We start from the raw sequence: 55,602 nt of genomic DNA, 5'->3' as shown, positions 1-55,602 counted from the left end.
TCATCGAATGTGGGCGTGAACGCACAGCTGCCCGATCAGCTCCCCAGCATGACCGCACGTCGGACGGGTTGGGCGAGACCGCCGTCGCGGCACGCCGGAAACGGGCCGCCGACTTTTCCCGCTCACCTGGCTGCCAACCGACGGTTGCATGGATCAAAGGCCGGACAGCCAAGGCACCACTCCCGTTCGGATAGGAAGAGATTGCCCCTGCATCAAAGAGATTGACGTAGCCCCGCCCCAGATGGCAAGCGGCCCTCCGGCCGGAATCTCGGCCAGCACGCGGGTATAGCTTAGTGGTAAAGCACCAGCCTTCCAAGCTGGCTATGCGGGTTCGATTCCCGCTACCCGCTCCAATTTCCTGTCCGCCGATGTTCGCATTTGTCTGGACAGGCCCCAGAAATCCACGGTATTTAGCGGTTATCAGGCCGCAAGCGTTCACCCGCGTTCGCATTCAGCCGCCGACTGGTGGGGGTATGTTTGGGGGGTGTCTGCAACAGGCCAATTCGATACCCCCAGTCGTGGGGGTATCCGTTGGGATCGAATCCCCGGAGAGGCTGGCTGAAACGTGGCGCTAACAGACATTGCAATCCGCAACGCGAAGCCCGGTGAAAAGGCGATCAAGATGGCGGACGGGGCGGGTATGTTCCTGCTAGTGACCCCGGCAGGCGGAAAGCTCTGGCGTCTCAAGTATCGCATCGACGGGCGGGAAAAGTTGCTGGCTATTGGGGCCTATCCAGAAATGGGCCTGAGCGATGCCCGCAAGCGGCGCGAGGAAGCGCGGGCATTGATCGCCCAAGGCAAAGACCCTTCGCGCGAAAAGCAGCGCGACAAGGTGCGGTCACGCATACAGGCGGCAGATACTTTCACCGCCATCGCCAATGAGTATAGCGCCAAGCGGAAGCGCGACGGTGAAAAGGGGTGGTCGCCTGCCACGGCCTCGCGCAGTGAATATCTGCTGTCTCTCCTGAACCCCAGTATCGGGAAGCTGGCGATTGCGGAAATCGAGCCTGCCGATGTGCTGGTAGCGGTGCGGAAGATTGAAGCAAAGGGCAATCTGGAAAGCGCGCGGCGCACCCTGCAACTGGCGAGCATGGTTTTCCGGTATGCCGTCGCCACTGCACGGCTTCGTTCGGACCCTACCCGCGATCTGCGGGGCGCTCTCACCGCCCCCACGGTGACGCACTACGGGGCGATAACGGATGCCAAGCGAGTTGGCGAACTGCTACGCGCTATTGATGGATTTGAGGGGCAGGGCCTTACCAAGCTTGCACTGCAAATCGCGCCCCACGTTTTTGTCCGCCCCGGCGAACTACGCCATGCCGAGTGGAGTGAGATTGATCTGGACGATGCGCTCTGGATAATCCCAGCGGCAAAGATGAAAATGCGCAAGGCCCATGCCGTGCCGCTCTCGCGCCAAGCCGTCGAATTGTTTCGGGAAGTGCAGAAGGCGAGTGGACCAACCGGCTACGTGTTCCCCTCGATCCGCACCCGGTCCCGGCCCATGAGTGAAAACACCATCAATGCCGGTCTGCGTCGGCTGGGCTATGCCAGCGACGAAATGACAGCGCACGGTTTCCGGGCCATGGCTTCCACGCTCTTGAACGAAAGCGGCAAGTGGCATCCCGACGCTATTGAGCGCGCTCTTGCCCATGGCGACGATGACAAGGTGCGCGCGGCCTATCATCGCGGTGCGCACTGGAATGAGCGGGTTGAAATGGCTCAATGGTGGTCGGATTATCTTGATCGGCTACGCAAAGGGGCGAATGTTGTGTCATTTCCCCTGACCGCTTGATGGAATCGCCGCTTGCCCCAATATTGAAAGCGCCACCATGCTTTTTACAGTTCTGATTGCAGCGCAATTAGCTGCCGCCACATCGGCACCCTCTGACTTGCCCACACTTAGAATGACCATAAAGAAGGTGTCCGATCAAACTTTCGAATGCATGGACGAACAAACTAAAGTTCAATTAGGCCGCCAAGAAGAATCGGCAACTCCCGACTCTGTAGTCGATTTGGCAATGGAAACATGTAGTCACCTCAGAAATTATTACGCTAATGCGCTCGTTGAATCCGGTATAGAAAAACATTCTGCAATTGACTTAACCGATCAATGGTTCAATTCACTGAGGGAAGCTTACAGGAGGCATGTAGAAGAATGGTTATTAGATCCAAAAATATCCGATCTTAGGGTGAAGTTACTTCTATCAAAAATGCGAAAATGTATAGACGCGAAATCATCCGATTGGTCACGTCTGGGTGACGCGGCAGAAACTGTGGGAAAGGCTGCTGTAACTTCATGCATATCCTCTTCCGCTCCGCTTCGACCGTTAGTCGTTTACTATCTTCGCAGCAAAAAAATTCCAGAATCGAACGCGGAATCGGTGATGGATAACATTGAAGGAACAATGAAAGACGTAGCTGTGCAAACCGTTATATCCAAACGGGCGTCACGACTTCCTAAGCGTTAAGATGGCTGCAAATGTCCGACATGCCTTGTGAATTCAGCGGGAACAATGGGCGGTGCTGAATGTGGGAGGCTCAGGCCTTTCTGGCGCTGCCTGACTCAAGCAACGTCGGCATGGAAGCCCCAATTGATAGTAGGTAACGATGGAGCTACGGATAAACAAATGCCAACCTTGGGCTCACGCACTGACTGGCCGATTGACGACGCCCTAACATGGATCGTGGATCGAAACGAAGATCGGATTGGTAAATCCGCATCCCGCCCCCCAGTCTGGCCGCTAGCAGCATTCGCCCTCATTTTGGCGATAGTTCTGCGTGGATTGAAGCCGCCAATGCATTACTTATGGCTTTGAGGTCTGGCCAAATTCAGGCGCGATACCAAGGCGCGAACTACATTGAGACGCTAATTGCTGCTGGATACTGGAATGACACGACAATAGGTGACTTTGACCGGAGTGATCCTAAAGTCATGCTGTCTGCCGCAAGCGTGCGTGACGTGTTCCCGAACCCCGGCAGGTGCGATGCGATCCAAGTCACTGGCGCGAAGGGTCGTTCCTTAGCCGCTGGCGAATCCGAGCGGCAAACCGCGCTCCCTCGCATGCCCGAAGCCATACTGACAGCTTGGTGGACAGCCTTGCCGGCAGAGGAACGACGAAAGGCGCAAGTTGAACTCGTGACGATGTGCCGCACCGCGCATCCCGGCTACGCAATTTCGCGGCAGCGGATTCGTGACCTTGATCCCGGTCGAAAACGGGGACCGAAGCCAATTCGCGAAATTCGGCCCGCCTAATTGACGCGAAATTAGACGGCGCTTTTTCGCCCCCTGATGATGCCCTCGTTCACGACGCACGAGGCGCTCCAATGCAGTCCCATGATGTTCCCAAACTCGGCTATTCAATCCGCGAAGCCTGCCAAGCTTCCAGCCTCGGGCGTACCACGCTTTACAAGCACATTGCCGCTGGCCGCGTGCAGGCGGTTCGAATCGGCGGGCGAGTCATCATCCCGGCGGAAAGCCTTCAGGCACTGATCGCGGGGGAGGCGTGATGGCAGAGGAGTCGTCAGAGTCCTCCCTGCTGTTTCCAAATGTCGAGCCGTGCCCTTCCGTGGTAGATGGCGCGCAACTGCTTGACGATCTTGTCGCGAGGTTCAAGCGCCATTCCATCCTGCCGCCGCACGGCGCAGAAACGGTGGCTCTTTGGATTTTGTTCGCCTGGGCCTTCGATGCGTGGGCCATCGCGCCCTTGCTGCAAATCAGTGCACCAGAGCGGGCATCCGGAAAAAGCCGTTTGCTTGAACTGATTGGCACTCTGGTCCCCAAGCCGCTCGCAACAGGTTCCATCTCAGCCGCCGCGATGTTCAGGGTGATTGAGGCACACGGCCCGACGCTGCTAGTCGATGAGGTCGATACCTTCCTGAAGGAAAACCGCGAGCTGGTCGGCGTGCTCAACAACGGCCACCTGCGAAGCCAAGCCTATGTCGTCAGGTGTCATGGCGATGAACACGAGGTAAAAGCTTTTCGTGTTTGGTCCCCAAAAGTTCTCTGCGGGATTGGCGAACTACCCGACACGCTCGCCAGCCGTTGCATTTCGATCCAGATGAAGCGCAAGCGAACAGATGAAAAGGTGGAACGACTTCGCGCTGATCGGCTAGAATGGGCAGTAAGCCTTAAATCCCGGTGCGCGCGATGGGCTGCCGATTGCATCGAAGGCTTGCGCGAAGCGGACCCGGAACTTCCCGACGAACTGGATGACCGCGCACAGGACAATTGGCGGTCACTGATCGCTATTGCTGATTTGGTGGGCGAAGGCTGGCCGCAAAAGGCGCGTGCTGCTGCTATCGGAATTTCCGCACCTCAGGCAACAGGGAACGCAACCCGAGGCGTCCAGCTACTGAGCGATATACGGCTGGTGTTCGAACAAGGGCAGGTCGCCGCGCTCGCTCCCGAAAAACTCGCGGCAGCGCTCCGAAAGCTACCCGATGGGCCATGGGCGAGCATGAGCATCGGCACCGGGCTGAACACGCAACAGATTGCGAAGATGCTTGCCCCCTACGGCATCCAATCCCGGCGAAACCATGATGGCCGGTTCTATGACCGGCGCGGCTTTGAGGATGCATGGGCGCGATATTGCCCCGCCCCTCTCCCAAAAGCCGTCGCAGGTGTCGCGCCCGACACGCAAGCAGGCGTGGAGGCCATCGCCGCCAATTCGCATGATGGAGGAAAAGATGACTAAGATAACCGAAGATCACATGAAAATACTCGCTGCGCTCGCGGCAGGCCTGAAAGAGGCTGACCGACTAAACCGTCAGTCTGAATTACCTGATATCGTTGCTACCTTCGATGCCCAGTGCGCACTAAACAGTTTGCAGGAGGCAGGATTCAGGATTGTAAGAGCGCACGATGCCTAATTGTCTGTTCGGGCGGAACTGGCCAGTCCGGCAACTCTCAAACGCGCAGTTTGCAGTCGCTCCGCAAGGTTGATGTTGATTTCCGACACTGAGTGCGAGGCAGCAAGGGCCGGCTTTTCAACTCGCAGCGCCCGCCCCGCTGCCATGATCCGAATTTCCAGAGGCACGTCCGGGTTGCGGTAGACCGCTTGCAGGAAGGCATGGGCATCGCCCTCGAACCCCTCGTTTATGGAAGCAGCCGCTTTGCGGCTGGCTGCTTCCAACGCCAATGTCTTGTCGTTCTTCCGGCCCGGCGGACGACCGGGGCCGGGCTTGTAGTTGCCCTGCCGCTTGGGCTTCGGGATCGTGGCTGTTGCGGGCATCGGTGAACCTTTTAACCATATTCAGAGGTATTATATTACCTCAATCTGTGGGCACGCGCCAGAGGTAGGCAAACCAACCCGACAAAATCGCCCGAGTAGCGACATCTGAGCAGCGTTATCGCCGACCACCATATCGGGTACGCGGCCACAAAATTTGCGAAGGGGGACGTAAACGCGCGAGCCCCCCGGTATGCGGCGAAAGGGGGTAGGCATGGGTGGAAAATTACAGACGGCACGGGGACCAATGCTGCCGCTCTTGCAGGGGTAGCCCTTCGCGGGGCTTACCGCCGGGTTTGGTCGCCCATGTTCGCCGCCATCCAACGAACTTGGGGGTATGATTGGGGGTATCTACAAAAATTACCGGTGGAAACATGGCTAAATATCGCCATTTTTGTCCTATTTTGCGGTTCCCGCTACCGCTCCAAATGCATGAAATTGAACGGATATTCTGCCACCCTAGCCAGCGCCGGCGGCGTTTCCCAGGGCTGGCGGATTTTACCCGGGCAGAACCGTGCTTCGTCCGGCTGATGATCGACACAGGATGGTGCCGCTTCCCTTGCGCGCATCGGGAAACCGAATCCTTGTCCCGATGGGCAGTGCTTTGGGAAGGTGGTGCCGCTTAGGTGATTCGAACACCTGACCCCATCATTACGAATGATGTGCTCTACCGACTGAGCTAAAGCGGCGTACCCGTGGGCCGATTGGCTGCCGGGCAGGGCGGCGCTTTAGCCAGCCGTTTCGGGCATGGCAATGCCTTAAACGCAACGTGGCCCGGTTCGCCGGTGCCGGTGTTCAGCCGGCCCTGGTCCAGCGGCCGCCTTCCTGCTTCCAGAAATTGCGTTCCAGCCCCTCGCGTTCGCCCAGGCTGCGCCAGCAGGCGCGGGCGGCCTCCAGCGTGGCGGCATCGAACACCAGGAAGGCGCGGTCGAACCGGGCCGGGTCGGCCGCCTCGTCGCGCCACAGGCCATCGGCCAGGGCGACGAAGCGGGCGCCGTTGGCCGGATCGACCGTTTCGGCCAGGAGCACCGGCTGGCGCTCCTCGTGCCCGGCGCCGGCGCGGCCATTGGCGATGAAGGTGGGCTCGCCGCCGCGCCCGGCGCGGCTCCACAGAGCCTGGCCGATCGCCTCCAGCCGTTCGGCCCCGGAGGCCACCACCAGCAGGCGCTGGCCGCCGGCCAGAGTCTTTTCCGCGAGCATGGCCACGATGGCTTCGGCCGGATCCCGGCTGACCTGGTAGAAATCGACCTGCACGGCGCCCGCTCTCCCGCCTGCCGCCAGGCTCAGCCGTTCAGCCGGTCGCGCACGTAGCGATCGAGCAGGCGCACGCCGAAGCCGCTGGCGCCCTTGTCCCAGGTTGGCCCGGGCTTGTCGGTCCAGACCGTGCCGGCAATGTCGAGGTGCGCCCAGGGCGTGCCCTTCTCGACATAGCGCAGGAGGAACTGCGCCGCGGTGATCGAGCCGCCGAAGCGCGACCCGGAGTTCTTCATGTCGGCGATCGGACTGTCGATCATCTTGTCGTAGGCCGGCCCCATCGGCATCCGCCACAGATGATCGCCGCTGGCCTTGCCCGCGGCATCGAGCGCGCCGGCCAGGGCATCGTCATTGGAAAACAGCCCGGCCTGCTCATGGCCGAGCGAGACGATCATCGCGCCGGTCAGCGTGGCGAGATCGACGATCGCCGCCGGCTGGTATTCGCGCTGCACCCAGGTCAGCACGTCGCACAGCACCAGCCGGCCTTCGGCATCGGTGTTGATCACTTCCACCGTCTGGCCCGACATGGTCCTGACCACGTCGCCGGGGCGCTGGGCCTTGCCGTCGGGCATATTCTCGACCAGGCCAACCACGCCGACCACGTTGGCCTTCGCGCCGCGCCGGGCCAGCGCCAGCATGGTCCCGGCCACGGCGCCGGCGCCGCCCATGTCCCACTTCATGTCTTCCATGCCGGCGGCCGGCTTGATCGAAATGCCGCCGGAATCGAAAGTCACCCCCTTGCCGACGAAGGCGGTGAACGGGGCATCGCCGGCGTCGGTTTTCGGAGCGCCGCGCCACACCGCCGCCAGCAGGCGCGGCGGGCGCACCGAGCCTTGCGCCACGCCGAGCAGGGCGTTCATCCCCAGCGCGGCCATCTCGGCTTCTTCCAGAACGCGCAGTTCCAGCCCGGTGCCGGCGAACCGTTCCTGGCAGCGGGCGACGAAGCTTTCCGGATAGATCACGTTGGCCGGTTCGGTCACCAGCTCGCGGGTGAACTCCACCCCTTCGGCCACCGCGCTTTCGACCGCCCAGGCCGCCTCGGTGCCGTCCGGCGCGCCAACCGCCACGATCGCGGCCAGGCTGGGCTTCTGTTCTTCCTTCAGGCGGGTGCGATAGGTATCGAGCCGCCAGCCGCGCAGCCGCGCGCCCAGCAGCACCGCGGCCGCTTCCTGGGGCGAAAGCCCGGCGCCCGTGAAATCCAGCACCATGACCGTCTCGCCCGAGGTGAGATACTTCGCGGTCAGCCCGGCGCCGGCCTTCTCAAGCGCGCCGGCGCGATCGGCCCCGGGCGCCCCGGCACCGGCGAGCGCCACGCGCACCACCGCGCCGCCGCGCTCGGCAAAACCATCGAACACCTGACCGGTCTTGCCGGCAAAGCGCGAGGCCCGGGCCGCTGCCGCCAGCACCGATTCCAGCCCCTGGGGCAAATTGTCCTGGTTGCAGACATGGGCCACCAGCTTCGCTTCGGCGGGCACGTGATCGGCGAAGGTGATCTTCATGGAAACTCCGGACGGGGAAACGGGCGGAAAAACGGGCGGGGCGAGCCCCGAAACAGGGCCGCGAAAAGGGTTTGCGGACCAGCGGCCTATTTTACGCCGCTTGCCCGATTGCAGTTAGGGCGCGGCGGTGCGATAGGCAAGCCATGCTCCCTGCCCCGACCCGTGCCACCAGCCCTGCCCCGCGGGACAGCGGACCGCGCGACAGGTGGGGTCAGGCGTGGTGCGCGCGGCCTTTGCCCGGCTCGCTGTGGGCCAGTTGCGCGGCCGCGCTGGCGCTGCTGCTCGCCGCCCCGGCCCGCGCGCAGGCGCCGGTTGTCATGCCGGCCGTCGATACCCCGTCCACCGCCAGGGATGACAATGCCGGGGCCGACAATGCGCCGATCGCCTTCGAGGCCGGCGAAGTCTCCTATGCCTGGAACAGCGATGTGGCCACCGCCACCGGCGCGGTCGTGCTGCGCCGATCCGGGCCGTCCGGCCCGCAGTCGGTCCGGGCCGACCGGGTCACCTGGAACCGCAAGACCGGCGTGGTCGAGGCCACGGGCAACATCCGCCTGGTCGACGAGAACGGCAACCAGATCTTCACCGACCGGGTCGAGCTGACCGACGAGCTCAAGGCCGGGGCAATGCAGAACCTGCTGATCGCCCTGCGCGACGGGGGCCGGCTCGCCGCCGCCACCGGCCGGCGCGATGCCCAGGGGCGGATCGTGCTGGAGCGCGCGGCCTATTCCGGCTGCCCGGTGGAGGACGAAGACGGCTGTCCGCGCCAGCCCACCTGGCAGGTCAATGCCCGCCGCGTGGTCTACGATCCCGAAAAGCGCGAGATCCATTTCACCGGCGCGCGGCTCAAGATCTTCGGCCTCACCCTGATGCCGCTGCCGGGCCTGGCCATCGCCAGCGACGGGCGGCCGATCAACGGCCTGCTCATCCCCGACATCCAGGTGACCGCCAACAACGGCATCCAGATCAGCGATGCCTGGTACCAGCGGCTCGGCGCCAACCAGGATCTGGCGGTGACCGGCTACCTGTTCACCCAGGCCCTGCCGATGGTCTCGGCCCGCTACCGCGCCCTGCTCGACGCAGGCGCGCTCCAGGTGACCGGCTATGCCACCCGCAGCCGCCGCACCTCGGTTTCGGGCACGACGACCGGCGCTTCGTCGGTCACCGATTTCCGCGGCTATATCGCCGCCAACGGGCGCTTCCAGTTCACCCCCGAATGGAGCGTGACCGCATCGCTGCGCCTGGCGAGCGACCGCACCTTCCTGCGCCGCTACGACATCAACCGCGACGATCGCCTGCGCTCCACCTTCGAGCTGGAGCGGATCGGGCCGAACAGCTACTTCTCGCTCTCGGGCTGGGCCACGCAGACCATGCGAGTGGGCGACCGCCAGGGCCTGGTCCCCGTCGCGCTGCCGGTGATCGACTGGCGCAAGCGGCTGGCCGATCCGGTGCTGGGCGGGCGGATCGAGCTTGCCGCCAACAGCCTCGCCATCACCCGCACCGCCGGGCAGGATACCCAGCGCGCCTTCGCCCGCGCCCAGTGGGACCTCACGAAGATCCTGCGCGGCGGCCAGGTGGTCAGCCTGACCGCGCTGGCCCGGGGCGATATCTACCATTCCGACCAGAACGCGCTGACCGCCACCGCACTCTATCGCGGCAATCCCGGCTGGCAGGGCCGGGCCATCGCGATCGGGGCGGTCGACGTGAAATGGCCGCTGTTCGGCCGGGCTTTCGGCGGCACCCAGGTGCTGACCCCGCGCGTCCAGCTGGTGGCCAGCCCGCCGGTCCACAACCTGGCCATGCCCAACGAGGATTCGCGCGCGATCGATCTTGAGGATTCCAACCTCTTCGCGCTCAACCGCTTCCCCGGCTATGACCGGGTGGAAGACGGCGTGCGCCTGACCTACGGGTTCGACTGGCAGCTTGATCGGCCGGGCTGGCGGGTCAAGTCCACCCTCGGCCAGTCCTACCGCCTTGCCAGCCAGGCCTCGATCGTACCCTCGGGCACGGGCCTGGCCGATCGCCTGTCCGACGTGGTCGGCCGCACCGAGGTGCGCTTGCGCGACGTGGTCAAGCTGACCTGGCGCTACCGGCTCGACAAGGACAACCTCGCCATCCGCCGCAACGAGATCGACGCCACGATCGGCAGCGCGCGCACCTATGCCGAGATCGGCTACCTCAGGCTCAACCGCGACATCACCCAGGTGGAAGACCTCCAGGACCGCGAGGAACTGCGCGCGGCCGGGCGGGTGGCCTTCGCCCGCAACTGGTCGGTGTTCGGATCGGGCGTGATCAACCTGACCAACCGCGCCGAGGATCCCACCAACAAGTCGGACGGATTCCAGCCGATCCGAACCCGGGTCGGCGTGGCCTATTCCGACGATTGCATCGAACTCGCCCTCACCTGGCGGCGCGACTATATCGCCACCGGCGATGCCGGCCGCGGCAATACGGTGCAGATCCATTTCGCGCTTCGGAACCTCGGTTTCCGCTAGGGGCGGCGGGGCCGGCGGGTTCCGCGGTCGATAAGCCCCCACTTCCTGTTTGCGCCCACCGGTAAAACCGCTATCGACCGTGCGCCCATGCTCAGGTCCGGTTCAGCCGCTCCGCCGCAATCGCTGGGCAATCGGGAGCAGGTGCGCCAGGCCGGGGGGTCTGGCCTTGCCCCCGCAGACAGGAACGACGCCAAGGTGAAGAAAATCACGCGCATTTCCACCCTCCGCAAGATCGTCCTCGGCCTGTCCGTGGCGGCCGTGGCCACGGTTTCCGCCGCCCAGTCCGCCAACCCGGGTGCGGCCGAGGCGCAGACGGCTGACTCCCAGGGGACCATCAGCATTCCCGATGGCGTGCAGATCTTCGGCAAGAACGATCCCAACCATCGCCGCGCCACCGCCATCGTCAATGGCGACATCATCACCGGCACCGATGTCGAGCAGCGCCTCGCCCTTGTCCTCTCGGCCAACCAGGCCAAGCCCTCGGCCGAGGAGATCGATCGCCTGCGCCTGCAGATCCTGCGAAACCTGATCGACGAAACGCTCCAGATCCAGGAAGCCAAGGCCCAGGATCTCAAGGTCGACGATGACGAGGTCGAGCAGACCTACCAGCGGGTGGCCCTGCAGAACTTCCGCCAGGATCCCAAGGCGCTCGACGCCTACCTCGGCCGCATCGGCTCCTCGCCCGCCTCGCTCAAGCGCCAGATCCGCGGCGAGATGGCCTGGCAGGCGGTCCTGCGGCGCAATGTCCAGCCCTTCGTCAACGTCAGCCAGGGCGAAGTGCGCGAAATGATGGACCGGATGAAGGCCGCCAAGGGCACCGAGGAATACCGCCTGGGCGAGATCTTCCTTGCCGCCACGGCGGAAACCCGCCCGCAGGTGGCCGAAAACGCCCGCAAGATCATCGAGCAGCTCCAGAAGGGCGGCAGCTTCGTTGCCTATGCGCGCCAGTATTCGCAGGCCTCCACGGCGGCGGTCGGCGGCGATCTGGGCTGGATTCGCCTGGCCCAGTTGCCCACCGAGCTGGCCACCGCCGCGCAAGGCCTGCAAAACGGCCAGTTGGTCGGCCCGGTGGAAACCAGCGGCGGCTTCTCGATCCTCTACCTGATCGACAAGCGCCAGGTGCTTACCGCCGATCCGCGCGATGCGCTGCTCGCACTCAAGCAGATCTCGATCGATTTCCCCGCCGGCACCACCGAGGCCCAGGCCACCAAGCGCGCCGGCGAATTTGCCACGGCCATGAAGAACGCGCGCGGCTGCGGCAATGTCGATGCCGTGGCCCAGCAGCTCGGCGCCCAGGTCGTCACCAACGACCAGGTCCGCGCCCGCGACCTGCCGGCCCAGCTCCAGGATGCCCTGCTCGCGCTGTCACTGGGCGAAACCTCGCCGCCGTTCGGCACGATCAAGGATGGCGTGCGCGTGCTGATGCTGTGCGGGCGCGATGATCCCAAGGTCGATAGCGGCCCCACCTTCGAGCAGATGATGAGCCAGATCGAGGATGACCGGGTGAACAAGCGCGCCCAGGCCTACCTGCGCGACCTGCGCCGCGACGCGGTCATCGACTACAACTGAAGGCCGCGCCGATGGCCAAGCCCCTGGCGGTCTCGCTCGGCGATCCCGCCGGCATCGGCCCGGAACTGCTGGCCACGGCCTGGGCGGCGCGCGAGGTGCATCACCTGCCGCCGTTCTTCGCCGTGGGCGGAGCCGGCCTGCTGGCCGCCGCCGCGGCCCGGCGCGGGCTGGACGTTCCGATCCGCCACGTGGCCGATCCGGCCGAGGCTGGCACCGCCTTCGCCGAGGCCTTGCCGGTGCTTGGCGACGATGACGGCCCCTATGACCCGGGCCAACCCTCGCGCCAGGGCGCGATCCTCGCCCTCGCCTCGCTGACCCGCGCCGCGCAGCTTGCGGTGAGCGGCGAGGCCGGCGGCCTCGTCACCGGCCCGATCGCCAAGAGCCGCCTGGCCGAAGTGGGCTTCACCCACCCGGGGCAGACCGAATTCGTCGCCGCTGCCTGCGGGGTGAGCGCCGGGAACGCGGTGATGATGCTGGCCGGCCCCTCGCTGCGAACCGTCCCGCTCACGGTCCATGTCGCTCTCGCCCAAGTCCCCGGCCTGGTCACCCGCGAGCTGATAGAGCGCAAGGCCCGGATCGTCGCCGCCGCGCTGCGCCGCGATTTCGGCCTGGCCCATCCGCGCCTGGCCATCGCCGCGCTCAATCCCCATGCCGGCGAGGATGGCCGCATGGGCGAGGAGGATCGCGCGATCATCGCGCCGGCCATCGCCGCCCTGCGCGAGGCCGGAATCGATGCCAGCGGCCCCCACCCGGCCGACGCCCTGTTCGCGCCGCACAACCGCGCATCGTTCGATGCCGCCCTGTGTATGTATCATGACCAGGCGCTCATTCCCCTGAAAGCGCTCGATTTCGATTCCGGGGTCAACATCACCCTCGGCCTGCCGATCGTGCGGACCTCGGCCGATCATGGCACCGCCTTCGCCATCGCCGGCAAGGCCGAGGCCCACCCCGGCGCCACCATCGCCGCGATCCGCATGGCCGGGGACTGCGCCGGCCGCCGGGAATTGGCCGCATGACCGGGCAGACCCAGTTGCCGCCCTTGCGCGAGGTCATCGCCGCCCATGGCCTTTCGGCCAGCAAGGCGCTGGGCCAGAACTTCCTGTTCGACGAACAACTGCTCGCCCGTATCGCGGCCATTCCGGGCACCCTGAAGGACCGGCCGGTGCTGGAAGTCGGCCCCGGCCCCGGCGGCCTCACCCGCGCCCTGCTGCGCGCCGGCGCCCGCGTCACCGCGATCGAGATGGACCGCCGCTGCCTGCCGGCCCTTGCCGAACTGGCCGAGGCCTTTCCCGGCCAGCTCACGGTGATCGAGGGCGATGCGCTCAAGCTCGATCACGCGGCGCTGTTTGCCGAGCCCTGGGCGATTGTGGCCAACCTGCCCTACAATGTCGGCACGGCCCTGTTCACCGGCTGGCTCTCGGGCGAGGCCTGGCCGCCGGCGTGGTCCTCGCTCACCCTGATGTTCCAGCTTGAAGTCGCCAATCGCATCGTCGCCGAGCCGGGGACCGACGCCTATGGCCGCCTTGCCGTGCTGGCCCAGTGGCGCAGCAAGCCGAAGCTGGCGATGAAGGTTCACCGCAGCGCCTTCACCCCGCCGCCCAAGGTGATGAGCGCGATCGTCCACGTCGAACCGGCCGAGGCGCCGGCCGGCGTTTCGGCGCGGATGCTCGAACGAGTCACCGAGGCCGCCTTCGGCCAGCGCCGCAAGATGCTGCGCCAGAGCCTCAAGGGACTCCCCGGCGCGCTCGACGCGCTGGCCACCCTGGGGATCGATCCCGCCCGCCGCGCCGAAACGCTGAGCGTGGATGAATTCGTGGCCGTAGCCCGAGAACTGACCGCCTGATCAGCGCCGCCCGCGCGGAGGGGGACCAATCGCGGGGTGGTGGAACGGGACCTGCCCCACCAGGCCGCCGCGTCGGCCACACTTACACTTTCCAGGCTGTTAACCACCGCTTCCCCCGGAACGCGGCACATGGCATGATCGTTGCCTATCGGTAACAAACCCCATGCGGGGTAATCCGCAGGGCCAACGGGAACCGGGTCAGGATATGTTGCACAGGATCGGCCGCCTTTTCATGATCAAGACCCGTATCGAGGCGTTCCTGATCATCTATGCCCTGGCGCTCGGCGCCACGGCGCGCGGCGCGCACTATCTCCAGCAGTATCCGGGCTTTGGCGGCAAGCTCCTGTTCCTGGCCACCACCGGCGCGGTGTTCATGGCCGGCGCCAAGATTCTCGATTGCCTGAAATACGAAAAGGCCGAGAAGCTGCGCCGCGACATCGAGACATTCTGAACATTCTGACGACCAGGGCGCCGGCACGCGCGCGCATTCCGGGAGGAAATCGGCAGCGGCGGCGCGCTATCGCAGTGCGGGAAAGGTGGGACGATTCTGTTGCCCGGCTCGTCCCCAGCCGCTGAATTCCCTTCTGTTGCCCGGTGGGTTCAACCGCGTTCTGGCTTTGTAACTTCAGGCCGTTAGGCCCTAGAATTACGCGGCAAGAGCAAGTGCGTCGTTGTCGTTGGCACTTGTGAGTTTTGAGCCTTGAACGGGTTACTCAGCCCGGGTGAAAACTGCGCTTTTCAACACACGTCGATCCTAGTTCGGCCCCGTCAACTTTTCCGCCCCGACCGAAGCCGGACACGGAAAGGATGGTGGAGCCGCCGGGTACCGCCCCCGGGTCCGCTGCGCCTATTGCACGCCGCAATTTATCACCATAGCCGACCGAAGCCGGCGACGGCGGATATAGGGGGCCGATGCCCGGATGAAAAGGGGCGCGCCAAATATCCTCCCCATGCATGGGGAGGATCAGGTGCTCACTTCTTCAGCGCGTCGCGGATTTCGGCCAGCAGTTCCACCTCGCTCGGCCCGACGGGGGCGGCGGCGGGGGGCGGCATCAGCTTGTTGGCCTGGCGCACGATCAGGAAGATCGCGAAGGCCAGGATCAGGAAGTTGATGATCGCGGTGATGAAGGCGCCGTAGCCCAGCATGGCGACGCCGGCGGCCTTGAGCGCGGCATAGGTCATCTCGCCCTTGTAGTCGGCCGGGATGGCGCCCAGCAGCACGTATTTCTGCGAGAAATCGATCCCGCCGGTCAGCGTGGAGATCGCCGGCATGATCACGTCGTCGGTCAGCGAACTGACGATCTTGCCGAAGGCCGCGCCGATGATCACGCCGACCGCGAGATCAAGGACATTGCCGCGTGCGATGAAGGCCTTGAATTCGGAAAGCATATCCGTTCCCCTTTATTGCAGGATATTGTGCGCCAGACCCTTGGCCGGCAGTTCTGCCCGCAAAATCGCACCGGCGCAATCGTGCCCGCATGATCGTCGCGCTTGAACCGCGCGGGCCGCGCACTATGTTCGGCGCATCGGCCCGCCCCCGGCGGCCGCAGTGGAGGGATCACCCGTGCCTGCATACCGCCTCAAGCTTGCCGCACCCGTCATCGCTGCCAGCCTCATGCTTTCCGGTTGCGGGATCAATGCGGTCCCCACGGCGGAGGAAGCCGCCAAGGCCAAGTGGGCCGATGTCCAGGCCGCCTTCCAGGAACGCGCCAACCTGATCCCCAACCTGGCCGCCGTGGCCAAGGGCGCGGCCGAACAGGAAAAGGGCATCCTGGTCGGCGTGACCGAGGCCCGCGCCAAGGCCACCTCGATCCAGGTCACCCCCGGCGACCTCACCGATCCGGCCAAGATGAAGGCCTTCCAGGACGCGCAGAACCAGCTTTCCGCCTCGCTCGGCGGGTTCGGGCGCCTGCTCGCCAATGCCGAAGCCTATCCCGATCTGAAGTCGATCACCAATTACCAGATGCTGCAGAGCCAGCTCGAAGGGCAGGAAAACCGCATCCGGGTTGCCCTGCGCGATTATAATGGCGCGGTGCAGGACTATAACACCACGATCCGCACCTTCCCCTCGGTCATGGCCGCCAAGGTGATCTACGGCGCCAAGCCGATGGTCCCCTACCAGGCGGTCACCCCCGGCGCGGAAGTGGCCCCCAGCCTCGAAGGCAAGCTGTAAGGACCCAAGGCCATGCCCGCGCGGATATCGCGCAGCCTGTTCCTGTTCTGGCTGACGGCGCTGGCCCTGCTGGCGCCGCTGGTCGCCCATGCCCAGCCCAGCTTCCCCCAGCTCACCGGCCGGGTGGTCGATGCCGCCAATGTCATCCCGCCCGACGAGGAAGCACGGCTCGACCAGAAGCTGGCCGCGCTCGAAGCCCAGTCCCACCGCCAGCTGGTGATCGTCACCCTGGCCGATCTCCAGGGCTACGACATCGCCGACTATGGTTACCAGCTCGGCCGGAACTGGGGCATCGGCGAGAAGGACCGGAATACCGGCGCCCTGCTCATCGTCGCCCCGAAGGAACGCAAGGTGCGGATCGAGGTCGGCTATGGCCTTGAAGGCACGCTGACCGATGGCCTTTCCTCGCTGATCATCCAGCAGCAGGTGGTCCCCCGGTTCAAGGCCGGCGACCTGCCCGGCGGGATCGAGGCCGGGGCCGATGCGATCATCCAGCAGCTCACCCTGCCGCCGGAAGAAGCGCAGAAGATCGCGGCCCAGGCCAATGCCCGCGCCGCCGCGCCGCGCGCCACCGGGGTGGATCCGGGCACGGTGTTCTTCATCATCGTGTTCGTGCTGTTCTTCGTCCTGCCGGCGCTGCGCCGCGGCTTCGGCGGCCGGCGCTATGCCGGCGGCTCGGGCCTTGGCCCCCTGATCGTGTTCGACGCGCTCAGCCACATGAGCCGAGGAAGCGGCGACGGCTGGGGCGGCGGCGGCTTTGGCGGCGGCGGCGGATTCTCGGGCGGCGGGGGCAGCTTCGGCGGCGGCGGTTCGTCGGGCAGCTGGTAGGAGAAGCGCGCATGGCCAAGCTTTCCCCGATGACCGATGCCGACCGCGCCCGGGTGGCGGCGGCCGTTTCCACCGCCGAGGGCAACACCTCGGGCGAGATCGTCACCATCCTCGCCGCCCGCTCCGACGACTATGCCGACGTGGCGCTGGCCTGGTCGGCGCTTGTCGCGCTCGCCGCCCTGCTGGCGCTCGCCTGGGCGCCCGATGTCTACCTCGCCCTGGTCGATCGCCTGACCGGCACCTGGGCGCGCCACTGGACGCCGGGCGGCATCATCGGCCTGGCCGCGCTGGTCGCCGCGCTGAAGTTCGGCGCCACCTGGGCGATTCTGCTCTGGCGCCCCTTGCGCCTCGCCTTCGTCCCCGGCCCGATCCGCCACGCCCGGGTCCATGCCCGCGCGCTGGCCGCCTTCCGCGTGGGCGCGGAACGGCGCACCACCGGGCGCACCGGCATCCTGATCTACCTCAGCCTCGCCGAACACCGCGCCGAGATCCTCGCCGACCAGGCCATCGCCAGCAAGGTCAGCGCCGACCTGTGGGGCGAGGCGCTGGCCGCGATGCTCGCGCGGCTCAAGGACGGGCAGATGGCCGATGGCCTCATTGCAGCGATCGAGCGGGTCGGCGCGGTGCTCGCCCAGCACCTCCCCCGCGCCGAGGACGACCGCAACGAACTGCCTGACCGCCTGATCGAGGTATGAGTGACTGATTCATCGCAAGCCCCCGAGCAGGTCGTCTGGACCGGCCGGTTCATCACCACCAAGGTGCGCGGCACCTGGGAATATGTCTCGCGCTCGCGCGGGATCCGCGCCGCGGTGATCCTGGCGGTCGACGAACACGATCACGTCATCCTCGTCGAGCAATACCGCGTGCCGCTGGGCCGCTCGTGCATCGAGCTTCCGGCCGGCCTGATCGGCGATCACGATCACCTGGCGGGCGAGGACGATCTTGTCGCCGCCGCCCGCGAACTGGAGGAGGAAACCGGCTACCAGGCCCAGCGCCTCGAGGTGATCGGCGAATTCTGGTCCTCGCCCGGCATGGTCAGCGAAAGCTACACCCTGATCCGCGCCCACGGCCTGACGCAAGTCGGCGCCGGCGGCGGCACCGAGGGCGAGAACATCACCGTCCACCGCATCCCGCTCACCGAACTGCCCGCCTTCGTCGCCGCGCGCCGCGCGCTGGGCGATGCGATCGACACCAAGCTGCTGGTTATCCTCGGCCAGCACATCCTCGGCCTCTGATCCTCCCCCTCCCCAACCCTTTACATTCGCCCCCCAAGCGCCGAAAAGCCGGAGCGGGTCACAAGGGATGGCAAAGGCGTTGCGTGGGCACCGGATAACATCGTTCGACGTGGCGGCGCTGGCCGGGGTCAGCCAGTCGACCGTGTCGCGCGCCCTCGCGGGCGATCCGGTGGTCAGCGAACCCACCCGCACCCGCGTGGTCGAGGCGGCCCGCCAGCTGAACTACTACGTCGATGAGAACGCCGCGCGCCTGCGAACCGGGCGCACCGGCACCATCGCGGTCGTGGTCATCAGCCGCGAGGAGGAAGACCACGCCGACGTCAACCCGTTCTACTTCTCGCTGCTGGGGGCTATCTGCGCCGCCGCCTCCAACCGCGGGCACGAAACCATCGTCTCGTTCCAGGCCCGGCCCGATACCCTGGCCGGCCGCTACGAGGAACAGCGCAAGGCCGATGGCCTGATCGTCATCGGCACCACCGCCAATCGCGCCGCCTGGGACTATTACCGGGAACTGGGCGAAGATGGCGCCCACGTCTGCTACTGGGGTTCCCCGTTCGACGACCTGGACTGGATCCGGTCCGACAATCACCAGGGCGCGCGCCTGGCCACCGGCCACCTGATCGATGCCGGCTACCGCGACATCGTGTGCATCACCTCGGACGGCTCGCCCCAGCGCCAGTTCACCGAGCGCTGGGTTGGCTATGCCGAACGCATGGGCGAGGAAGGCCTGACCCCGCGCGACGTCCAGATCGACGAGCGTCTCGCCCGCGAAGACCAGGGCCGCAAGGCCGTGGCCGATCTCATCGCCGGCGGCGTGCCGTTTGACGCAATCTTCGTGTGCAGCGACCAGATCGCGCTCGGCGTGCTGCTCGAACTGCACGAGCGCGGCATCACCGTCCCCGACCAGGTCGGCGTGGTCGGTTTCGACGGCATCCGTTCGGGCGCCTATGCGATCCCGCCGCTGACCACGCTGGAACCCGATTTCCAGTCGGCCGGGACCATGCTGGTGGACAAGTTGCTCAAGCAGATCGCCGGCCGCCCCAGCCCGGAGCGCCGCGTCCCCGTCCGCCTGGTCGAACGCGCCAGCAGCCGGGGGCCGAAGGGCACCTGATTTGCGGCCCACGGCCGTCCGGCCATTTGCGTTGAGGAGCCCGGGATCTTGCCCGCGACCGAACTTCAGGACGACATCGACCGCTTCTACAGCGACTACGGCCGGGCCTTCACCGCGCGCGACCTGGCGGCGCTGGGAGCGCTTTGCGAGTTCCCGTTGCTGCTCGCCGATTCCGCCGGCATCCGGCAGATCGAGGATGCCGGCTTTTTCAGCGGCCTGTTCGAACGCTTTGCCCGATCAACCTGGGCCACGACCCGGATCGACGGCACCAGCAAGTTCGCGATGGGTGAGGACGGCGCCATGCTGACCATCGCCTTCACCCGCCTGCGCGAGGATGGAAGCGAACTCGCTCCGGAGGAAATTCCGTTCCCCCGGGGATGCAGCTATTTCCTGCGCCGGCGCGGAAACGGCTGGAAACTGGTCGGCCTGGCCGAGCCGATCGGGCGCTAGGCGCCACCGGCCCGGCCAACCCGCGCCGGGATCAGCGGCCCTGCCAGACGCCCGCGCGCTTTTCCACGAAGGCGGCCATGCCCTCGGCCTTGTCGGCCGTGGCGGCCAGGATCTGGAACACGCGGCGTTCGTGCAGCAGGCCTTGGTCGAGCGTGGTCTCGAAGGCGGCGTTGACCAGTTCCTTGTTGGCCAGGGCGGCCAGCGGCGGCATGGCGGCGATCGCCTCGGCGGCCTTGAGCGCCTCGGCCACGAGATCGGCCAGCGGCACCACCCGGCTGACCAGCCCGCCGCGCTCGGCCTCGGCGGCGTCCATCATCCGTCCGGTCAGGCACATATCCATCGCCTTCGCCTTGCCCACCGCGCGGGTCAGGCGCTGCGAGCCGCCCATGCCCGGCGCCACGCCCAGCTTGATCTCCGGCTGGCCGAACCTGGCCGTATCGGCCGCGATGATGAAATCGGCCATCATCGCCACTTCGCACCCGCCGCCCAGCGCAAAACCATTGACCGCCGCGATCCACGGCTTGCGGGTGGCCTTGACCAGCTTGCTCGTCCAGTCGGCGAAGAAATCCTGCGCGTAGAAATCGGCGCCGGGCTTGTCGGCCATTTCCTTGATATCGGCGCCGGCGGCGAAGGCCTTGTCGCCCGAACCGGTCAGCACCGCGCAGCGCTGGGCCGGATCGGCCTCGAACACGGCGAAGGCATGGATCAGGTCGGCCAGGACCTGCGAATTGAGGGCGTTGAGCGCCTGCGGGCGATTGATCGTCACCAGGGTGACGGCGCCCTTCTGCTCGACCAGGATCGTCTCGTAGTCCATCGTGCTTCCCTCGTGAAAACAGGTCTGTTGCCGGCGGCCCTGCACCGGGATCGCGCGCTTGGCAAGCACCTCCCCCACAAGTCCTCTTGCCTCGCCGCCGGGCTTTGCCCATGGCAGGTTCAAACAGGCCGATGGAGGATTGATGAGCGAGATGGCGATCGAGGCGGCAACGTTCCGCCAGGTGCTGGGCTACTATCCCACCGGGGTCTGCGTCATCACCGCCATGGGCGAGGATGGCAAACCCTGCGGCCTCGTTGTCGGCTCGTTCTCGTCGGTCTCGCTCGATCCGCCGCTGGTCGGCTTCTTTCCCGACAAGGGCTCCAGCTCCTGGCCGCTGATCGCCAGGGCCGGGCATTTCTGCGTCAACGTCCTTGCCAGCGACCAGACCGAGCTGTGCCGCCAGATCGCCCGCCCGGGGCCGGACAAGTTCGCCGGCATCGAATACGAGCTTTCGGCCCATAACCTGCCGGTCCTCGCAGGCGCCACGGTGTCGATCGAATGCCGCCTCGAATCGGTGACCGAAGCGGGCGACCACTGGATGGTGCTGGGCCGGGTGCTGGGCCTCGAAGCGCGCCGCGATGCCGATCCGATGCTGTTCTTCCGCGGCCAGTACGGCGGCTTCGCCAGCCTGGACTGACCGTCACCGGCAGCCCCCGGCCAGGGTCAAGGTCGCCGGTTCACCCGCCGACCGCCGCCACCTGCCCCAGGACCAGCTCGGCGTGTTCCTTCCGGCAGATCAGCAGGTCGGGCATATAGACATCGGCCTGGTTGTAGACCAGTTCCCGGCCGTCGATCCGTGAGCAGTGCAGGCCGTGGGCAAGGGCCACGGCCACCGGAGCGCAGCTATCCCACTCATACTGCCCGCCCGAATGCAGGTAGATGTCGGCCTCGCCGCGCACCACGGCCATGGCCTTGGCCCCGGCCGAACCCATCGGCACCAGCTCCGCCCCGATCCGCGCGGCCACCTCTGTGGCCTCGCGCGCCGGGCGGGTGCGGCTGACCACCATCCGCAGGCGTTCGGGCGCCGGCGGGACCGTGCCCGGGGCATCGGTCCGCAACACCACGCCGGCGCCCGGCAGGGCCACCGCGCCCACGCTCGCCACGCCATCGATCGCCAGGCCCACGTGCACCGCCCAGTCGCTGCGCTCCTCGCCATATTCGCGGGTGCCATCCACCGGATCGACGATCCACACCCGGCCCTTGGCGAGCCGCTCGGGATTGTCCTTCTCCTCTTCCGAGAGCAACCCGTCGTCGGGCCGCTGCTCGCGCAGGGCGTGGACCAGGAACTGGTTGGCCGTGGCATCGCCGGCCTTGCCCAGCGCCTTGAGGCTGAGCACCCCCGAGGCGCGCACTTCGAGCAGGAGCCGCCCCGCCACTTCGGCGAGGTGAGCGGCAAGCTCCGCGTCGGTCATGGCCGTGGGACTGGTCGGCGCGGCATCCTGGCTCATCATGCGTCTCCCAGCAGGGTGTCGACGATCAGGTTGGCCGCGTCCTCGGGCGTGATCCGGGTGGTGTCGATATAGACCTCGGGGTTCACCGGCGCCTCATAGGGGCTGTCGATCCCGGTGAAATTCTTGAGCTGCCCGGACCGGGCCTTCTTGTAGAGCCCCTTCACGTCGCGCTCCTCGGCCACGGTGAGCGGCGTGTCGATGAACACCTCGAAGAACTCGCCCTCGGGAACGAGGGCGCGCACCATCTCGCGCTCGGCCCGGAACGGACTGATGAAGGCGGTGATGACGATCAGCCCGGCATCGGTCATCAGCCGGGCCACCTCGCCCACGCGGCGGATGTTCTCGATCCGGTCGGCCTCGGTGAAGCCCAGGTCCTTGTTGAGGCCATGGCGCACGTTGTCGCCATCGAGCAGGAAGGTGTGCCGGTTCATCCGGTGCAGCTTCTTCTCGACCAGGTTGGCGATCGTGCTCTTGCCCGAACCCGACAGGCCGGTGAACCACAGCACCGCCGGCTTCTGGTTCTTGAGATTGGCATGGGCCTCGCGGCCGATGTCGAGCGCCTGCCAGTGGACGTTCTGCGAACGGCGCAGCGAGAAGTGCAGCATTCCTGCCGCCACGGTGGCATTGGTCAGCTTGTCGATCAGGATGAACCCGCCCAGGCTGCGGTTCTGAACATAGGCCTCGAACACGATCGGCTTGTCGGTCGCCAGCTCGGCCACGCCGATGGCGTTGAGATCCAGCGTCTTGACCGCGATGTGCTCCATCGTGTTGACGTTGACCGCATATTTCGGCTGCTGGACCGTGGCCGAAACGGTCTGCGCCCCCAGCTTCAGCCAGTAGCTGCGGCCCACGTGCATGGCCTCGTCGTTGAGCCAGACCAGCGTCGCCTCGAACTGGTCGGCCACTTCGGGCGGATTGTCGGCGATGGAAATCACGTTCCCGCGCGAGCAGTCGATCTCGTCGGCAAAGCAGACCGTGACCGACTGGCCGGCCACCGCCTCGTCGAGATCGCCATCCCCCGGGGCCGCGCCCGGCGCAGGCATGGTCACGATCCGGGTCACCGTACTGGTCTTGCCAGAAGGCAGCACCCGCACCGCATCGCCCGGCTTGACCGAGCCGGTTGCGATCAGGCCCGAAAAACCGCGAAAATCGAGGTTCGGCCGGTTCACCCACTGCACCGGCAGGCGGAAGGGCTTCTCCGCGTCGCGCGCCGAGTTGACCTCCACCGTCTCCAGGTGATCGACCAGCGTCGGACCGGAGTACCACGGCGTATTGGCCGAGCGGGTGGTGATGTTGTCGCCCTTGAAGCCGGAAATCGGCATGGCGGTAAAGCTCTCGATCCCGATCGACTTCGCGAACTCGGCATAGTCGGCCACGATGCTGTCGAAGACCTCCTGGCTGTAGTCGACCAGATCCATCTTGTTGACCGCCAGCACCAGGTTCCTGATCCCGATCAGGTGGCACAGGTAGGAATGGCGCCGGGTCTGGACCAGCACGCCCTTGCGCGCATCGATCAGGATCACGGCCAGGTCGGCGGTGGAGGCGCCGGTCACCATGTTGCGGGTGTACTGCTCGTGGCCGGGGCAGTCGGCGACGATGAACTTGCGCTTCTCGGTGTTGAAGAAGCGATAGGCCACGTCGATCGTGATCCCCTGCTCGCGCTCGGCGGCCAGGCCGTCGACCAGCAGGGCGAAGTCGATCTCCTGTCCTTGCGTGCCCACCTTCTTCGAATCCGACTGGAGCGCGTCCAGCTGGTCCTCGAAGATCATCTTGCTGTCATAGAGCAGCCGCCCGATCAGGGTCGACTTGCCGTCGTCCACCGACCCGCAAGTGATGAAGCGCAGCATGGTCTTGTGCTGGTGGGTTTCGAGATAGGCGTCGATATCCTCGGCGATGAGGGCATCGGTGACATAGACGGGATCGGTGGTGGTGTCGTCGCTCATATTCGTCATCCCAGCGTAGGCTGGGATCTCCCTCGATAGCATCCAACCTGGGGCAAAAGACCCCAGCCTGCGCTGGGGTGACGGCCTGCTGGGACCGTCAGAAATACCCCTGCTGCTTCTTCACTTCCATGCCGGCGCCGCCGGCGTCCTTGTCGATCGCGCGGCCCTGGCGCTCGGAGGTGGTGGTTAGCAGGGTTTCCTGGATCACCTCTGGCAAGGTCCTGGCCTCGCTCTCCACCGCGCCGGTCAGCGGGTAGCAGCCAAGGGTGCGGAAGCGGATCGAGCGTTCCACCGGAACCTCGCCGGGCTTCAGCGGGAAACGGTCATCGTCGACCATCAGCAGCATCCCGTCGCGCTCCACGGTCGGGCGCCTGGCTGCGAAGTAGAGCGGGACGATCGGGATGTCGTTCAAGTGGATATATTGCCACACGTCCAGCTCGGTCCAGTTCGAGATCGGGAAGACGCGGATCGATTCGCCCTTGTTCTTGCGGGCGTTGTAGAGGTTCCACAGCTCGGGGCGCTGGTTCTTCGGGTCCCAGCCGTGGCTGGCCGTGCGGAAGCTGAAGATGCGCTCCTTGGCGCGGCTCTTCTCCTCGTCGCGGCGCGCGCCACCGAAAGCGGCATCGAACTGCCACTTGTCGAGCGCCTGCTTCAGGCCTTCGGTCTTCCACATATCGGTGTGGAGGGCGCCGTGGTCGAACGGGTTGATCCCGCGCTCCATCGCCTCGGGGTTGTGGTAGACCAGCAGTTCCATGCCCGAAAGCTCGGCCATCCTGTCGCGCAGCTTGTACATTTCCTGGAACTTCCAGGTCGTGTCCACGTGGAGCAGCGGAAACGGCGGCGGGCTGGGATAGAAGGCCTTGCGCGCCAGGTGCAGCATCACCGCACTGTCCTTGCCGACCGAGTAGAGCATTACCGGACGCTCCGCCTCTGCAACCACTTCACGAATGATATGAATGGCTTCCGCCTCGAGACGCTCAAGGTGGGTCAGGCTTTTCCTGCCGATTGCACTGCTCATCGCATATCCTCTGGCCTGCGGTATGGCGGCGTGATGACTCGGTTCGATTGACAGCGATGCCCCCATATGGGAGCAAGCGGTATGACCCTCGCCCCCAGCGACGAACGCGATCTGCTGGTCCCGCTCCATGCCGGCCTGCTCGAACAGCCGCCCTGGCAGGAATTCACCCGCCGCCTCGCCGCCCGCACCGGAGCCGAGCGGGCCGGCCTGCTGCTGCGCGGCCCTGCCGAGATGACGCTCGATTGCTGGTTCCGCGGCACGGCCTTCAGCCCGGCCCTGCCACCGGTCGCCCCCCGGCTGGACCCCCGGTTTCTTGGCGCCGTGCTGCGCCCCTTGCGCGTCTACACGCTTGACGAAGTGCTGGATATGCTTGGCGGCGAAAGCCGCGATCGGGCCGGCGCGCAGCTCTCGGCCGCCGGCATCGGCTTTGCCCGCGCCATGCAGGTGCCCGCCGGCGCTTCGGCCGAGGCCCTGGTGGTGATCGAACACGCCACCCGCGATTTCACTGCCGCCGACGGCGCGCTCCTGTCCGGCCTCGGCCCGCATATCGCCACGGCGCTGCAACTCGGCCGCGAGCTCGACACCCTGCGCCGCCGGGCCGAAATGGCCGAAGACGCCCTCGCCGCGCTGGGCGTCAGCCAGGCCCTGCTCGATGCCGGCGGCCAGGTCGTGGTGGCCGACCGGTCGCGGCCCGGCCTACCCGGGGCCGAGCCGGGGACCCGGCTGCGCCTGGCCAGTCGGGCCGGGCAGCCGCTGGCCGACGCCCTGGCCGCGGTCACCTCGGGCACCGACCGTCACGCCGTCCTGCCCGGAACCGGCCCTGCGAGCGAGGCTGTGCTGCTGCGCTCGGCCCCGGCGAGCGCGGCGGCCATGACCTTGCCCCACGGCATCGTCGCGCTCAGCCGGGCGCCGGTTGACGATGATGCTGCCCTCGCCCACGCGTTGATCGGGCTATACGGCCTGTCCGCGAAAGAAGGCGATCTTGCCGTCGCGCTCAGCCGCGGCGCGGCGCTGGTCCCGGCCGGGGTGGCGCTGGGCCTCACCCCCGAGACCGCGCGCAACTATTCCAAACGCATCTATGCCAAGACCGGCGCCCGCGGACAGGCCGACCTTGTTCGCCTGATCCTGGGCGGCGTGGCCCCCTTCGCCGCCGCGCCGCGCCCCACGGCCAGCTAGACCGTCAGGCCGCCGAAATCCGGGCACAGGCCAGGGCCAGTTCCTCCAGCCGGAAGGTCTGCTCGAACACCACCCCATAGCGCGGGGGCCGGCGCCAGCGGATCTTGGCATGGATCGTGGGAAGCACTTCGCACTCGATCCGCACCAGTTCGTCGATCATCAGCCACCCCGGGCAGTCGATCGCCGCGCCGCGCTGCGACAGGTCGCGCAGGGTGATCGGCGTCCGCAGCCCGCCGGTGCACAGCACGGCGTCGAGCGCTATCTGGAGGCGCGGCTGGCGGCGCGGATACGGCCCCTCGTGGGCGGCAATCAGGCGCGGCAGGTCCACGTCATCGACGAAGCCGCAGCCCACCAGTTCGTCTGCCTGCCAGATCATCCGGATGGCATGGCGCTCGCCACTCTCGAATTCGATCGTCAGGCGTTCGTGATCGGGCAAGGCATGGAACAGGCGCAGCTTGAGCCCGCTGTCCGACAGGTCGCGCACCACGCACAGGAACTCGCGGTCGTCCGCGATCAGCTTGGCCGGACGGATCATCACGGTGACCCGCGGCGTGGCGCGGCGCTCCTGGAACGCGTCGCCGCGCCCGGCAACGTCGTGCGAATCGAATTCGCGCGCGAGCTTCATCATCTTGCGACCCCCTGGCTGCGCCGCTTCCCACAGCGCGCGCCCCACTATCCTGTCCAACCTTTACCGAAAGCTTAAAAATTCATGTGATGTCAGTAGCATAAAATCGATATCAGGCGCCATGAACCCCTCTCGCGAGCCCCCCCCGGACCGCTGCAACGGATTGACTTCCCCGCGACCCTGCCCACCTTGCGGAAACAGAAAGCCGGATATGCCAGACGCAAAAAGTATCGGTTCACCCGGATTAGATAATGGACCGCGCACCGAACCCGGCCTAGCGGGATTACCAGCGACAATCGGCCCATCCGGGGCCGCTCGGAGAGGACCGGCCTTGGACAATAGCGCGGCTGCCTGGATGGAAGAACTTTCCGCGCCCCTGCCCACGCTGCTCGCCCGCGCGGCCGCTTCGCGCGATGCAGGGCATGGCCGCATCCAGTCGTGGTCAGGCAAGGTGTTCATCCCGCTCACCCAGTTGTGCCGCAACCTGTGCCACTATTGCACCTTCTCGCAGCCGCCGAAAAAGGGCGAGCGCGCCTATCTCACCCGCGAGGAAGTCCTCGCCGTGGCCCGCGCCGGCCAGGCCGCCGGCTGCACCGAGGCGCTGTTCACCCTGGGCGACAAGCCCGAGCTGCGCTTCGCCGCCGCCCGCGACGAACTGGCTGCCCTGGGCCATGCCACCACCATCTCCTACCTGCGCGAGATGTGCGCGGCGGTCCTCGCCGAAACCGGCCTCCTCCCCCACGTCAACGCCGGGGTGATGACCGCCGGGGAACTGGCCTCGCTGCGCCCGGTCTCCGCCTCGATGGGCCTGATGCTCGAAAGCGTGTCGGAGCGCCTGTGCGAAAAGGGCGGCGCGCACTATCGCTCGCCCGACAAGGCGCCCGCCGCGCGGCTTGAAACGATCCGCCTCGCCGGCGAACTGGCCATCCCCTTCACCACCGGCGTGCTGATCGGCATCGGTGAGACGCGCGAGGAACGGATCGAGGCGCTGATCGCCATCCGCGATCTCCACGCGCAATATGGCCATATCCAGGAAGTCATCGTCCAGAACTTCCGCGCCAAGGAGCGCACCCCCATGGCCGGCGCGCCCGAGCCCGGCATGGACGACCTCTTGTGGACCATCGCCGCGGCCCGCCTGATCCTTGGCCCGGCGATGAACATCCAGGCTCCGCCCAACCTTTCGTCCGATGATTTCGGCCAGCTGGTCGAGGCCGGGATCAACGACTGGGGCGGGGTCTCCCCGGTCACCCCCGATCACGTCAATCCCGAAGCGCCCTGGCCCGAGATCGCCCGCCTGCGTGAAGTGACCGAGGCCCGGGGCCGCGATCTCGTCCAGCGCCTGCCGGTCTATCCCGGCTGGCAGGGCGAGCGCTGGATCGATCCCGCCCTGCGCCGCGCCCTCCTCGCCGCATCCGATGCCGAAGGCTTCGCCCGCGCGGATGAATGGTCGCCCGGCATTGCCTTGCCGGCGCGCGAACGGCGTGAGCCCAGCCGCCCGGCCAGCCCCGCAGTGGCCGGCCTGATCGAACGCGCTCAGGCCGGCGATCTCCTTGGCGAGGACGAGATCGTCACCCTGTTCGCGGCGCGCGGCGACGATGTCGAACACATCTGCGCCGCCGCCAATGACCTGCGCCGCCGAGTTAACGGCGAGACCATCACCTATGTGGTCAACCGCAATATCAACTACACCAACATCTGCACCTACCGCTGCGGCTTCTGCGCCTTCTCCAAGGGCGACATGGCCGAGGCCCTGCGCGGCCGCCCTTATGACCTCGATCAGGACGAGGTCATCCGCCGGGTCCGCGAAGCCTGGGACCGGGGCGCCACCGAGGTCTGCCTCCAGGGCGGCATCCACCCGCACTATACCGGCCAGACCTATATCGATCTTGCCCGCGCGGTGCGCGAAGCCGTGCCGCAGATGCACATCCATGCCTTTTCGCCACTGGAAATCCGCCAGGGCGCGGCCACGCTCGGCCTCGATCTCGCCACCTACCTCACCCGGCTCAAGGCGGTCGGGCTCGGCACCCTGCCCGGCACGGCGGCGGAAATTCTCGACGACGAGATCCGCGCCGTCATCTGCCCCGACAAGCTGAACACGGCCGAATGGCTCGACGTGATCGGCACGGCCCACGCGGTCGGCCTCAAGACCACCTCGACCATCATGTTCGGCCATGTCGACAGCCCCCGCCACTGGGCGCGCCACCTGATCCGCCTGCGCGAGCTCCAGCAGCGCACCGGCGGGATCACCGAATTCGTGCCGCTGCCCTTCGTGCCCATGGAATCGCCGATGGCGCTCAAGGGCCAGACCCGGCTCGGCCCCACCTGGCGCGAAGTGCGCCTGATGCACGCGATCGCCCGCCTCGCCCTTCATCCGCACATCACCTCGATCCAGACCTCGTGGGTCAAGCTCGGCCCCGATGGCGTGCGCGCGATCCTCGAAGGCGGCGCCAACGATCTCGGCGGCACCTTGATGAATGAAAGCATCAGCCGCGCCGCCGGTGCCCAGCATGGCCAGGAAATGCCGCCCGAGGCGATGGAAGCGCTGATCCGCTCGCTCGGCCGTATCCCGCGCCAGCGCACCACGCTCTATGGCGAAGTGCCCGAGGATGTCCGCGCCCGCGGCTTCGCCGCGCCGCAGCTTGCCCCCCTCGTCCAGACCGCGCCGCGCAAGCGCGCCCGCGCGCCCCACAAGGAAGTCCTCACCGATGCCTGACAATGCCCTGCCGACCATCGCCGTCCTTGGAGGAACCGGAAAGGAAGGCAATGGCCTCGCCCTGCGCTGGGCGCACAAGGGCCACCCGGTCATCATCGGCAGCCGCTCGGCCGAGCGCGCGCAGGAAGCCGCCGATGCGATGAACGCAACGCTGGGCACCGGCAACGCGCGCGGCGCCACCAACCCCGATGCCGCCGCCGCCGCTGAAATCGTGGTCCTCTCGGTGCCCTTCGCCGGCCAGCAGGCCGCCGTTGCCGAAGTGGCCGGGCACCTCCAGGGCAAGATCCTGATCGATGTCACCGTGCCGCTGGTCCCGCCGAAGGTCAGCGTGGTGCAATTGCCCAATGGCGGCTCGGCGGTTGAGGCCGTGCAGACCATGCTGGGCGATGGCGTGCGCGTCGTCTCGGCCTTCCAGAACATCTCGGCCCACCACCTCGCCCACCTCGACCAGGAGATGGACTGCGACGTGCTGGTCTGCGCCAATGATCCCGCCGCCGCCGATACCGTGGTCGAACTCGCCCGCGAGATCGGCCTGCGTGCCTGGAACGCCGGGCCGCTGGCCAATTCGGTGGTTGCCGAAGGGCTTACCTCGATCCTGATCGCGCTCAACCGGCGCTACAAGGTGCCCGGCTCCGGCATCCGCATCACCGGCATCTGAGCCTCGCGGCTTGCCCTGGCGCCCCCCGGAGCGCTAGGTGCACCCCACGCATGAGCCAGCCCACGCCCGTCACCCTGCTCCCGCTTGCCGGTATCCCGCTGATCGCCGAGGGCGACGATCTGGGCGCCGTGCTGGGCGGTGCGCTCGAGGAAGCCGGCCTCGCGCTCGCCGATGGCGATGTGCTGGTCCTGGCGCAGAAGATCGTCTCCAAGGCGGAAGGCCGGCTGGTCCCGCTGGCCGATGTCACCCCTGGCCCCCGCGCGGTGGAAATCGGCCAGCAGTGCGACAAGGATCCGCGGCTGGTCGAACTGATCCTGTCCGAAGCCGACGAGGTCATGCGCGTTCGCAAGGGCGTGCTGATCGTGCGCCACCGCCTGGGCCTGGTCCTCGCCAATGCCGGGATCGACCAGTCGAACGTCGATCAGGCCGGCGGCCCGGTCGCCCTGCTCCTGCCGCTCGATCCCGATGCCACCTGCCAGCGCCTGCGCGCCGCCCTGGCGCAGCGCACGGGCAAGGCGGTGGCGGTGATCATCATCGACAGTCTCGGCCGAGCCTGGCGCTCGGGCACCCTGGGCACGGCCATCGGCGTCGCCGGCCTGCCCGCCCTGCTCGACCTGCGCGGCCGCCCCGACCTCTATGGCCGCAACCTCGAAACCAGCGAACTGGGCCTCGCCGACGAAGTGGCCGCCGCCGCCTCGCTGGTCATGGGCCAGGCCGCCGAGGGCACCCCGGCCGTGCTGGTGCGCGGACTGGCCCTGCCCGCCGCGCCCGGCTCGGCCGCCGATCTCGTGCGCCCGCGCGCGCTGGACCTGTTCCCGTGATCGTGGTCCTCGCCGGGGGCGTGGGCGGCGCGCGCTTCGCCAATGGCCTGGCGGCCCTGCTTGGCCCGGGCCAGCTCACCGTCGTGGTCAACGTGGGCGATGATTTCGATCATCTCGGGCTGCGGATCTGCCCCGATCTCGACACCGTCACCTATACCCTCGCCAATCTCAACAACCGGGAACTGGGCTGGGGCCAGGTGGGGGAAACCTGGAGCTTCATGGATGCGCTGGGCAAGCTCGGCGGCCCGGCCTGGTTCAACCTGGGTGACCGCGATCTTGCCACCCATGTGCTCCGCACCCACCGTCTTGCCGCCGGCGAGCCGCTCTCCGCCATCGTCGCCGATTTCGCAAAGGCGCGCGGCATCGCGCAGGCCATCCTGCCCGTCACCGACGATCCGGTCCGCACCCGCGTGCTGACCGACGAGGGCGAACTCAATTTCCAGGACTATTTCGTCCGCCGCCGCTGCGAGCCGGTGTTCCGCGCCATCCGCTTCGCCGGGGCCGACCAGGCCCGGCCCCACCCCGCCGTCCTCGCCGCGCTGGCCGATCCGGCGCTGGAAGCGATCCTGATCGCACCGTCCAACCCGCTGCTCAGCCTCGCCCCGATCCTCGCGGTCCCCGGCATCGCGGCGGCGCTTGCCGCCCGCGCCGTGCCCTGCGTCGCCATCTCGCCGTTCATCGCCGGCCAGGCGGTCAAGGGACCGGCCGCCAAGATCATGCGCGAACTCGGCCTCGAGCCCGGCCCGGCCGCCATCGCCGCCCACTATGGCGACCTGATCGACGGGCTGGTGATCGATCACGCCGATCGCGCCGAGCTTGCCAGCCCGGCCCTGCTGCACACCGATATCCTGATGCGCGATGATGCCGGCCAGCAGCGCCTCGCCGCCGAAGTGCTGGCCTTCGCCCGGCGCCTGGCATGACCGCCGGCAGCCTGCGCGTGCTCATCCCGGCCCGCGCGCCCGCGCTGGGCAAGACCCGCCTTGCCGCCGCCCTCTCGCCCGAACAGCGCATGGCGCTGGGCCTCAGCCTGTTCGATCACGTGCTGCGCCTTGCCGTGGCGGCGGTCGGCGCGCCGGCGGTCCACGTGGTCAGCCGCAGCGCCGACCTGCTGGACCGGGCCAGGGCCGTGGGCGCCCAGGCGATCGTCGAAACCGGCCACGGCCTCAATGCCGCGCTCGAACAGGCCAGCACCGTCCTTGCCGCCGCGGGCGACGGACCGATCCTCTCGCTCAGCGTCGACCTGCCCCAGCTTGGCGCCGATGATCTCGCTGCCCTGATCATTGCCCCCGGCGACGTGGTCTGCGCGACCGACAGCCTGGTCGAGGGCACCAATGCCCTGCTCCAGCGCCGCCCCGGCCTGATTCCCTATCGCTATGGCCCCGGCAGCCTCGCCGCCCACCGCGCCGAGGCCGAGGCGCGCGGCCTCGCCTTCACCGTGGTTGAACGCCCCGGCCTTGCCCGCGATCTCGATACCCCGGCTGACCTCGCCCTTCTCGCCCCCGAATGGCGGGGCTGAACCAGGCCGTCACGGCTTGAGCGTGTGGCCGCCCTCGACCGTGAAATCCATGCCGGTGATGTAGCCTGATCCTTCGCCGGCGAGGAATACCGCGAGCGGTGCCAGGTCGCGTTCGGCCGTGCCCCAGCGGCGCACCGGCAGGCGCGAGGCCATGGCATCCTCCGGCATCGCCACGTCGGCCAGCGAATCCGTCGAGGCCTTGGTCTTGAGGAACGGCACCAGCACGTTGGCGGTGATGCCATGCTGGCCCCATTCGCGCGCCGCGGTGCGGGTCAGCGCGCGGACCGCTTCCTTGGTCATGTTGTAGGCCACCGTTCCGGCCGCGCCCGAATAGCCCGCGCTCGACCCGAAGTTGAGGATGCGGCCATAACCGGCCTGCTTCATGTGCGGGAAAACCGCCTTCATCGCCCACAACGAAGCCATCGCCCCGGTGCGGAAGACGAATTCCAGTTGCTCCTCGTCGGTCGCCTCCAGCGGCATCCGCCGCGACGACAAACGCGGCTCGGACGGCGTGCCGAAGGCCTGGGCATTGTTCACCAGGATGTGGATCGCGCCGAAGGCGGCCACGGCCTTGTCCACCATGGCCTGGATCTGGTCGGCGAAGCCCACGTCGCAGGTCACCCCCAGCGCTTCCCCGCCCGCGCCGGTGATCTCGCCGACCACCGCCGCCACGCTGGCCGGTGTGCGCGAGGCGACGACCACCCTGGCCCCCGCCGCGCCATAGGCAAGCGCGATGGCCCGCCCGATCCCCGCGCCCGCGCCGGTCACGATGGCGACCTTGCCGGTCAATGGCTTGTCCTGGGTCATGCCTTCTCCTTGCATCCTATGGGTTGTCTTGCTGGACGAGGCTCAGCGGCGTCGCGCAGCCCAGCGCCCTGAGCGCGAAAGCCTGCATCTCGGCCGAGATCGTCGCCGCTTGCTCGGGCGCCTCGACCACCCGCATCGCCGCGCGGGTGATCGCGCCAGCGAGGAAATCCTCCATCATTTCCGCATTGTCCGCCCCGCGGAAATCGCCGGATGCCAGCCCCTCCTCGACCACGCGCACGACAAACCGCGACGCCCTTACCATCGGCGCGCCGGCCCGCTTGTGCACCTCGTCGGGCACGGGCCTGAACAGCGTTTGCACCAACAAAGGTCGGTGTTCGGTGGCGCCGTACCAGCCTATCACCGCAGCCATGATCCTGGCCAATTTACGAGGCGGAGCATCATGACCATCGGCCAGTTCGCGGATGGATTCGTAGAAGTCCTGGTTGGAAATTTCCGCGGCCTTGGCGACCAGGGTCGCCTTGTCGGGGGCGTAATTGTAGAGCGTGTTGCGCGCCATGCCCGCCGCAGCCGCGATCTCGCCCACGCTCAGCTCGTCATAGGTCTTCTCGGCCAGCAGCCGTTCGAGCGCTTTCACGATCGCGGCCCACACCGCGTCGTGGTGATCGTTGAGCGTTGCGGTGCGGATCTTGGGCATTGCGGCCAACCTGTCTGTTCGGCGGATCGGGAATACGGGTGCCCGGCAGGATCGCCGGGGCGCCAAGCCTAGCGCGCGATCCCCTCGACCAGGAAGGCGCGGAACTTCGCGCCGGCGAACCGGTGCGCGCGCGCCTCGGCATAGGCCGGGCTCTCATACCAGGCGCGCGCCTCGGCCATGGTCGGGAACTGCAGGATCACCGCCCCCTCGATCTGCGGGCCTTCCAGCACCTCGATCGCGCCATAGGCGGCCAGAGGGGTCACCGGATGGCCCTGCATCGTTGCCCCCGCCTTGCTCCGGTAGAGCGCCAGCTCGGCGGGGTCAGTGGTCTCCTCGCGGATGAAAACAGCAAATGCCGGCATGATCCTGTCCCTCAACTGTGCCCGGCGGGCGGGCGGAAACGCACCTTTCGGCGTGCGCCCTGGCCTGCCCTGTCCGTTCGCCACGCCCGGATCAAGCCGCCTTGTTCACCACCGGGCCGGGAAACAGGCGCTTTTCCGGATCGCACGGACCTGCCACCTGCGCGGTCGTGGCGAAATAGATGTCCTCGCCGATGATCTTGCCGTTCTCGGCAAACGGCCAGACGATCCCCAGCCGGATCTCGGCAAGATAGTGCTTCGCTGGATCCAGCCCCTTGGCCGCCTCGGCACCGCACATATCGGCCGCGCGGTCATAGGTCAGCGCGATCTGCAACACGCCGTCGGTAAACACCAGGTCCCCGTCGACCAGCACCCGCTCGATCACCAGGTTGCGGTTGGCCTGCTCCGAGGCCTGGTAGTTCCGGAAGGTCTCGTCATAGCCGACCGGCCCCTTCTGGCGCGCATGGCCCCAATAGTGGAACACCGGCTCGGCGATCAGGGTATCCATGATCAGCGGGGTATCGCCGCAATATTCGCCCACCATGTGGCGCACGATCTCGCCGATCATCCCGCGCTTGCGCGCATCGGTTTCGTTCACCAGCCGCTCGTGCAGCACCGGCCAGACCTTGGCGGTCTCGATCACGTTCACGTCAATCAATGTTTTGCTCCCTCTCCCCGGGGCGATGGCCCGTCGCAGGACGGGTTTGCAGCCCGCCCGCTGCCATCCAGCCGGATTACTCGTAGATGACCACGATCCGCTGCTCCACGCTCTGCCGGGCCACCAGCCCGGGTGCATCGGGCACCGCCACCGCAGTATGGGCGCAGCCTTCGGGATGCGACCAGTCGAAATCGGCCCCGACAAAGACCAGCGACTGGCCGATCGTCATCTCGGGAGCGTAGTACAGCGTCAGCGGCTCGTCGGGCACGGCAATGCCCACGAAGTCCACGTTGATCCGCCGGTTGTCGCCCCCCTGTTCCACGTTCAGCCCGCGCACGTGATCTTCCGCCTTCACCGCGCGGATGTCGGCGATGGCCAGCGGCCGATCCTGCGGCGGCGGGGTAATCGCCTTCCACACGTTGATGATCGCGGCCCGCTTGATGGTGTGGCCCAGCTCCTTCGCCTTGGCCTCGACCTGCGGGAAATAGGTGTCGCGCGGCTGGTCGATGTGCAGGAATCCGGCCGGGTCCACGCCCTTCGACGGATCGGAGCTACGCAGGACCGGGAAGTACATCGGGAATGCGATCGGTGCGCCAGTCACCCGCCTGGCCAGCTCCACGCAGCTTTCGACATAGGCCGATTCCAGCCAGGCCTTGTCGGCCCAATCCCCCGTAACCGCGTGGTCAACCAGCGCGAACCCTTCGCGCTGGAGCGTCGGCGCGGGCGACAGCGCCCGCATATCGACCACCCGCGTCTCGACCGGCTTCAGCTTGAGCGAGGTCAGCTCCGGGGTCCAGGTCGAATAGACCCCGGCCCCCGCGCGATCGGCCTGGTAGTTCACGGTAGCCTTGATCGAAGGCGTCACCACGTTGCTCATCTTGGCTATCCTCTCGTCTCGATTGTCCTGCACACCCGGATCGTCTGCCCGACATCAGGTCCCGGCAGCTCGTGAGCCACCGGGATGCCAGCCGTCAGTCGAACAGGGCAAGGATCCGCAGTTCCACGCTGCGGCGGGCCGGCAAGCCCTCGGTGCCCCGCGGGTTGGCGATGGCGGTATGGGCCACGCCCAGCGGCTTGGCGGGATCGAAGTTCGCGGTCATGAACACCAGCGATTCATCGATCTTGAGATCCGGCACGTAGTAGAGCGGATAGGGCTTCGAAGGGGGCAGCAGGCTGACATAGGGGGTCTCGGTCCCGCCCTCCAGGGTCACGCCAAGGACGAAGTCCTCCTCGGGCACGTCGCGCTGGTCGCACAGGGCCAGCGGCACGGGCTGCGGCGCCGGCGAGATCGCCTTCCACACGTTGAACACCGCAGCCTTGCGGCCCAGCTTGTGCCCGGCTTCGGCTGCGGTCTTGGCCGCCTGCTCGGCATAGGCCTCACGGGTCTGGTCATAATGGATGAACGGCGCGGGCGGGGCCACCTTGCCGTCGGCCTCCGGGCCACCCGAGCTGCGGATGATCGGATAGTAGATGTTCAGCACCGTGGTCGCGCCGGTCAGCTTCTTGACCAGGTCGAGGCAGGTCGGAACATAGACCTCGTCAAGCCAGGCGCGATCGGTCCAGTCGCCGTCGATCGGGTGCTTGGCGAGGGTGAAGCCCTCGACGTCCACGGACGGCAGCCGGTCCAGTTCGCGCATATTCAGGGCGTCGATCTCGACCGCCACCAGCTTCTGCTCGATCCGGCTGGAATCCCACGAGGAAAACTTGCCGCCATCCGCCTTGCTCGGCATGAAATTGACCGAAGCCTTGGCCTTCGCCGTCACGCTCATCACATCCTCCGTTGTCCTGTCGGAAACCCAAGCTTGCGGCCCGCTGATTCGTCCGCATCGCGACATCTGTCGCCTCGATAGCTTTATGAACAGGTGTCGTAAAGAATTTTCGCAACGTCCCGGCCGGCCAGGCGCTCGACCGGCCGCGCGCGGTCCGAACGAATTCCCCTGCCCCGCGATGAGAGCCGTTGGACCAATGCTGCGTGATGAATGGCGCGCCCAGCAGGAGTCGAACCTGCGGCCTCAAGATTAGAAGTCTCGCGCTCTATCCAGCTGAGCTATGGGCGCGCGCCGGGCACGCTCATAAGCGCGCTTTGCGCGCCGTGCAAACCGGGTTAGGGTCCGCGCCCATGGACGCCGCCACCCACCCCCACCACCACGAAGACGAACTCAAGCGCATCGGCGGCATTGCCGGCGGGCGACGGCACTTTCGCTATTTCGACTACATGATCGCCGCCTTCGTCGCGATCCTGCTGCTCTCCAACCTGATCGGCGCCGCCAAGCTGGCCGAGGTCAACGGCTACGTGTTCGGCGCGGGCATCCTGTTCTTCCCGGTGTCCTACGTGCTGGGCGACGTGCTGACCGAGGTCTATGGCTATGCCAATGCCCGCCGCTGCGTCTGGGCCGGGTTCGTCGCGCTGATCTTCATGGCCTTCATGAGCGTGGTGGTCGTCGCCATGCCGCCGTTTTCCGGCTGGGAGTGCGCGGCCAGTGCCGATCCCGCCTTTGCCGGCGTGGTCAAGTCCACCTCGGCGGGCACCATCTGCCAGTCGACCTACGTCTCGGTGTTCGGCAGCACCTGGCGCATTGTCCTCGCCTCGGTAATCGCCTTCTGGGCGGGCGAATTCGTCAATTCGTTCGTGCTGGCCAAGATGAAGATCCTCACCGGCGGGCGGATGCTGTGGACCCGCACCATCGGCTCCACCGTGTTCGGCCAGGCGGTGGACAGCGCGATCTTCTATCCGATCGCCTTCCTCGGCATCTGGGAAACCCACTCGGTCCTCACCGTGCTGGTCACCAACTGGGCGCTCAAGGTGCTGTGGGAAGTGCTGCTCACCCCGGTAACCTACGCCGTGGTCGGCTTCCTCAAGCACCGCGAAGGGGTGGACGTGTTCGATACCGACACCGATTTCTCGCCATTCGCCAAGGTCGAGGTCAAGCCCGGCTAAGCCCCGCCGGCCACCGATCCTCCCGTGGCACTCGACCGCATCAGCCTCGCGCATTTCCGCAACCACGCCGCGACCGCGCTTGACGGCACGGCGAAATTCAACCTGCTGGTGGGCGAAAACGGCGCGGGCAAGACCAACGTGCTCGAAGCGCTCAGCCTGTTCGCCCCCGGCCGCGGCCTCAGGCGCGCGCAACTCGCCGATATCGCCGGCGCGCCCGGTCCGGGCGGCTTTGCAGCCAGCGCCGACCTGGCCACCCCGGCCGGCCCGGTACGGCTTGGCACCGGCACCCAGCCCGAGCGCCCGGGCCGCCGGATCGTCCAGGCCAGCGGCGCCGAACTGCCGGCGGTACGGCTGGGCGAATGGCTCTCGATCGGCTGGCTGACTCCGGCGATGGACCGCCTGTTCATGGAAGGGGCGGGCGCCCGCCGCCGCTTCCTCGATCGCCTGGTCCTCGCGCTCGATCCCGGCCACGCCCGCAATGCCGCCCGGCTCGAAGCGGCCCTGCGCGAACGCAACCGCCTGCTGGCCGAACCCACCGAACCCGATCCCGCCTGGCTCGATGCGATCGAGGGCCAGGTGGCGCAAACCGGCGCCGCCGTCGCCCAGGCCCGCGCAGGCCTGGTCGAGCGCCTGTCCGCCCTCCTTGCCGACCTGCCGCCCGGCCCCTTCGCCCGGCCGGAAATCGCCTATGTCGCGGGCGGCCCGCTCGATCCCGCCGCCCTGGCGCAAGCCCTGGCGCAGGGCCGCCGCCGCGACCGCGCCGCCCAGCGCACCCTCACCGGCCCCCACCGCGACGAACTGGCCGTCACCATGGCCGAAAAGGGCCAGCGCGCGGCGGAATGCTCGACCGGCGAACAGAAGGCCATGCTGATCGCCCTCACCCTGGCCCATGCCCAGCTATTGGGCACCGAGCGCCCCGCCGTGCTCCTGCTCGACGAAGTGGCCGCCCACCTCGATCCGGTGCGCCGCGAAGCCCTGTTCGAACGGCTCGCCGCCGGCACGGCCCAAGTCTGGCTGACCGGCACCGAACCCGCCCCGTTCCACGCGATCCTCGGGCAGGCGGCGGCCTGGCGGGTCGATCACGGCGCGGTGGCGCGGCTCTGATTCTGCGGCAGCGCCGCCGCGACATCCTCCACGGTCGCCGCCACGATCGCCTCCACGCCGCGCGCGGTGGGGTGGAGGTGGTCGGGCTGGGCGAGGTCGGGCTTGCCCATAACCGGCGCGAGGAAGAAGGGCACCAGCCGCGCCCCGTGCTTCTTTGCCAGCTCGGGATAGATCGGCTCGAACTTCGCCTTGAACTCCGGCCCGAGGTTGGGCGGGGCCAGCATTCCCATCAGGAGGACCGGCAGGCCGGCGGCGCGTGCCTCGCCCAGCATCCGGTCAAGGTTGGCGCGGGTCTGGGCGGGCGGCACGGCGCGCAGGAGATCGTTGCCGCCGAACTCCACGATCACCAGGTCGGGCCGGGCCGGCTGGCTTTTGAGCACAAAGCCGAAGCGCTCGGCCCCGGCGCTGGAGGTATCGCCCGAGACCCCGGCATTGCTCACCCGCGCATTGATCCCGCGCGCGCGCAGGGCCGCCTCCAGCCGCGCGGGATAGCTCTCGTTGGTGCTGGCCAGGCCATAGCCCGCCAGCAGGCTGTCGCCCACCGCCAGGATATGCCGTTCCGGCCCCACCGGGCGCGGCGCGGCGGCTTCCGAGGGCGCCACCACCGCCGCCGCGCTCGCCCCGTCTTCGGGGATCGGCGCACCGCGCGAGCAACCCGCCAGCATCAGGGCCACAATCCCCGTTACAACCCTGTACATTTTGCCTCCTTGCCGCGGCTCCCCTAGCTATGCCATCCCCGCGCGGTGACAACCCCCTCCGGCCCCGCCATCCGCGCCCGCGGCCTCACCCTCACGCTCGGCCAGACCGCGATCCTCAAGGGGATCGACCTTGCCGTGGCCCCCGGCGAAACGCTCGCCCTGCTTGGCCCTTCCGGCTCGGGCAAGAGCTCGCTGATGGCGCTGCTTACTGGCCTCGAACGGGCCAGCGGCGGCACGCTGGAAGTGGCTGGCGCCGATTTTTCCGCGCTGGGCGAAGATGCGCTGGCCAAGGCCCGGCGCGGGCGGATCGGCGTGGTCCTCCAGGCCTTCCACCTCCTGCCGACGATGACCGCGCGCGAAAACGTCGCTACGCCGCTCGAACTGGCCGGCGAGCGCGATGCCCTGGCCCGCGCCGCCGAGGAACTGGCCGCGGTCGGCCTTGCCCACCGGCTCGATCACTATCCGGCCCAGCTTTCGGGCGGCGAGCAGCAGCGCGTGGCGATCGCCCGCGCGCTGGCCCCCCGCCCGCCGCTGATCTTCGCCGACGAGCCGACCGGCAATCTCGATGCCGCCACCGGCGCTGCCATCATCGACCTGCTGTTCGCCCGGCGCGAGGCCACCGGCGCCACGCTGGTGATCATCACCCACGATCCCGAACTGGCGCGCCGCTGCCAACGCATCGTCACCCTTGCCGACGGCCGGATCGCCAGCGATGTCCGCACCTGAGACCCTGCCCTGGCGCACTGCCTGGCGCCTGGCCCGGGCCGACCTGTCGTGGCGGCTGCGCGGCCTCAGGCTACTCGTCGCCTGCCTGTTCCTTGGCGTTGCCGCCCTGGCCGCGATCGGCACCCTTACCGGCTCGATCGAGCGCGAACTGGCGAGCCGGGGCCGGACGATCCTGGGCGGCGATCTTGGCGTGGAAGTGTGGCAACGCGATCTCGCCGGGCCGGAGCTGACTGCCCTCCAGGCGCTCGGCCGGGTGAGCCTGGGCACCCGCCTCCAGGCCATGGCCACGGCGGGCGAGGCCACGGTTCCGGTCCAGCTCAAGGCGGTTGACGCCAACTGGCCGCTGGTCGGCCGCCTCACCCTCGCCGATGGCCGCCGGGTCGGCGCCCCGCCGCCCGGCCAGGCCTGGCTGGCCGAAGGCGCCGCCGAACGGCTGGGCCTTGGCCCCGGCGGGCGCCTTGCCATCGCCGGCAAGCCGCTCACCGTGGGCGGGATCATCGCCGATGAGCCAGACCGGCTTGGCGAAGGCTTCGCCTGGGGGGTGCCGGTGATCGTGCGCGCCGAATTTCCCGCAGCCGCCGGGCTGACCGCCACCGGCTCGCAATTCCGCACCCGCGCGCGGATCGCCTTTGCCGCGCCCTACGATCCCGCCGAAGCGTCCGACAGCCTCAAGCGCCGCTTCCCCGCCGCCGGCTTTACCCTGCGAACCCGCGACAATGCCGCGCCGGGGGCCGAGCGGTTCATCGGCCGGATGGGCGAATTCCTGGTGCTGGTGGGCCTTGCCGCGCTGGTCATCGCCGGGATCGGGATCGGCCTTGGCGTCGCCTCGTGGCTCGATCAGCGCCGCAATGCCATTGCCACGCTGAAGGTGCTGGGCGCCACCAGCGCGGATATCGCGCGCATCACCCTTCTCCAGATCACCGTTGCCGCAGGCGTGGCGATCGTCGCCGGGCTGGGTGCCGGCGTGCTGGTCACCCCGCTGCTGTCCGCCGCCCTGAGCAGCCTGCTCCCGGTCAGCCCCGGCCTGGTGATCGACGGCAAGGCGCTGGCCGTGGCCGCCATCTACGGCCTGCTGGTCGCCCTGGTCTTCACCGCCGCGCCGCTGGCCCGCGCCCGCCAGTTCCCGGCCATGGCCCTGATGCGCGCGCGGGTCAGCCCGCTGGCCCTGCCCTGGCGCCTGGCCGCGCTGCCGATGGCGCTCGGCCTTGCCGCGATTGCCGCCCTGGCTCTGGCCACCTCCACCCAGCCCACGGTCACCCTCGGCTTTCTGGGCGGCGCGGCGGCGACGCTGGCCCTGCTGGCCCTGCTGGGCCAGGCCCTGCGCCGCCTTGCCGCGCGCCTGCCGCGCCCGCGCGGCGCCCTGCCGCGCACGGCGCTGGCCAATCTCCACCGCCCCGGCTCGCAGGTGCCCGCCCTTATCACCGCGCTCGGCTTCGGCCTTACCGCCTTCGTCCTGCTCGCCGCCGTGCAAACCAGCATGAGCGCCAATATCGCCGCCCGCGTGCCCCAGCGGGCGCCCGATTTCTTCGTGCTCGACGTGCCGCGCGAAGACGCCGCCGATTTTCGCGCCGCTGTCGCCGCGACGGCGCCGGGGGCCACGGTGCGGATGGTCCCCAACCTGCGCGGCGCGATCCTGGCCTATGGCCCGCCCGGGCACCTGACCCGCGTTGCCGACCTGCCCGCCGTGGCCGACCAGGCCTGGGCCTTGCGCGGCGAACGCGGCCTCACCTATGCCGATGCCGTTCCGGAAGGAAACACGCTCACCGCCGGCCAGTGGTGGCCAAGACGCTACGCCGGCCCGCCGCTGGTCTCGGTCGACGAGAAGCTGGCCGAGGCCATCGGGCTGAAGCTGGGCGACCGTCTCGCCGTCAGCCTGCTGGGCGTGGAGCGCGAGGCGACCGTGGCCTCGTTCCGGCGGATCGACTGGGATTCGATGGGGTTCAACTATGTGCTCGTGTTCAGCCCCGATATGCTGGCCGATGCCCCCCACAACCTTGCCGCGACGATCGACCTGCCGCTGGGCGCCGATGGCCTGAAGCACCGCCCGCCGGGCCTGCTGCGCGCGCTGGTGCGCGCCTTCCCCGCCGCCTCGGTGGTGGAAACCGGCCCGATGCTCAGCGATGCGCGCGCCCTGCTCGACCAGATCAGCCTGGCCATCCTGGCCGCCGCCGGGGTCGCGGTGCTGGCCGGGATCGCCGTGCTGATCGGCGCGGTTGCCGCCGCCCGCGCCGCGCGCAGCTATGATACGGCGGTCCTGCGCGTGCTTGGCGCCAGCCGGGCGCAGGTCATGGCGGTCCTGCTTGGCGAATACGGCCTCATTGCCCTGATCCTTGCCGCCATCGCCCTGCCGCTGGGCAGCGCGGTGGCCTGGGGAATCGTGGTCAAGCTGTTCGGCTTCGACTGGCTGCCCGACTGGCCGCGCGTGGTGGCGGTGCTGGGGGCGGGCCTTGCGCTGGTGCTGGGGTTTGCCATGGCGGCGACGCTCCCGGTGTTGCGGGCGCGGCCGGCGCAGGTGCTGCGGGAACTATAAGGGGTTTCTCGCCTACGCACCCGCGTGAACCAGTCCCTTGCCGGTTCAGAACGTCTCAAGGTCGGTCGGGTTCTTCGGATCAGGCCCGAACCGGTTGGCCCCGCGCGTGCCTTCGAGGCACATGAACACCAGCAGCGCGAACCAGCCCAGGAACGGGATCAGGATCAGCAGGAGCAGCCAGCCCGAGCGGTCCTGATCATGGAGCCGCCGCACCGCCACGGCGAGGCCGGGCACCAGGCTGACAAGGCTGAACAGGTTCTGGATCAGCCCGCCGGTGCCCTGGACCATCATCGCCCCGGCCATCATCCCGCCGCCCGTGGTGTAGGTCGGGCGGCCGAAGACCAGGCCGATCGCCAGCGAAACCAGCACCTGGAACAGCACGAACATCCAGTATTCCCGGCGCCGCGAACGGCCGGTGAACTCGGCATAGCGCCGGTAGGGCAGGATCATCCATTCCATCGCGCGTCTCCCCGCTATCGCGGTTTCAGGCAAAGGCCTCGTAGCTTTCGGCGCCCTTGGGATCGGGGCTGAACCGGTTGGGACCGGGCGTTCCCGGCAGGCACATCAGCACGAGGAAAGCCAGGTTCACCACCGGCCCCAGATAGGGCACCTGGGCCAGGATCACCACGCCCAGGTACCACCAGCCGGACAGGTCGCGGTCATGCAGGCGGCGCACGGTCAGGGCCAGGGCGGGCACGAAGATCGCCAGAGTGAACAGGCCCAGCAGGACCACCCCGGCCAGGAAGCCCCCGGTGAAACTTTCGGCCGTGGGCGCCTGCCCCGCCGCGATCATCGGCCACAGCGACGAGATCATCAGCACGCCGGCCAGCGTGTAGATGATCGCCATCAGCAGGGCGAACATCCAGTATTCCTTGCGGCGCGAACGGCCCGAAAACTCGGCATAGCGCCGCAGCGGCATCAACATCCAGTCCATGACAACCCCCGTAGCCGTCCGGCCCCGCGCCCTTGCGCTGGTGACCGGCTGAACCGCGACCTCGCTCGCGCAAGGTGCGCCTTGCCGCGCCCGGCGTCCACGAAAAAGGGGGCGCTGTGGCCCCCTTCCCCGTCGTTTGTGCCCGGCAGCGCGCTCAGAAGCGGTAGCGAACCGCCCCGCCCCAGGTGCGCGGTTCGCTCGGATAGCTGGAGATCGAGCCAAGCTGCACCGGCGAATCGAAGATCTGCAGCAGCGACCGGTTGTTGCCGATGTTGCGGCCCCACACGGTCAGCTCGATCCCGCTGGCCATGGCATATGTCAGCGAGGCGTTGATCAGGCTGATCTCCTGCTTGCGGCTGGTCGCCGCCGCCACGGCCCCCGCCGTGCCGACGATGTTGACCAGGTTGGGCAGGCCTTCCACCAGCGCGAAGGGGGATTCGTGGTGCCAATCGGCCCGCGCGATCACGTGATCGCCATTGCCCAGTTCGTGGTCCCATTGCCCGCCCAGGCTCACCGTGAACGGCGAAACCCCGCCCGGCTTGGTGCCGGTCAGGTCGCCAACGCCCGAAACCTTGAACTCGTCGTAATTGGGATCGAGCCAGGTGAGGGCGACGTTCAGGGTCAGCTCGCGGGTCGGCTTGACCATGCCCTCGAACTCGATGCCCACCGACGACTGCTTGCCGGCGTTGATCAGGTAGAACCCGGTGCCGGTGAAGATGTTCGACTGGAAGCCCTTGATGGTCTGCTTGAAGACCGCCAGGTTGGCCGAAGCCACGCCCCAGTTGCCCTTGAGCCCGGCCTCCCACACCACGGAATCCTCGGGCCCGGCATAACGCCCGCCAGTGGTCAGGTTGGGTAGGCCCAGCCCGGCGGCGTTGATCCGCACAAGGTCTGCGGCGGTCGGCCGGCTGTCGCGCGAGAGGTTGACCGAGGCCGCCTTGTAGCCGGTCGCATAGCTGGCGTAGACATTGATCGCATCGCTGACATCGTAGGCTGCGCGCGCGGTGAACGACCAGTGCCCGTCGCTCACCTTGCCCGGCTCCACCGCGTTCGGCACGTTGAGGAACGGCGGCATGAACTGCAGCGGGGCCAGCGTCGTGAGCTGGGCGGCAGCCCCGGCGGCCTGGGCATATTGCACCGGGTTGGTGGTCTGGAAGTTGGCGATCGCGGCGGCCGGAACCGCGCTCACCGGAATGCTCAGGGAGGTTGCGATCCCTTGCGCGATCAGCACGTTGCGAACGCCGGCCACGCTGGCCGCCAGCGGAATGGCCGAGAACACCTCGTTCGACTGGCTGTTGGTCGAGAAGGTCTTGGCGTCGTGGGTGAAGTTGACCCCGCCGGTCAGGGTCAGCCGGTCGCTTGCCTTGAAGTCGAACTGGGCGAACAGCGAATAGTTGTCGTCCTTGAGGCGATAGTTCTCGGTGAACCCGCTGCCCGGCAGGAACGACTGGCCGACGTAGTTCTTCCCGTTCGCCGCGCTGAGCAGCTGTTCCACCTGGGTCAGGTTGAAGGCTCCGCCCGACTGGCCCACGATCAGGGCATTGGCATAGGGGCGGAACTGGCTGCCGAAGAACAGCTCGTTGTGCTGCTTGACCTTCTCGTTGTAGTAGAAGGCGCCCAGCAGCGCGTTGAACGGCCCGTCCCAGTTGGTCGAGGCGCGCAGTTCCTGGGTGAAGGTATCGATCTGCACGTCCTGGTAGTTGCGGCCCAGGAGGTCGGCGCTGGTGAAGTCGGAATCCTGGTTGGTGATCGCCCCGGTGTGGCGGAAGGCGGTGATCGAGGTCAGCTTGAGCAGGCCGGCACTGTAATCCAGCTGGCCCGAATAGCCCCAGTTCCGGATCCGGTTGGTGGACGGGAAATTGGCATAGGTGACATCGGCAAAGGGCGTGCGCCAGTCGTTCACCTTGCCGCCAAGGCCGCCGGCCAGAACCGGGGCGGTGATGATCTGGGTGGGCGCGGCGGGCTGGATGTTGATCACCGCGCAGCAGTTCTCGTCAATCTTGCTGTAGTCGGCGATCAGCCGCAGCTTGAGGTCGGCGGTGGGCTCGATCAGCAGTTGCCCGCGCACGAACCAGCGGTTGCGCTCGTTGCTGTCGGTGTTGGTGCCAAGGTCGCGGACGTAGCCGTCGCGGCGGTTGTAGCCGGCGGCCAGGCTGGCGGCGACGTGTTCGGCCAGCGGGCCGGTGACATAGCCCTTGGCCACCACCGCATTGTAATTGCCGTAGCTCGCCTCGACATTGCCGCCCAGCTTGAACTTGGGCTCCCTGGTGACCAGCGAGATGACGCCGGCCGAGGCGTTCTTGCCGAACAGGGTGGACTGCGGCCCCCGCAGCACCTCGATCCGCTGCACATCAGGCAGGTCGGAGATCATCGCGGCCGAGCGCGAGCGGTAGACCCCATCGACGAACAGGCCGACCGAAGGCTCGATCCCGGCGTTGTTGGCACCGTTGCCGAAACCGCGGATGTAAAAATTGGTGCTGGCCGAGCTTTGCAGCGTGTTGACGCGGAGCGAGGGGACGACGGTGGACAGGTCGCGGATATCGCGGATCTGGGCGCGCTCGATCGTTTCGGCGGTGGTGACGGTGACGGCGACCGGCACGTCCTGGAGGGTCTGTTCGCGCTTGGTCGCGGTGACGACGATCTCGTTGCCGGCGGCATCGGCATCGGCCTGGACCGGCGGGGCGGGCTGGGCTTCCTCCGCCGGGGCCTGGGCGAAGGCGGCGGCCGGGGCGGCGAGGCCGGCACAGGCCAGCGCGCAGATCAGGGCCGTGCGGCTGACGGCCGCGAAGTTCTCGGTCAGTTGGTGCATGATCTTTTCTCCCTTCCCGTGGGAGTGCGGCCATCGCGCCATTGGGAAAGCTTCCCTCAGCCAATAACCACTGCGACCCCTCCCTATATGCCCAGACCATAGGAATCGCCCCGGCCCGAAGCAATGGCAATCACGGCCATTCCCACAGCACTTCCCCACTAGCGAGGCATATGTGGCCGCGCGGCAACAGGGGATTGCATCGGATTTGCGGCATGGGTGCCGCGAAGCTTGCCCGAATCCGCCCATTCCGCTACGGGCGCGCCATTGTTGCGCCGCAGCGAACGCGCAGCCGCCCCCAGCCGTCTGGCCAGCCGAAAGTCGCCTCCGAAATGTCTGCCCCGCTTCCCCTGCGTAATATCGCGATCATCGCCCACGTCGACCATGGCAAGACCACGCTGGTCGACCAGCTGTTCCGCCAGTCCGGCACCTTCCGCGACAACCAGCGCGTGGAAGAGCGGGCAATGGATTCGAACGATCTCGAAAAGGAACGCGGGATCACCATTCTCGCCAAGTGCACCTCGGTGGAATGGACGAATCCCGCCAATGGCGAGACGACCCGCATCAACATCGTCGACACCCCCGGCCACGCCGACTTCGGCGGCGAGGTGGAGCGCATCCTCTCGATGGTCGACGGCGTGATCCTGCTGGTCGACAGCTCGGAAGGCGCGATGCCGCAGACCAAGTTCGTCACCGGCAAGGCGCTGGCGCTGGGCCTGCGGCCGATCGTGGTGGTCAACAAGATCGACCGCCCGGACGGTCGCGCCCAGGAAGTGCTCGACGAAGTGTTCGACCTGTTCGTCTCGCTCGACGCCAACGACGACCAGCTCGAATTCCCGGTGCTCTATGCCTCGGGCCGCAACGGCTATGCCAGCGACGACGAGAACGCCCGCGAAGGCACCCTCACCCCGCTGTTCGAGAAGATCGTCAGCCACGTTCGCGCGCCCGATCTTGAAGTCGACGCGCCGTTCAGCTTCCTTGCTACCCTGCTCGATCGCGACAACTTCATGGGCCGCGTGCTCACCGGCCGGGTCCAGTCGGGCACGATCCGGGTCAACCAGCCGATCCACGCGCTCGACCGCGACGGCAAAGTGATCGAGGTTGGCCGCGCCTCCAAGCTGATGAGCTTCAACGGCCTTGACCGCGTTCCGGTGGAAGAAGCCCGCGCCGGCGACATCATCGCGCTGGCCGGCCTCGAAAAGGCCACGGTTGCCCACACCATCGCCGATCCGGTGGTGGTCGAGCCGATCGCCTCGCAGCCGATCGACCCGCCGACGCTGGCCATGCGTTTTGCCGTGAACGACAGCCCCTTCGCGGGCCGCGAGGGTGACAAGGTGACCAGCCGCATGATCCGCGATCGCCTGCTGCGCGAAGCGGAAACCAACGTCGCCATCCGCGTGACCGAAAGCGCCGACAAGGACAGCTTCGAGGTGGCCGGGCGTGGCGAGCTTCAGCTTGGAGTGCTGATCGAAACCATGCGCCGCGAAGGCTTCGAGCTGGGCATCAGCCGCCCGCGCGTGCTGTTCCAGACCGACGACAGCGGCGCCCGCACCGAGCCTTATGAAACGGTCGTGGTCGACGTGGACGACGAGTTCTCCGGCACGGTGGTCGACAAGATGCAGCGCCGCAAGGCCGAGCTGACCGAGATGCGCCCCTCGGGCATCGGCAAGACCCGCATCATCTTCTCCGCCCCGGCGCGCGGCCTGATCGGCTACCATGGCGAGTTCCTTTCGGACACGCGCGGCACCGGCATCATGAACCGCCTGTTCGAGAAGTATGGCCCCCACAAGGGCGCCATCGAAGGGCGCCAGAACGGCGTGCTGATCTCCAACGGCACCGGCGAGGCGGTGGGCTATGCGCTCAACAGCCTGGAAGAGCGCGGCATCCTGTTCGTTTCGCCGCAGGACAAGATCTACGAGGGCATGATCATCGGCGAGAACGCCAAGCCCGACGATCTCGAAGTCAACCCGATGAAGTCCAAGCAGCTCACCAACTTCCGCTCGACCGGCAAGGATGACGCGATCCGCCTCACCCCGCCGCGGGTGATGACCCTGGAACAGGCCATCGCCTATATCGACGACGACGAGATGGTCGAGGTGACGCCCAAGACGATCCGCCTGCGAAAGGCGATCCTCGACCCGAACGAGCGCAAGAAGGCCAGCCGCAAGAAGGAAGCGGCGTAAGGTTCACGAAGGGCCCGGGGCGAAAGCTTCCGGGCCTTTTTTCGCAGCGCCGCACAGGAATGCGTGCGGGGACGAGGCCGGACGTTCACCTTTCGGCACCATAACCTGAATGGGAGCTGCCAAGCGCACTCCACACCCGTTCAGCTTCATGCCCCTAAACATGAACTCACGCGGCGAATCGGGCGGCGGGCAATTCGGCCCCTCCCCGACCCGGGCCGCCAGGAGTTCTGCCATGACCATCTTCCGGAAGGCCACTCTCGCCACCGCCCTCACCGCCACCGCCCTCTCCGCCGCCAGCCCGGCCATGGCCCAGGGCTACTACTATGGCCACCGCAGCGGCGGCGGCGACACCGCTGGCGCGGCGATTGCCGGCGGGATCATCGGCCTCGCGATCGGCGCCATCGTCGCCTCGAGCGCAACCCGTCACAACGACTATGACCACCGCTATGCCGACCGCGGCTGGCAGTGGCGCGACGGCTACTACTGGGATCGCCAGGGCCGCCGCTTCGACCGCGATGGCCGCCCCTGCGAGGAGCGCGCCGACCGTCAGGGCTACTACGAGCGCCAGGGCTACTATGACCGCCGGGGCTACGACGAGCGCGGCTACGGTTACGGCGATCGCGGCTACTACGGGCGCGACGGCTACTACGGCCAGCGCTCGACCCGCTACGGTTACTGATCCACCGAACCTACCCGGCGGCGCCCTCCTGCGGCGTCGGGAAGGGAGGGCGCCCGGCCTGCCGCCGGGCGCCCTTTTTTGCTGGCCTGAGCGGTCGACCTCCGCGCGCGCTCCACGCCCTGTCGCAAACCGCAGCGGGGTTAACCGCCGGTTCAGCGCCGCAATGGCCAAATCTGGCTGACCGCGCGGCAGGAGCGGCGTTTTCCGAGAGGCTGGAGGAAAGCCATGACGATCTTCAGGAAAGCCATTCTTGCCGGCGCGCTGGGCGCGGCCACCTTGACCGCAGCCTCCCCGGCCCTGGCCGACGACTGGCGCTATCGCCGTCACCACGGCGGGGACGAGGCCGGCGCGGCCGTGGCCGGCGGCATCATCGGTCTGGCGCTGGGCGCGGCGATCGCCTCGGGCAGCCGCGACCGCTACGACGACGACGATTACTACTACGAGCGCCGCCACTACCGTCCGCGCACCCGGGTCTACATCTATCAGAGCTATCCGCGCCATTACGGCGGCTGGGACCGGCCCTATGCCCGCCCGGTCTATCCGCGCGGCTATTACGGCGGATATTATGGCGGCTACGGGGGCTATCGGGGCTATTACGGCCGGGGCTGGTAAGCGCCTCCCCTGCCCGGTCAAGGCACCAAACCGGGTCGCCAAACCGGACTGGGCGGTGTAGGGGGCGGCCCCATGTCGGTCGCCCTCTCCGTTTCGCATGATGCGCCCTATTCAGCCCTCCGCATTGCCCTGTTCAGCGGCAACTACAATTACGTGCGCGATGGCGCCAACCAGGCGCTCAACCGGCTGGTGGGCTATCTGCTGCGCCAAGGCGCCCAGGTGCGCGTCTATTCGCCGGTGGTGGACGAGCCCGCCTTCGCGCCCACCGGCGACCTGATCGGCCTGCCCTCGCTGGCCGTGCCGGGCCGGGCCGAATACCGGGTGCCGATGGGCCTTTCGCGCAAGGTGCGCCGCGATCTGGCCGTCTTCGCGCCCAACGTGGTCCACGTCTCCTCGCCCGATCCTTCGGCCCACCGCGCGGTAAGCTGGGCGCGCTCGCGGAACCTGCCGATCCTTGCCTCGGTCCACACCCGGTTCGAGACCTACCCGCGCTACTACAACCTGGCCTTCATCGAGCCGCTGGTCGAAGCCCTGCTGCGCCGGTTCTACCGCCGCTGCGACGCGCTGGTGGCCCCGTCGGAATCGATGGCCCAGGTGCTGCGCGAGCAGCGGATGAACTACGATATCGACATCTGGTCGCGCGGGGTGGACCGCGACCTGTTCCACCCTGGCCGGCGCGACCTGGCCTGGCGCCGCGAACTCGGCGTGGCCGACGACGAGGTGGTGGTCGGCTTCTTCAGCCGGCTGGTGATGGAAAAGGGGCTCGACGTCTTTTCCGACGCGATCGACGAACTGAAGCGCCGCGACATCGCCCACCGGGTGCTGATCGTGGGTGACGGCCCGGCGCGCGAATGGTTCGGGAACCGCCTGCCGGACGCGATCTTCGCAGGCTTCCAGTCGGGCGAGAACCTCGCCCGAGCGGTCGCGAGCATGGACGTGCTCTTCTTCCCCTCGATCACCGAAACCTTCGGCAATGTGACCCTGGAGGCCATGGCCAGCGGCCTGCCGGTGGTGGTGGCCGCCGCCACCGGGAGCGAGAGCCTGGTCTACGACAACCGCTCGGGCCGACTGATCCGCCCCGGCGCGATCCGCGAATATGCCGATGCGCTGCAAGCCTATATCGCCGATCCGGCCCTGCGCGCGGCCCATGGCGCCGCTGGCGAGGCCCGCGCCCGGGATTTCTCGTGGGACCGGATCAACCAGGTCGTCGCCGATACCTACCTGCGCCTGATCCGGCAGCACGCACAGCGCTGAACAGTGGCGTCGTCCCGGACTTGATCCGGGACCGCTGCCGGTTGGGCGCGGCGGCAGACAGGGTGCAATTTCCCGCAGCCTCGCCTAGATAGGCGACAAATGCCTGACCTGTTCCCCACCGCCCTGCCCCCGGCGATGCCCGACCAGCCTGTGCGCGCCGCTGCGCCGCTGGCCGACCGGCTGCGCCCGCGCCATCTGGGCGAGGTCATCGGGCAGGAGCACCTGACCGGGCCGGACGGCGCGATCGGGCGGATGGTGGCCGCCGGGCGGCTGTCGTCGATGGTGCTGTGGGGGCCGCCGGGCACTGGCAAGACCTCGATCGCCCGCCTGCTCGCCCAGGCCGTGGGGATGCGCTACCACGCGGTGAGCGCGGTGTTTTCGGGCGTGGCCGATCTCAAGAAGGCCTTCGCCGAGGCCGATGTGGCGGCGAAAGCAGGTCAGCGCACCTTGCTGTTCGTGGACGAGATCCACCGCTTCAACCGCGCCCAGCAGGACGGTTTCCTGCCCTTCGTCGAGGCCGGCACGGTCACCCTGGTGGGCGCGACCACGGAAAACCCCAGCTTCGAGCTGAACGCCGCGCTGCTTTCGCGCGCGCAGGTGCTGATCCTCCACCGGCTGGATGCCGAGGCGCTGGAAAAGCTGCTTGCCCGCGCCGAGGAGCTGGAAGGCAAGCCCCTGCCGCTCACCCCGGAGGCGCGCGCCGCGCTGGTCGCCTCGGCCGATGGCGATGGGCGGTTCCTGCTCAACCAGGCCGAAACCCTGTGGTCGGTGAACCTGGCCGAGCCGCTCGATCCGGCGGGGCTGGGCAAGTTCATCCAGCGCCGCGTCGCGGTCTACGACAAGGATCGCGAGGGGCATTACAACCTGATTTCCGCGCTCCACAAGGCGCTGCGCGGGTCCGATCCGCAGGCCGCGCTCTACTACATGGCGCGGATGCTCACCGCCGGGGAAGAGCCGCTCTACGTGCTGCGCCGGCTGGTGCGCTTCGCCAGCGAGGACATTGGCCTCGCCGATCCCCAGGCGCTGGTCCAGTGCCTTGCCGCCAGGGACGCCTACGAGTTCCTCGGCAGCCCGGAAGGCGAGCTCGCCGTGGTCCAAGCCTGCCTCTACTGCGCCACTGCACCCAAGTCGAACGCGGCCTACAAGGCCCATAAAGCGGCCTGGAAAAGCGCACGCGAAACCGGTTCGCTGATGCCGCCCGCCAATATCCTCAATGCCCCCACCAAGCTGATGAAGGACATCGGCTATGGCGCGGGCTATGCCTACGACCACGATGCCGACGATGGCTTCTCCGGGGCCGACTACTGGCCGGAAGGCATGGCGCCGCAGACCTATTACCGGCCGGTGGAGCGCGGGTTCGAGCGCGAGGTGCTGAAGCGGCTCGACTGGTGGGACAAGAAGCGCCGCGAGCGGCAGGAGCCGTGACGCCGGGGCGCTTCGGGCACTTCGTCGCGATCGACTGGTCCGGAGCGCTGGGCGAACGGCACCGGGGCATTGCCGTGGCCCTTGCCGGCGCGGGCAATGGGGCGCCGGTGCTGGTCCGCCCCGGCCATCGCTGGTCGCGCGGCGAGGTGCTGGACTGGCTGCTGCGTGACCTGCCCGGCGATGCGCTGGTCGGCCTCGATCTTGGCATGGCCCTGCCCTTTGCCGATTGCGGCGCCTTCTTTCCCGGCTGGGACCGCAGCCCGCCCGATGCGCGAAGCCTGTGGGCGCTGGTGGACCGGATCTGCGCCGATGATCCCCACCTTGCCGCCGCCAGCTTCGTTGACCACCCCGAGGCCGCGCTCCACTTCCGGCGGCATGGCGGGCGCGAGGGGGCGCGGTTCGGCGGCGGCGGACAAAAGGGCGGCCGGGGGCGCCTGCGGCAGACCGAATGCGCGCAGGAGGCCATGGGCTGCCGGCCCTGCTCCAACTTCAACCTGGTGGGCGCGGCGCAGGTCGGCAAGTCGAGCCTGACGGGGATGCGCCTGCTTCACCGCCTGGCCGGGCGCCTGCCGGTCTGGCCGGTCGATCCGCTGCCGGACCGCGGATCGGTGGTGACCGAGATCTATACCACCATCGCCGCGATGGCCGCGGGCCGGCCGCCGGGCCGCTCCAAGATCCGCAGCCACGCCGAACTGGCCGAAGCACTGGCCGCGCTGGGGAGCGAGCCGGCCGCCGGCAGCGGGCCGATCGACGACCATGCCAGCGACGCCCTGCTCACCGCCGCCTGGCTGCGCGGCGCGGCGCACGATGCCCGGCTGTGGCACCCGCCCGGGCTGGACGCCGTGGCCCATACCGAGGGCTGGACCTTCGGCGCGCGCTAGGGCAAAGGCAGCGCCATTGGTCATGCCGGCTTAGCACAGTGGTAGTGCAGCGGTTTTGTAAACCGAAGGTCGGGGGTTCAAATCCCTCAGCCGGCACCATCTTCCCCTCCAGCCCCGCCCCTGCCTGCCGACCCGCGCCGGTCCGATGGGCGAAGCGACGATTGGCGCGGGGCGGCGCTGGCGCTATCGTGGCGCCGCTGCCGGGGCAGGGTAGTTTGTCCGCCTGCCCTTGATGAGGCGATCCGGTCTGTCCTGCGATCCTCCGGCAGCACCCCCAACCTATTGCCCTTGGCGACAGGCGTGGCTGGCCCTAAGCCTTGGCCGGCAGACACCGGGGGTATTCGATGCGGCTTGGCTGGGATGAAATCAAACGACGGGCCAAGGCATTCAGCGAAGAATGGAAGGATGCCCATTACGAAAAGGGCGAAACCCAGAGTTTCTATAACGACTTTTTCGAGATTTTCGGGATCAAGCGGCGGCAGGTCGCGGTCTATGAAAAGATGGTGCAGGGGCTGGACGCCAACCGACGCGGATTCATCGACCTGTTCTGGCCGGGCACCCTGATTGTCGAACAGAAAAGCGCCGGAAAGGATCTGCTGGCGGCGCAAATGCAGGCCAGCGAGTATTTCAACTGGCTCACCCCGCGCGATCAACCGCGCTTCATCCTGACCTGCGATTTCCAGCGCTGGCGGCTGGTCGATCTGGACAACAACGGGGCGGAAACCGCCTTTCACCTGAAAGACCTGCACAAGCACGTAACTGCGTTCGACTTCATGCTCGGCCGCAAGGTCACGTTCGGCACCCAGGCCGGGGTTACGATCAAGGCCGCCGAGTTGATGGGCCGCCTGCATGATGCGCTGGAGGAAACGGGCTATACCGGCCACGATCTTGAGCAATTGCTGGTGCGCCTGCTGTTCTGCCTGTTTGCCGACGATACCGGCATCTTCCAGCCCAAGGACATTTTCCTGCAATTGCTGGAGAACGACACCCGCCCCGATGGCGCCGACGTGGGGCGCGTCCTTTCAGAACTGTTCGACGTGCTGGATACGCCGGAAGGCCAGCGGCAACAGGGGCTGCCGGACGAACTGGACGCCTTTCCCTATGTGAACGGCGCCCTGTTTCGCGGGCACCTGCGGACCCCGGTGTTCGACAAGGCGCGGCGCGACCTGTTGCTGGATGCGGCGCGGCATGATTGGTCGGGCGTTTCGCCCGCCATCTTCGGTTCGCTGTTCCAATCGGTGATGGATGCCAGGGAACGCCGGGCGAAGGGCGCGCACTATACGACCGAGGCCAATATCCTGAAGGTGATCGGCCCGCTGTTCCTGGACGACCTGAAGGCCGAACTGGCCGCGATCATCGCGCGCAAGACCGGCCGCGACAAGGAACTGGCGAAATTTCAGGACAAGCTGACCCGGCTGACCTTTTTCGATCCGGCCTGCGGCTGCGGCAATTTCCTGGTCATCGCCTATCGGGAAATCCGGCGGCTGGAACTGGAAGCCCTGCGCGCCCAGTATGGCGACCAGCAGATTGACGCGGCCTTGCTTGCCCGCGTGACGGTCGATCAATTCTACGGCATCGAATACGAGGAATTCCCAGCGCGCATCGCCGAGGTGGCGATGTGGATGATGGACCATATCGCCAACAACGAAATCAACGAGGCCTTCCGCCTCAACTATGCCCGCATCCCCCTGAAGGAGGGCGCGCATATCCTGCACGGCGATGCGCTGGAAACCGATTGGTCCAGCCTGCTGCCGCCGGAAAAGTGCAGCTACATCATGGGCAACCCGCCGTTCGTGGGGGCCAAGTTCCAGAGCGAATTCCAGCGCGCCCAGGTGCGCCGCATTGCCGGGCTGGGCGGCAGCGGGGGCACGCTGGACTATGTGGCCGCCTGGTTCATCAAGGCGGCAAGTTATATGAACGCCCCCCCCCCCCCCCC

The 55,602-nt window shown here is 67.6% G+C and carries 54 protein-coding genes, 4 tRNA genes and 1 other RNA gene; 37 read left to right on the top strand and 22 right to left on the bottom strand.

Annotated elements, in window-relative coordinates; all coding sequences use genetic code 11:
- Nucleotides 1-279: 279 nt before the first annotated feature.
- From ACFOD9_RS06820 to ACFOD9_RS06795, 6 genes are all read left to right on the top strand, one after another.
- Nucleotides 280-353: transfer RNA gene (locus tag ACFOD9_RS06820), tRNA-Gly, on the top strand.
- A 212-nt stretch (nt 354-565) separates the two neighbouring features.
- Nucleotides 566-1,792, top strand: a complete 1,227-nt coding sequence (locus tag ACFOD9_RS06815; protein ID WP_379509337.1) for a tyrosine-type recombinase/integrase — start codon at nt 566-568, stop codon at nt 1,790-1,792.
- A 37-nt stretch (nt 1,793-1,829) separates the two neighbouring features.
- On the top strand, nt 1,830-2,468 hold the full coding sequence (locus tag ACFOD9_RS06810; protein WP_379509336.1) for a hypothetical protein: 639 nt from the start codon (nt 1,830-1,832) through the stop codon (nt 2,466-2,468).
- Nucleotides 2,469-3,324: 856 nt separating this feature from the next.
- Nucleotides 3,325-3,507, top strand: a complete 183-nt coding sequence (locus ACFOD9_RS06805; RefSeq protein WP_379509335.1) for a helix-turn-helix domain-containing protein — start codon at nt 3,325-3,327, stop codon at nt 3,505-3,507.
- A complete protein-coding gene (locus ACFOD9_RS06800; protein ID WP_379509334.1) occupies nt 3,507-4,694 on the top strand; it encodes a DUF3631 domain-containing protein in 1,188 nt (395 codons plus the stop codon). Before ACFOD9_RS06805 ends, ACFOD9_RS06800 begins: the two co-directional genes overlap by 1 nt.
- Nucleotides 4,687-4,869: a hypothetical protein gene (locus ACFOD9_RS06795; protein ID WP_379509333.1), complete on the top strand. Its 183-nt coding sequence runs from the start codon at nt 4,687-4,689 to the stop codon at nt 4,867-4,869. The genes ACFOD9_RS06800 and ACFOD9_RS06795 overlap by 8 nt, the downstream gene beginning before the upstream one ends.
- Here ACFOD9_RS06795 and ACFOD9_RS06790 read toward each other — a convergent pair.
- Nucleotides 4,866-5,231 carry a hypothetical protein gene (locus tag ACFOD9_RS06790; RefSeq protein ID WP_379509332.1) on the bottom strand — a complete coding sequence of 122 codons (366 nt, stop codon included), beginning with the start codon at nt 5,229-5,231 and terminating at the stop codon, nt 4,866-4,868. The genes ACFOD9_RS06795 and ACFOD9_RS06790 overlap by 4 nt on opposite strands.
- A gap of 303 nt (nt 5,232-5,534) precedes the next feature.
- Here ACFOD9_RS06790 and ACFOD9_RS06785 point away from each other — a divergent pair, with 303 nt between their 5' ends.
- Nucleotides 5,535-5,759, top strand: a complete 225-nt coding sequence (locus ACFOD9_RS06785; protein ID WP_379509331.1) for a hypothetical protein — start codon at nt 5,535-5,537, stop codon at nt 5,757-5,759.
- 82 nt (nt 5,760-5,841) lie between these two features.
- Here ACFOD9_RS06785 and ACFOD9_RS06780 read toward each other — a convergent pair.
- From ACFOD9_RS06780 to ACFOD9_RS06770, 3 genes are all read right to left on the bottom strand, one after another.
- Nucleotides 5,842-5,917, bottom strand: a tRNA-Thr gene (locus ACFOD9_RS06780).
- A gap of 106 nt (nt 5,918-6,023) precedes the next feature.
- On the bottom strand, nt 6,024-6,482 hold the full coding sequence (locus tag ACFOD9_RS06775; RefSeq protein ID WP_379509330.1) for a DNA polymerase III subunit chi: 459 nt from the start codon (nt 6,480-6,482) through the stop codon (nt 6,024-6,026).
- Between the two features lie 29 nt (nt 6,483-6,511).
- The gene (locus ACFOD9_RS06770) at nt 6,512-7,981 is read right to left on the bottom strand and encodes a leucyl aminopeptidase (protein WP_379509329.1); all 1,470 of its coding nucleotides are present in this window, start codon (nt 7,979-7,981) and stop codon (nt 6,512-6,514) included.
- Between the two features lie 143 nt (nt 7,982-8,124).
- Between ACFOD9_RS06770 and ACFOD9_RS06765 the strand changes: the two genes are divergently transcribed.
- The 5 genes from ACFOD9_RS06765 (at nt 8,125) to ACFOD9_RS06745 (ending at nt 14,336) form a co-directional block, all read left to right on the top strand.
- Nucleotides 8,125-10,473 (top strand): LPS-assembly protein LptD, encoded by a 2,349-nt coding sequence (locus ACFOD9_RS06765; RefSeq protein WP_379509328.1) that lies wholly within the window; start codon nt 8,125-8,127, stop codon nt 10,471-10,473.
- A 195-nt stretch (nt 10,474-10,668) separates the two neighbouring features.
- Nucleotides 10,669-12,042 carry a peptidylprolyl isomerase gene (locus tag ACFOD9_RS06760; RefSeq protein WP_379509327.1) on the top strand — a complete coding sequence of 458 codons (1,374 nt, stop codon included), beginning with the start codon at nt 10,669-10,671 and terminating at the stop codon, nt 12,040-12,042.
- 11 nt (nt 12,043-12,053) lie between these two features.
- Nucleotides 12,054-13,058, top strand: coding sequence for a 4-hydroxythreonine-4-phosphate dehydrogenase PdxA (gene pdxA / locus ACFOD9_RS06755; protein WP_379509326.1), 1,005 nt, complete (start codon nt 12,054-12,056; stop codon nt 13,056-13,058).
- Complete coding sequence (gene rsmA, locus ACFOD9_RS06750) at nt 13,055-13,885, top strand: 16S rRNA (adenine(1518)-N(6)/adenine(1519)-N(6))-dimethyltransferase RsmA (protein ID WP_379509325.1); 831 nt, start codon at nt 13,055-13,057, stop codon at nt 13,883-13,885. The genes pdxA and rsmA overlap by 4 nt, the downstream gene beginning before the upstream one ends.
- Nucleotides 13,886-14,090: 205 nt before the next feature.
- Nucleotides 14,091-14,336, top strand: coding sequence for a hypothetical protein (locus ACFOD9_RS06745; RefSeq protein WP_379509324.1), 246 nt, complete (start codon nt 14,091-14,093; stop codon nt 14,334-14,336).
- Nucleotides 14,337-14,458: 122 nt separating this feature from the next.
- Here ACFOD9_RS06745 and ssrA read toward each other — a convergent pair.
- Together ssrA and mscL are read right to left on the bottom strand one after the other, a co-directional pair.
- Nucleotides 14,459-14,816, bottom strand: a transfer-messenger RNA (tmRNA) gene (gene ssrA / locus ACFOD9_RS06740).
- A gap of 41 nt (nt 14,817-14,857) precedes the next feature.
- A complete protein-coding gene (gene mscL / locus ACFOD9_RS06735; protein WP_379509323.1) occupies nt 14,858-15,274 on the bottom strand; it encodes a large conductance mechanosensitive channel protein MscL in 417 nt (138 codons plus the stop codon).
- 226 nt (nt 15,275-15,500) lie between these two features.
- Between mscL and ACFOD9_RS06730 the strand changes: the two genes are divergently transcribed.
- The 6 genes from ACFOD9_RS06730 (at nt 15,501) to ACFOD9_RS06705 (ending at nt 19,682) form a co-directional block, all read left to right on the top strand.
- The gene (locus ACFOD9_RS06730; RefSeq protein WP_379509951.1) at nt 15,501-16,058 is read left to right on the top strand and encodes a LemA family protein; all 558 of its coding nucleotides are present in this window, start codon (nt 15,501-15,503) and stop codon (nt 16,056-16,058) included.
- A gap of 12 nt (nt 16,059-16,070) precedes the next feature.
- Nucleotides 16,071-16,886, top strand: coding sequence for a TPM domain-containing protein (locus ACFOD9_RS06725; protein WP_379509322.1), 816 nt, complete (start codon nt 16,071-16,073; stop codon nt 16,884-16,886).
- Nucleotides 16,887-16,897: 11 nt separating this feature from the next.
- Nucleotides 16,898-17,581, top strand: coding sequence for a TPM domain-containing protein (locus tag ACFOD9_RS06720; RefSeq protein ID WP_379509321.1), 684 nt, complete (start codon nt 16,898-16,900; stop codon nt 17,579-17,581).
- On the top strand, nt 17,582-18,121 hold the full coding sequence (locus ACFOD9_RS06715; protein ID WP_379509320.1) for an NUDIX hydrolase: 540 nt from the start codon (nt 17,582-17,584) through the stop codon (nt 18,119-18,121).
- A gap of 79 nt (nt 18,122-18,200) precedes the next feature.
- The gene (locus ACFOD9_RS06710; protein ID WP_379509319.1) at nt 18,201-19,232 is read left to right on the top strand and encodes a LacI family DNA-binding transcriptional regulator; all 1,032 of its coding nucleotides are present in this window, start codon (nt 18,201-18,203) and stop codon (nt 19,230-19,232) included.
- A 48-nt stretch (nt 19,233-19,280) separates the two neighbouring features.
- Nucleotides 19,281-19,682, top strand: coding sequence for a hypothetical protein (locus tag ACFOD9_RS06705; protein ID WP_379509318.1), 402 nt, complete (start codon nt 19,281-19,283; stop codon nt 19,680-19,682).
- Between the two features lie 31 nt (nt 19,683-19,713).
- Here the strand turns inward: ACFOD9_RS06705 and ACFOD9_RS06700 are convergent, their stop codons facing one another.
- Nucleotides 19,714-20,496, bottom strand: coding sequence for an enoyl-CoA hydratase-related protein (locus tag ACFOD9_RS06700; protein ID WP_379509317.1), 783 nt, complete (start codon nt 20,494-20,496; stop codon nt 19,714-19,716).
- Nucleotides 20,497-20,638: 142 nt separating this feature from the next.
- Here ACFOD9_RS06700 and ACFOD9_RS06695 point away from each other — a divergent pair, with 142 nt between their 5' ends.
- Entirely contained in the window at nt 20,639-21,133 is a 495-nt protein-coding gene (locus ACFOD9_RS06695) for a flavin reductase family protein (RefSeq protein WP_379509316.1), read from the top strand.
- Between the two features lie 40 nt (nt 21,134-21,173).
- Here the strand turns inward: ACFOD9_RS06695 and ACFOD9_RS06690 are convergent, their stop codons facing one another.
- The 3 genes from ACFOD9_RS06690 to cysD form a co-directional block, all read right to left on the bottom strand.
- Nucleotides 21,174-21,944, bottom strand: a complete 771-nt coding sequence (locus ACFOD9_RS06690) for a 3'(2'),5'-bisphosphate nucleotidase CysQ (protein ID WP_379509315.1) — start codon at nt 21,942-21,944, stop codon at nt 21,174-21,176.
- Nucleotides 21,944-23,890: a sulfate adenylyltransferase subunit CysN gene (cysN, locus tag ACFOD9_RS06685; protein ID WP_379509314.1), complete on the bottom strand. Its 1,947-nt coding sequence runs from the start codon at nt 23,888-23,890 to the stop codon at nt 21,944-21,946. The genes ACFOD9_RS06690 and cysN overlap by 1 nt, the downstream gene beginning before the upstream one ends.
- Before the next feature lie 97 nt (nt 23,891-23,987).
- Nucleotides 23,988-24,908: a sulfate adenylyltransferase subunit CysD gene (gene cysD, locus ACFOD9_RS06680; protein WP_379509313.1), complete on the bottom strand. Its 921-nt coding sequence runs from the start codon at nt 24,906-24,908 to the stop codon at nt 23,988-23,990.
- A gap of 81 nt (nt 24,909-24,989) precedes the next feature.
- On the opposite strand from cysD, the gene ACFOD9_RS06675 reads away from it, so the two are divergent.
- Nucleotides 24,990-26,084, top strand: a complete 1,095-nt coding sequence (locus ACFOD9_RS06675) for a helix-turn-helix transcriptional regulator (protein ID WP_379509312.1) — start codon at nt 24,990-24,992, stop codon at nt 26,082-26,084.
- A 4-nt stretch (nt 26,085-26,088) separates the two neighbouring features.
- Here the strand turns inward: ACFOD9_RS06675 and ACFOD9_RS06670 are convergent, their stop codons facing one another.
- Nucleotides 26,089-26,712 carry a PilZ domain-containing protein gene (locus ACFOD9_RS06670; protein WP_379509311.1) on the bottom strand — a complete coding sequence of 208 codons (624 nt, stop codon included), beginning with the start codon at nt 26,710-26,712 and terminating at the stop codon, nt 26,089-26,091.
- Nucleotides 26,713-27,064: 352 nt separating this feature from the next.
- Between ACFOD9_RS06670 and cofH the strand changes: the two genes are divergently transcribed.
- The 5 genes from cofH to cofC are packed head-to-tail and all read left to right on the top strand — an operon-like array spanning nt 27,065 to nt 32,417.
- Nucleotides 27,065-29,422, top strand: coding sequence for a 5-amino-6-(D-ribitylamino)uracil--L-tyrosine 4-hydroxyphenyl transferase CofH (gene cofH / locus ACFOD9_RS06665; protein WP_379509310.1), 2,358 nt, complete (start codon nt 27,065-27,067; stop codon nt 29,420-29,422).
- A complete protein-coding gene (gene npdG, locus ACFOD9_RS06660) occupies nt 29,415-30,080 on the top strand; it encodes an NADPH-dependent F420 reductase (protein ID WP_379509309.1) in 666 nt (221 codons plus the stop codon). The genes cofH and npdG overlap by 8 nt, the downstream gene beginning before the upstream one ends.
- A 50-nt stretch (nt 30,081-30,130) precedes the next feature.
- On the top strand, nt 30,131-30,901 hold the full coding sequence (gene cofE, locus ACFOD9_RS06655; RefSeq protein WP_379509308.1) for a coenzyme F420-0:L-glutamate ligase: 771 nt from the start codon (nt 30,131-30,133) through the stop codon (nt 30,899-30,901).
- A complete protein-coding gene (gene cofD, locus ACFOD9_RS06650; protein WP_379509307.1) occupies nt 30,898-31,821 on the top strand; it encodes a 2-phospho-L-lactate transferase in 924 nt (307 codons plus the stop codon). Before cofE ends, cofD begins: the two co-directional genes overlap by 4 nt.
- Nucleotides 31,818-32,417 (top strand): 2-phospho-L-lactate guanylyltransferase, encoded by a 600-nt coding sequence (gene cofC / locus ACFOD9_RS06645; RefSeq protein WP_379509306.1) that lies wholly within the window; start codon nt 31,818-31,820, stop codon nt 32,415-32,417. Before cofD ends, cofC begins: the two co-directional genes overlap by 4 nt.
- A gap of 9 nt (nt 32,418-32,426) precedes the next feature.
- Here cofC and ACFOD9_RS06640 read toward each other — a convergent pair whose 3' ends face one another.
- The 7 genes from ACFOD9_RS06640 to ACFOD9_RS06610 all read right to left on the bottom strand — a co-directional run bounded on the left by ACFOD9_RS06640 (nt 32,427) and on the right by ACFOD9_RS06610 (nt 36,953).
- The gene (locus ACFOD9_RS06640; protein WP_379509305.1) at nt 32,427-33,224 is read right to left on the bottom strand and encodes an SDR family NAD(P)-dependent oxidoreductase; all 798 of its coding nucleotides are present in this window, start codon (nt 33,222-33,224) and stop codon (nt 32,427-32,429) included.
- 16 nt (nt 33,225-33,240) lie between these two features.
- Complete coding sequence (locus tag ACFOD9_RS06635; RefSeq protein WP_379509304.1) at nt 33,241-33,879, bottom strand: TetR/AcrR family transcriptional regulator; 639 nt, start codon at nt 33,877-33,879, stop codon at nt 33,241-33,243.
- A 68-nt stretch (nt 33,880-33,947) separates the two neighbouring features.
- A complete protein-coding gene (locus ACFOD9_RS06630) occupies nt 33,948-34,241 on the bottom strand; it encodes a DUF1330 domain-containing protein (protein WP_379509303.1) in 294 nt (97 codons plus the stop codon).
- Between the two features lie 91 nt (nt 34,242-34,332).
- Entirely contained in the window at nt 34,333-34,896 is a 564-nt protein-coding gene (locus tag ACFOD9_RS06625) for a hypothetical protein (protein WP_379509302.1), read from the bottom strand.
- Nucleotides 34,897-34,972: 76 nt separating this feature from the next.
- The gene (locus ACFOD9_RS06620; RefSeq protein ID WP_379509301.1) at nt 34,973-35,773 is read right to left on the bottom strand and encodes a CmcJ/NvfI family oxidoreductase; all 801 of its coding nucleotides are present in this window, start codon (nt 35,771-35,773) and stop codon (nt 34,973-34,975) included.
- Nucleotides 35,774-35,867: 94 nt separating this feature from the next.
- The gene (locus ACFOD9_RS06615; protein ID WP_379509300.1) at nt 35,868-36,665 is read right to left on the bottom strand and encodes a CmcJ/NvfI family oxidoreductase; all 798 of its coding nucleotides are present in this window, start codon (nt 36,663-36,665) and stop codon (nt 35,868-35,870) included.
- Nucleotides 36,666-36,876: 211 nt separating this feature from the next.
- Nucleotides 36,877-36,953, bottom strand: a tRNA-Arg gene (locus ACFOD9_RS06610).
- Nucleotides 36,954-37,015: 62 nt separating this feature from the next.
- Between ACFOD9_RS06610 and ACFOD9_RS06605 the strand changes: the two genes are divergently transcribed.
- Nucleotides 37,016-37,834 (top strand): queuosine precursor transporter, encoded by an 819-nt coding sequence (locus ACFOD9_RS06605; RefSeq protein ID WP_379509299.1) that lies wholly within the window; start codon nt 37,016-37,018, stop codon nt 37,832-37,834.
- Between the two features lie 24 nt (nt 37,835-37,858).
- On the top strand, nt 37,859-38,938 hold the full coding sequence (gene recF, locus ACFOD9_RS06600) for a DNA replication/repair protein RecF (protein WP_379509298.1): 1,080 nt from the start codon (nt 37,859-37,861) through the stop codon (nt 38,936-38,938).
- On the opposite strand, the gene ACFOD9_RS06595 is transcribed toward recF, so the two are convergent.
- The gene (locus ACFOD9_RS06595; protein WP_379509297.1) at nt 38,914-39,636 is read right to left on the bottom strand and encodes an arylesterase; all 723 of its coding nucleotides are present in this window, start codon (nt 39,634-39,636) and stop codon (nt 38,914-38,916) included. The two genes, recF and ACFOD9_RS06595, sit on opposite strands and share 25 nt — an antisense overlap.
- Nucleotides 39,637-39,681: 45 nt before the next feature.
- Between ACFOD9_RS06595 and ACFOD9_RS06590 the strand changes: the two genes are divergently transcribed.
- Both ACFOD9_RS06590 and ACFOD9_RS06585 read left to right on the top strand, forming a co-directional pair.
- Entirely contained in the window at nt 39,682-40,362 is a 681-nt protein-coding gene (locus tag ACFOD9_RS06590) for an ABC transporter ATP-binding protein (protein WP_379509296.1), read from the top strand.
- Nucleotides 40,349-42,892, top strand: a complete 2,544-nt coding sequence (locus ACFOD9_RS06585) for an ABC transporter permease (RefSeq protein ID WP_379509295.1) — start codon at nt 40,349-40,351, stop codon at nt 42,890-42,892. The genes ACFOD9_RS06590 and ACFOD9_RS06585 overlap by 14 nt, the downstream gene beginning before the upstream one ends.
- 45 nt (nt 42,893-42,937) lie before the next feature.
- On the opposite strand, the gene ACFOD9_RS06580 is transcribed toward ACFOD9_RS06585, so the two are convergent.
- The 3 genes from ACFOD9_RS06580 to ACFOD9_RS06570 all read right to left on the bottom strand — a co-directional run bounded on the left by ACFOD9_RS06580 (nt 42,938) and on the right by ACFOD9_RS06570 (nt 46,635).
- Nucleotides 42,938-43,351, bottom strand: coding sequence for a DUF805 domain-containing protein (locus ACFOD9_RS06580; RefSeq protein ID WP_379509294.1), 414 nt, complete (start codon nt 43,349-43,351; stop codon nt 42,938-42,940).
- A gap of 25 nt (nt 43,352-43,376) precedes the next feature.
- A complete protein-coding gene (locus ACFOD9_RS06575) occupies nt 43,377-43,826 on the bottom strand; it encodes a DUF805 domain-containing protein (protein WP_379509293.1) in 450 nt (149 codons plus the stop codon).
- 154 nt (nt 43,827-43,980) lie between these two features.
- A complete protein-coding gene (locus ACFOD9_RS06570; protein WP_379509292.1) occupies nt 43,981-46,635 on the bottom strand; it encodes a TonB-dependent receptor in 2,655 nt (884 codons plus the stop codon).
- A gap of 329 nt (nt 46,636-46,964) precedes the next feature.
- Here ACFOD9_RS06570 and typA point away from each other — a divergent pair, with 329 nt between their 5' ends.
- The 8 genes from typA to ACFOD9_RS06530 all read left to right on the top strand — a co-directional run.
- Nucleotides 46,965-48,815: a translational GTPase TypA gene (gene typA / locus ACFOD9_RS06565; protein ID WP_379509291.1), complete on the top strand. Its 1,851-nt coding sequence runs from the start codon at nt 46,965-46,967 to the stop codon at nt 48,813-48,815.
- Nucleotides 48,816-49,047: 232 nt separating this feature from the next.
- On the top strand, nt 49,048-49,494 hold the full coding sequence (locus tag ACFOD9_RS06560; protein WP_379509290.1) for a hypothetical protein: 447 nt from the start codon (nt 49,048-49,050) through the stop codon (nt 49,492-49,494).
- Between the two features lie 225 nt (nt 49,495-49,719).
- The gene (locus ACFOD9_RS06555; protein ID WP_379509289.1) at nt 49,720-50,106 is read left to right on the top strand and encodes a hypothetical protein; all 387 of its coding nucleotides are present in this window, start codon (nt 49,720-49,722) and stop codon (nt 50,104-50,106) included.
- A gap of 72 nt (nt 50,107-50,178) precedes the next feature.
- Nucleotides 50,179-51,360, top strand: a complete 1,182-nt coding sequence (locus ACFOD9_RS06550; RefSeq protein WP_379509288.1) for a glycosyltransferase family 4 protein — start codon at nt 50,179-50,181, stop codon at nt 51,358-51,360.
- A 99-nt stretch (nt 51,361-51,459) separates the two neighbouring features.
- On the top strand, nt 51,460-52,785 hold the full coding sequence (locus tag ACFOD9_RS06545; RefSeq protein ID WP_379509287.1) for a replication-associated recombination protein A: 1,326 nt from the start codon (nt 51,460-51,462) through the stop codon (nt 52,783-52,785).
- Nucleotides 52,782-53,666: a hypothetical protein gene (locus tag ACFOD9_RS06540; protein WP_379509286.1), complete on the top strand. Its 885-nt coding sequence runs from the start codon at nt 52,782-52,784 to the stop codon at nt 53,664-53,666. The genes ACFOD9_RS06545 and ACFOD9_RS06540 overlap by 4 nt, the downstream gene beginning before the upstream one ends.
- Before the next feature lie 24 nt (nt 53,667-53,690).
- Nucleotides 53,691-53,765: transfer RNA gene (locus tag ACFOD9_RS06535), tRNA-Thr, on the top strand.
- Between the two features lie 218 nt (nt 53,766-53,983).
- The coding region (locus ACFOD9_RS06530; protein ID WP_379509285.1) for a DNA methyltransferase at nt 53,984-55,602 on the top strand (1,619 nt) is incomplete at its 3' end.

The sequence above is a fragment of the Novosphingobium bradum genome, from assembly GCF_042646485.1.
GTDB classification, from domain to species: Bacteria; Pseudomonadota; Alphaproteobacteria; order Sphingomonadales; family Sphingomonadaceae; genus Novosphingobium; species Novosphingobium bradum.
Note: the sequence above shows the minus strand (reverse complement) of the source record. Positions and strands in the feature narration are given on the sequence as shown.

Excerpts from the sequence above, each read along its gene's own strand:
- cofC (WP_379509306.1), top strand. The coding sequence starts at position 31,818 with ATGACCGCCGGCAGCCTGCGCGTGCTCATCCCGGCCCGCGCGCCCGCG.
- ACFOD9_RS06640 (WP_379509305.1), bottom strand. The coding sequence starts at position 33,224 with ATGACCCAGGACAAGCCATTGACCGGCAAGGTCGCCATCGTGACCGGC.
- npdG (WP_379509309.1), top strand. The coding sequence starts at position 29,415 with ATGCCTGACAATGCCCTGCCGACCATCGCCGTCCTTGGAGGAACCGGA.
- cysN (WP_379509314.1), bottom strand. The coding sequence starts at position 23,890 with ATGAGCGACGACACCACCACCGATCCCGTCTATGTCACCGATGCCCTC.
- ACFOD9_RS06810 (WP_379509336.1), top strand. The coding sequence starts at position 1,830 with ATGCTTTTTACAGTTCTGATTGCAGCGCAATTAGCTGCCGCCACATCG.
- ACFOD9_RS06765 (WP_379509328.1), top strand. The coding sequence starts at position 8,125 with ATGCTCCCTGCCCCGACCCGTGCCACCAGCCCTGCCCCGCGGGACAGC.
- ACFOD9_RS06720 (WP_379509321.1), top strand. The coding sequence starts at position 16,898 with ATGGCCAAGCTTTCCCCGATGACCGATGCCGACCGCGCCCGGGTGGCG.
- cofE (WP_379509308.1), top strand. The coding sequence starts at position 30,131 with ATGAGCCAGCCCACGCCCGTCACCCTGCTCCCGCTTGCCGGTATCCCG.
- ACFOD9_RS06635 (WP_379509304.1), bottom strand. The coding sequence starts at position 33,879 with ATGCCCAAGATCCGCACCGCAACGCTCAACGATCACCACGACGCGGTG.
- ACFOD9_RS06690 (WP_379509315.1), bottom strand. The coding sequence starts at position 21,944 with ATGAGCCAGGATGCCGCGCCGACCAGTCCCACGGCCATGACCGACGCG.
- ACFOD9_RS06570 (WP_379509292.1), bottom strand. The coding sequence starts at position 46,635 with ATGCACCAACTGACCGAGAACTTCGCGGCCGTCAGCCGCACGGCCCTG.
- ACFOD9_RS06675 (WP_379509312.1), top strand. The coding sequence starts at position 24,990 with ATGACCCTCGCCCCCAGCGACGAACGCGATCTGCTGGTCCCGCTCCAT.
- ACFOD9_RS06545 (WP_379509287.1), top strand. The coding sequence starts at position 51,460 with ATGCCTGACCTGTTCCCCACCGCCCTGCCCCCGGCGATGCCCGACCAG.
- ACFOD9_RS06615 (WP_379509300.1), bottom strand. The coding sequence starts at position 36,665 with ATGAGCGTGACGGCGAAGGCCAAGGCTTCGGTCAATTTCATGCCGAGC.
- ACFOD9_RS06700 (WP_379509317.1), bottom strand. The coding sequence starts at position 20,496 with ATGGACTACGAGACGATCCTGGTCGAGCAGAAGGGCGCCGTCACCCTG.
- ACFOD9_RS06560 (WP_379509290.1), top strand. The coding sequence starts at position 49,048 with ATGACCATCTTCCGGAAGGCCACTCTCGCCACCGCCCTCACCGCCACC.
- typA (WP_379509291.1), top strand. The coding sequence starts at position 46,965 with ATGTCTGCCCCGCTTCCCCTGCGTAATATCGCGATCATCGCCCACGTC.
- ACFOD9_RS06695 (WP_379509316.1), top strand. The coding sequence starts at position 20,639 with ATGAGCGAGATGGCGATCGAGGCGGCAACGTTCCGCCAGGTGCTGGGC.
- ACFOD9_RS06605 (WP_379509299.1), top strand. The coding sequence starts at position 37,016 with ATGGACGCCGCCACCCACCCCCACCACCACGAAGACGAACTCAAGCGC.
- mscL (WP_379509323.1), bottom strand. The coding sequence starts at position 15,274 with ATGCTTTCCGAATTCAAGGCCTTCATCGCACGCGGCAATGTCCTTGAT.
- pdxA (WP_379509326.1), top strand. The coding sequence starts at position 12,054 with ATGGCCAAGCCCCTGGCGGTCTCGCTCGGCGATCCCGCCGGCATCGGC.
- ACFOD9_RS06575 (WP_379509293.1), bottom strand. The coding sequence starts at position 43,826 with ATGGACTGGATGTTGATGCCGCTGCGGCGCTATGCCGAGTTTTCGGGC.
- ACFOD9_RS06790 (WP_379509332.1), bottom strand. The coding sequence starts at position 5,231 with ATGCCCGCAACAGCCACGATCCCGAAGCCCAAGCGGCAGGGCAACTAC.
- ACFOD9_RS06795 (WP_379509333.1), top strand. The coding sequence starts at position 4,687 with ATGACTAAGATAACCGAAGATCACATGAAAATACTCGCTGCGCTCGCG.
- cofH (WP_379509310.1), top strand. The coding sequence starts at position 27,065 with ATGGAAGAACTTTCCGCGCCCCTGCCCACGCTGCTCGCCCGCGCGGCC.
- ACFOD9_RS06550 (WP_379509288.1), top strand. The coding sequence starts at position 50,179 with ATGTCGGTCGCCCTCTCCGTTTCGCATGATGCGCCCTATTCAGCCCTC.
- ACFOD9_RS06800 (WP_379509334.1), top strand. The coding sequence starts at position 3,507 with ATGGCAGAGGAGTCGTCAGAGTCCTCCCTGCTGTTTCCAAATGTCGAG.
- ACFOD9_RS06630 (WP_379509303.1), bottom strand. The coding sequence starts at position 34,241 with ATGCCGGCATTTGCTGTTTTCATCCGCGAGGAGACCACTGACCCCGCC.
- ACFOD9_RS06730 (WP_379509951.1), top strand. The coding sequence starts at position 15,501 with ATGCTTTCCGGTTGCGGGATCAATGCGGTCCCCACGGCGGAGGAAGCC.
- ACFOD9_RS06620 (WP_379509301.1), bottom strand. The coding sequence starts at position 35,773 with ATGAGCAACGTGGTGACGCCTTCGATCAAGGCTACCGTGAACTACCAG.
- rsmA (WP_379509325.1), top strand. The coding sequence starts at position 13,055 with ATGACCGGGCAGACCCAGTTGCCGCCCTTGCGCGAGGTCATCGCCGCC.
- ACFOD9_RS06745 (WP_379509324.1), top strand. The coding sequence starts at position 14,091 with ATGTTGCACAGGATCGGCCGCCTTTTCATGATCAAGACCCGTATCGAG.
- ACFOD9_RS06595 (WP_379509297.1), bottom strand. The coding sequence starts at position 39,636 with ATGTACAGGGTTGTAACGGGGATTGTGGCCCTGATGCTGGCGGGTTGC.
- ACFOD9_RS06580 (WP_379509294.1), bottom strand. The coding sequence starts at position 43,351 with ATGGAATGGATGATCCTGCCCTACCGGCGCTATGCCGAGTTCACCGGC.
- ACFOD9_RS06585 (WP_379509295.1), top strand. The coding sequence starts at position 40,349 with ATGTCCGCACCTGAGACCCTGCCCTGGCGCACTGCCTGGCGCCTGGCC.
- ACFOD9_RS06805 (WP_379509335.1), top strand. The coding sequence starts at position 3,325 with ATGCAGTCCCATGATGTTCCCAAACTCGGCTATTCAATCCGCGAAGCC.
- ACFOD9_RS06725 (WP_379509322.1), top strand. The coding sequence starts at position 16,071 with ATGCCCGCGCGGATATCGCGCAGCCTGTTCCTGTTCTGGCTGACGGCG.
- ACFOD9_RS06785 (WP_379509331.1), top strand. The coding sequence starts at position 5,535 with ATGTTCGCCGCCATCCAACGAACTTGGGGGTATGATTGGGGGTATCTA.
- ACFOD9_RS06670 (WP_379509311.1), bottom strand. The coding sequence starts at position 26,712 with ATGATGAAGCTCGCGCGCGAATTCGATTCGCACGACGTTGCCGGGCGC.
- ACFOD9_RS06555 (WP_379509289.1), top strand. The coding sequence starts at position 49,720 with ATGACGATCTTCAGGAAAGCCATTCTTGCCGGCGCGCTGGGCGCGGCC.
- cysD (WP_379509313.1), bottom strand. The coding sequence starts at position 24,908 with ATGAGCAGTGCAATCGGCAGGAAAAGCCTGACCCACCTTGAGCGTCTC.
- ACFOD9_RS06770 (WP_379509329.1), bottom strand. The coding sequence starts at position 7,981 with ATGAAGATCACCTTCGCCGATCACGTGCCCGCCGAAGCGAAGCTGGTG.